The sequence below is a fragment of the Pseudoalteromonas sp. MB47 genome, assembly GCF_011319765.1.
Taxonomy (GTDB): domain Bacteria; phylum Pseudomonadota; class Gammaproteobacteria; order Enterobacterales; family Alteromonadaceae; genus Pseudoalteromonas; species Pseudoalteromonas simplex.
Genome location: NZ_VFBD01000004.1, coordinates 230687 through 288040, shown reverse-complemented (window position 1 = coordinate 288040; position 57354 = coordinate 230687). Strand labels below are relative to the sequence as shown.

Here is a 57354-nt window from a genome sequence, read left to right as displayed (position 1 = left end):
TGGTGATGCTGAGAACACCACTTAACCAAAACACGTTTTAAGTTTTCGAACTTAATTGGCTTGCCAATAAAGTCGTTCATACCCGCTTCAAAGCATCGCTGTTTGTCTGCTGCAAGCACATTTGCGGTTAATGCCACTATGGGTGTGTGCTTATAGGCAGGTAGTTTTCTAATTTTCAATGTTGCCTCAGGGCCACCCAATACCGGCATTTGCATATCCATAAAAATAATATCAAACGCCCCTATTTCACACTGTGCTATGGCCTGTTCCCCATCATCAGCTAAACTGATCGACTTTATATTAAACTCAGCCAACATAGACTCGATTACCACTTGGTTAATATCATTGTCTTCAACCACCAGTGCAGTTACATGGGAAAAATCAACGGACTTTTCACTACTCTCTTCAAGAAGGCTTTCACTAATAGCAGGGGTTATGAATGTTCGGGTAACATTAAGCTCAAAATAAAACATAGAGCCTTTATCTGGTTCACTTTCTACTTTTAATGACGAATTCATCAAATGTAACAACTTGCTTGAGATAGTCAGGCCAAGCCCAGTGCCACCGAAGCGACGAGTAATAGAAGCATCTGCTTGAGAGAAAGCGTCAAACAAAGAATCTAGCTGTTCATTGGCAATACCAATACCCGTGTCAGATACACTAAAAGTTACTTTAAACTCATCATTCACTACTTCTTCAATAATGACGTTGAGTAACACGCTACCACGATGAGTGAACTTAATTGCATTGCCTAATAAATTAATGAGTACTTGTTTGAGCCGAGTTTCATCACCTAAAAATATAAAGTCGGTGAGCTCTGGCGTTGTCGTAATAAATAACTCAATACCTTTATTTTCAGCTTGTTGCGAAAATAAATGCGTTAACTCGTTCAACAAGGAGCTTAATTCAATTGGACCTGACTCAAGCTCTACTTTAGCAGCCTCAATTTTACTCAAATCTAAAATATCGTTAATAATAACCAGTAAACTTGCACCTGATGATTTAATGATATTGAGCATCTTTGCTTGCTCTGCCGATAATGGTGTGCGACTTAGCTGCCGAGCCATACCTAAAACACCATTCATAGGAGTTCTGATCTCATGACTCATATTTGCTAAGAATTCAGATTTTACTTTCGCTGTACGCTCAGCTGATTGCTTTGCATCTGCAAGGTCTTTACTTAAAACCCTGAATCGTTCTGCTGCATTCGCTAAAACACCAATTTCATCTTTGCGATTTAAATCATAAATTTTGGCCGAAAGGTCACCACTCAAAAAGTATTTAAAACTAACGGTAAGGCGCTTAATTGCATGCGAAATTTGCAAATGAAACGCAATTGCAAAAGCCACAATATAAATAACAACACCGATCGCAAGGAGCTTTAAAATACGCTCAGAATTTGAAACTGTTTTTTCAGCCTCCGATTTAATTTGTTTTAATCTCGATAAAGAAAGCTCTCTTAGCTGGTTTGATAAGGTACTAAATTCGATAGCATCACCTGCCATAACCACATTGACTAAACTTAAGTAATGACGGTTAGCTTGAATACTTTTAGAGAATTGCTGCTGATAATTAGCAGTAAACTGGGACATTTTATCGAGTGTTATCGCAGGACCTTGAAGCACTTGTAGTTTTTGATTAAGCAAGCGCAGTGTAGTATTCACTTTAGCCCTTTTTGAATAGTCTTTCTTCGATAAAAATTGATACGCATCGTGATGCATTGAATGCCATAGATTAGTGAGCTCTGCGATACTTAATTTATCTTCTGTATTGATGCTATTTGATTTCAAAGTTTCAAGTTCTGCTATCGCATTAGTGTAGATACTTGGTAACACCTGATAGGTTAAATGTGCCCTGGCCTCATAGCGTTTTGTAAGTACAGCTAGGTTCTCATCGTATCGACTCAAAAGCTCAGACATCGAATCTAAGTAAACCTGACTGTTTGCTTCATTTTGATTAAAATTTATATTACCTAAACGTTTTTTTATACTTTGAAAGTTATCTTCTATTTTATTAAAAACAGACTTACTCCCTGAGTTGCCGTACACAGAAATATCACGCTGCATCTCTACAATGTCTTTATTTATTCTTAAGATACTCACCGCATAATTACTGATACGGCTAATCTCTACAAATGCCGTTTCTATGGTTTTTAATCGCTTATCCATTACAAAAAAACTAGCACTCAATGCTAAAAGTAATAGCAGCAGCGCCAGCGACATCTTTGCAGCAATTGATTTAGAAAAGATGTTAAGCAATCTAAGCCCTTATGAATTTAACAATTCAAACCATTTATCTAAGCTGTAATCGTAATTAGGCATCACAGTATTCCATACTGCGATATTTGAAAATCGCTGAATATAGCTACCACCATCACGCTTTTGACCCGCTTTTACAGATACCTTTTCATCGGTACCGCGTAAATCTACAACGGCTTCTTTACCCTCATACCAATAACTCCACTCCGGCTTTGACATTAAGGGCTGGCTTCGCTCTGGGTTTGAAATGTAGTACCCTTGCCTTGCGATAAAAGCTCCTGGATAACCAGATAACCACCAATTCATATAATCGTATGCTGCATCTTTTACATGCCCTTGTGTATTGGCTGATAAGCACATAACACCATGCCAAGCTCGGTAGCCTTCTTTTGGAGATGCATAAACCACGGGAATGCCTGCTCCACGACACGCACTCACCCCTGGCGAGAACATACTTTGGATGTTTACTCGTTTTGTTTTCATAAAGTCCACCGATTGTGGAACCGATGTCCAAAAGCCAGAAAAATGCCCTTGTCGTTTTTTTTCTAATAAAATAGCAAAAAGTTGATCAATTTCGGCAATACTCATATCGCCCATGTCATTAAAAGTCATTAGTCCCTGACCCTGCGCAGCAAGGGCCGCATCAAAGATACCTATTGTAGGGGCGTTTACTAGCGCAACTTTTCCTTTGTGTTTTTCATCAAGTAACCAAGCCCATGATTCAGTTTGATAAGGGATCCCTTGCTCTATCACTTGGGTGTTGTATCCGAATGAGTCAACATTATGAACATAAGGCATAAAGCTAATTGCTTTGCTCGGAGTTTGCGATAGCGTACCGTCGTCTTGAACATAAAGCAGTTTATTAGGAGAGTCGCCCGCGCCAAGCTTAGCTTCAGGGACTATTTTTCCGGTTTTTGTTAATGGGTTTATTTCATCCCAATAAACAAGTCTATCTATATCAATAGGCTGAATTGCCCCCGCTTGCCATAAAATATTAATTGAGTCTGACCATTGTTCGTACAAATCAAATGAACTTGGATTTGCTGCTGCTTTTTGTAAAACGGCGGCGCTTCCCATTGGCGTGAACTCTAGGTTAATGCCTAATTCACGCATTGCTCTGCTTCTGAGTTCTTCTTGCAATGTAACATGTGTGCCAAGCACCCTTAATGTGACTTTATTTTTAGCAAAAACATAAGGTGCTTTAAATGCAAGAGTAGAGACGGCCGCGCCAGCTCCTAAACCTTTAAGAAAACGCCGACGATCAACTGAGTTAGTCATTTGAAGTTCCAACGAATTTATAGTTTTTAAAGTGTAGAATAAATTTCAAAAATTGATTCAAAAGACATAAAAAAGATAAACTTAAGCTCAAACATACTGGTCGTTATTGTGCAACGAAGGTAAAAGCAATTGCGTTAGGCTTTCATAATTCATTGGCTTACCAAGCAAATAGCCTTGCCCAGTGGCACAGCCCAACTCATCTAGTTTGTTTTTTTGCTCAGCCGTTTCTATTCCTTCAGCAACAATTTGAAGATTAAGAGAGTGCGCAAGTTCAATAATCGTTGAAACAATATCAAGCGCTTGCGAATCAGTTAGCATATCACGTACAAAGGACTGATCTATTTTCAATACATTTAAAGGAAACAGCCTTAGATACGACAAGCTAGAATACCCTGTACCAAAATCATCAAGGGCAATACTTACTTTCATATTGGCAATTAATTTAAGTTGGTTGACCGCATACTCATAGTTTTCAATTAGCGCTGACTCTGTCACTTCTAACTCTAAATATTTACTCGGTAGCTGAGTTTTCTCTAGAATCATCGCGACTGTGTCTACAAGTTTTGAGTCGGTAAACTGTTTAGCGGAAATATTTACGGCCACTTTTGTCGGCACACCTGCATCTAACCAGCGTTTTGCACTAATACAGCTTTTTTCTAAAACTTGCTCGCCTAACCTAAAAATTAAGCCCGTTTCTTCAGCATACTCAATAAAATTCAGTGGTGATATAAACCCGCCCTCATCATCACTTAAACGAACTAAACTTTCTACGCCAACCATTTCGCCACTACGTAAATCGTATTTAGGTTGATAGTGCACATCAAGGGCGTTATTTTCGAGGGCTTTTCTTAACTTATTACCTACATCAAGGCGTTTATTCATTTCAACCTGTAAGTCTGTGCTGAAATAGCAATAACTATTTGCCGCTTCGTTCTTTGCCTTATACATAGCGGAGTCTGCATGGCGAAGCATTTCTTCAACACAATTAGCATCATCAGGGTAAACACTTATGCCTAAGCTTGCAGAAAGAATATGTTGTTCGCCACCAGAGCGAAATGGCTTACTAATTACATTAAGCACTTGATTTATCAAAGGCTCTAGACTCAAAGAATGTGACTCATGAGGGACAACAAGCGCAAATTCATCCCCCCCGACACGTGCAACTGTAATATCGTTACAAGCAAAGCAATCTAAAGAGTGGCCAATATGAGCAATAATTTCGTCTCCAATATGATGGCCTAACGCATCATTTATAAACTTAAATTTGTCCAAATCGAGCAGTAATAAACTTAGCTTAGTGTCATTAAAAGAGGCTCTGGCAATACCTTGAGTTAATCTATCATGCAGTAATACGCGGTTTGGTAGTGAGGTTAGTTGATCATGATGTGACAAGTACGTCATTTGAACCGACATAGCGAGCGTTTCACTAACATCTTGAAAAACCATAACAGCACCGCATTGTTGTTTTTTTTCATTTAAAATTGGTGCTGCGCTATCTTCAACTCGGTGTTCAACCCCTTGTTTACTCGTTAGTTGCGTGTTTATTGCCATCGCCACAGGGCGGTTTTCCTTTAGAGCAACAGTAAGTGGATTTATTGAAGGTGTTTTTGTTGTGGAGTCAGCTAATTTCATCACCTCTTCAATATGACGACCCTTTGCAGCAGTTTGAGACCAGCCCGTAAGCCTTTGCGCTACAGGGTTCATATAAGTAATTTGGGCATGTTGATCCGTTGAAATAACGCCGTCTGCTATCGAATCAATTGTGATACGTAAATGCTCTTTTTCAGCAAATAAAGCAGCTTGGGTATTTTGTAAAATATTCTCTTGCGCTTTAACTTTAACGTGATTTTCTATTCGCAATCGACATAACTTTAAGTTCAGAGGTTTAGAAATAAAATCGATTGCGCCTAAAGACAATGCTGATTCTTCAATTTGTGGATCACCATGTGAAGTAATAACAATAATTCGTAGCTGTTCAAACACTGGGTTGAATTGAAGTTCTTGTAAAATATCAAAGCCACTAATTTTTGGCATTTCTAAATCAAGTAACAAAACATCAGGTTTTGCTTTATGGATTAACTCCAGTGCTTGGGTACTGTCGTTTAAGGTGATTATGTTACCAACATCTTCTAGTGCGTGTTCAAGTTGTAAAGTGTTAATCTCTTCATCATCAATGATAAGAATAGTGCAATTATCGACCATCTTTTTCCCTCTACTACGTATTTGTACCTGATTAAACATAGTTCGAAAATCAAAAAAGCGGCAACACTTTTTCATTAGAAAAATTAAAATTAAATCCATTTTCATTAACTGCTTTAACTTTGTAAGCCAAAGCCAATTCCTTTTAACTAGCTAAAAGAGCGCTTTGCTTGGCCTTACTCTAAATAGTCTTGCTTCGATGCCGCTTTTAAAAACCTTGGTCAACTGCTTTTTAGAATAATTACTCAAATTAGACTTGCAATTATCACATTTCAGCTTACACTTGTGCGCAAAGTGAGCGTACACCTGTAAGCTAAAGGCGAAAAATGAGAGCGTTATTAAATTCATTATCAAAACATTTATTGCATCATCAGTCATGGGCAGGATACTGGGAGCCGGTGATTCAGTGCTTTAAACCAGGCTGGCGCGAAGGCTGTTTTCGTGCACAAGTAAAACATGTACAGGTGTTTGCTGAACAATGCGTTGAGTTGATTATTGAGCCAGAAAAAACATGGCCAGTTCATCAAGCAGGCCAGCACATTGCGTTAACAATCCAAACGAATGGTCGAATGCTAACGCGTGTATTTACCATCGCAAGCGAACCACAATTGGCAAGGCAGCAGCGACAAATTCGTTTATTGATCCGTAGCCAAGAGTTCGGCGCATTTACATCAAAGCTAATAAATTTGAGGCCAGGGCAATGGCTTAATATTTCTGAGCCTAAAGGCCTGTTTATTATGCCAAATACCGCGCGCTCTTTAATCATGCTTGCCGGTGGCTCAGGCATTACGCCATTTATAGCCATGCTTAAATCTTTACCTGCAGATAGCAAACACACTATAACCCTGCTTTACTATGCAAAGCCGAACAGCCACTGGCTTAAAGATGAGCTTGAGCAACTAAAGCAATCACTGAGCAATTTTGATTATCACTTACTTGAGCGCAACAAAGATGGCGATGCGACGACATGGCTGACAACAAACGCGCATAAACACTGGTTAGTGTGCGGCCCAGCTGCTTTGTATAAGCAAGCAGCCGCTTTAGCTAAGCAATTAAATACGCCGATAGACAGTGAGCATTTCAGTGCAGTCCCTGCTGCTGTAGTAACCTCTGATAAGCACGATTTAACACTCACTCATCAGGGCAAAACATTCACGATTGATAACCAACAAACCTTACTGACCCACTTACAAGCGAATAAGCAACCTGTAACAGTTGGCTGTGGTATGGGGATTTGCCATCAATGCCAATGCGTCAAAAAGCAAGGCATCGTGCGTGATATTCGTACCGGTGAGCTCTCTGATAGCTCAGAGCAGTTAATTCAACTTTGTATATCGCAACCAGTCAGTGACGTGGAGTTATCAGCATGAACACAACAAAAACAGTCAATTATGAAAAATTAGCAGCTCAACTCGATAGCGTTAAAGCAGATGTAAAATCAAAACTCGGTGAGCAAGACGCTAAATACATTCGCCGCGTTATTGTTTGCCAGCGAGTGTTTGAATGGAGTGGCCGAATTCTATTAATGCTAGGCTTTATTCAGCCTGTTTTATGGCTCGTGGGTGTGCTTAGTTTAGCCACTGCAAAAATCCTCGATAACATGGAAATTGGCCACAATGTGATGCATGGCCAATACGATTGGATGAATGATAAATACATAAATTCAAGGTCTTACGAGTGGGATATAGCGTGCGATGGGGCTAGCTGGAACCGCGTTCACAACTACGAGCACCACACCTATACCAATATTATTGGTAAAGATCGCGACTTCGGTTATGGATTACTGCGCTTATCGAATGACTTTCGTTGGCGGATAAAAAACCTGTGGCAATTTGTCACTTACCTATTACTCAGTGTGCTGTTTCAATGGGGGGTGTCGTACCATGAAATGGCAGCCGAGCGCGTATTTTTTGGCAAGAAAAAAGATGACCGTGATTACAAAGTATCGCACAGCGAACTGAAAAAGCGCTTTTTTAGTAAGGGTGCACGCCAGCTAGTGAAAGACTATCTGCTCTTTCCAATGCTTGCTGGGCCTTTATTTTTGTGGGTTTTAACAGGCAACCTTGCCGCTAATTTATTACGTAACCTGTGGACCTCAACCATTATCTTTTGTGGGCACTTTACCGGTGAAGTAGAAACATTTAACCAACAAGACTGCGAAAATGAATCACAAGGCCAGTGGTATTACCGCCAAGCGTTAGGCTCATCAAATATCAAAGGGGGTAACCTGTTTCATGTAATGACTGGGCACTTGAGCTATCAAATAGAGCATCACTTATTCCCAGATTTACCCGCAAAACGCTACCGCGAAATTGCCCCTAAGGTGCAAGCTATCTTTAAAGAACACGGTATCCACTACAATACCGGCGGCTTCTTTCGCCAGTACTTTTCTGTCGTAAAACGAATTGTGCGCTACTCTTTTCCGTAATTGAAATACGCTAGCAAATTCTGCTAGCGTATAGCTTTAGGTATACTTCCCTTTAAACGCTCTTTCTCGCAGAGGCTATCAAAACTAATTTGATGCCATTTTTAAGAAATGTGCTATTTCAGTATAACCATTTTGAATAGCGAGCTGCTCAGGTGTATTACCATCATAACCTGTTAAATCAAGCCTTGCTTTAGCTTCTACCAATACCTTCACGGCCTCAAAATGTCCATGCCATACAGCATCATGTAAAGGCGTATAACCATTATTAGGACCTTGAGCATTTAGGACACTTTTAAATCCAGGGTATTGACTTAAAAGAGTTAGCATATCAGCCCGACCAAAATAAGCAGCCTTGTGCAAAGCAATCGCGGCCATATAGGCCCCAGTTAGAGTTTGATCCGCACCGTTCTCAAGTAGTATTTTAGCGACAGCTAACTGTCCCTGCATAGCAGCTAATAATAGGGCACTGTGAAAGTCACTGCCGTTTTTAAGCACAGGTGCTAAAGCGTTAACATCATAGCCTTTTGAAATTAAGTCTTTTATTTTCTCAACCTTTCGTGCTTGCGATATTGAACTATCTGCAACTACCAAATAAATTGCTGCTTTCTCAATTGCTTTAGCTTGAGTGCGTGCGTGATGTTCAGTAAACAACTGATTTATCCTTGATACATCCTCATTAAGTGAGGCATCATTTGTTTTTCCTCCTGAGCGATTAAACTGTAAGGCTGTAGCTCCCGCAGCTGATAAGACTGTAGTATCAATATCATCTAGACTGAGTAAATACGCTACTGCATCAACATTGCGATGCCACACAGCTAGTAACAAAGGGGTTCCGCCAAGCCTAACAGACTGTAAATTAACATAAGCTCCATTCTCTACTAATAATTTTACCATCGCTAGATTCCGGCCTTGTACTGCTATGTGTAAAGGGGCAATCCCCATTAACTTATCAAGCTGGTTAACATCGGCTCCTTGCGCGATCAGTAATTTTACTTGAGATATATCATTGGCAATAACCGCTTTATGTAAATCTGATAAATTTTGCTTAATATTATGCTCAACAATTGGGGAATAAAGTGTACTTTTACTTTGTACATTAAATCCTGTCAGGCTTGCTAACATTAATGCTGAAATTAATCTCTTTCTCATAATTGATCGCCCAATGATGAAACTAAGTACTGCTCAATGAGCACATGTTGCCCATCAATTATTCTTAAACGCCAATTTTCTTTGACTTGTACTTCAACATTTTGCCCAGCAAAATCAGAATCAATGTATGTGTGTGCGCTCAATTTAACTCTCAAAGAAAGGTTAAAATATTCTCCGTCAGCAGTAATATCTATTTGCTCAACTGTGTGCCTACAATTAGGTTTAAATGTTGATAATGCCCATTGGTACCATTGTTTAAAGCCCGCGTGCCCCAAAAAATCTCCTTCTGGCAAGCACAAAACAAGTTGCTTTGATAAATGGGGTAAAAACGCTTCGGTTTTTTCTGACAAAGAATCTAACTTATCGAACCATTTATTTACAAATTGCTTAATTATACTCTCTGGCGAATGTAATAAATCAGCAATTTTAGCCGCTAAGCGCTCTCCATGTTCGACAGCTCGATTTTGGACATCCGATAACTCATTGTACACCCCCTCTATATAAACCATTCGATGACTATAGATTGGCCTATGGTATTGCATTTTTGCAAGGTAAGCAGTTTGTTCTAGTGGACGCAAAAACTCTTCCACACTGAAATGATTATAGCCAAGAGGTGAATATGCTTCTTCAGGGCCACCGACAGTAACTGATAAAATTAGATGTTTGTTTGCTAATTTGTCACCTTTAGGCCCATAAGCAAAATTGTAAGATAGCACTTCATCAATCCAACGTTTCATAAGCGCTGGAACAGAGTACCAATAAAATGGGAACTGTAAAACAACAACACTAGCGCTTAACAGTGCTTCATGTTCTGAAACTATATCGATCTGTTTTTCACCATATAGTGAATCTAACCGTCTTATAGCTACATCATCATGCCGCGATAACAATGTCTCGATGACAGTCGTATTCGCATTTGATTCTGATAGGTTTGGGTGGCCTGAAATAACTAAAATTTTACTCATGAATTTGCCTTCAAGGTATATAAGGAACGAATTCGATAAGCATAAGATATACTATTAATTAGTTTTAGATGATATTATCAACAATAATTATTAGATAGAAACTAACAATAATGAACGGTACCGACTACTCTCAATTACTTATTTTTCATGCAATTGCTGTGGAAGGCAGTATTAGTGGCGCAGCCCGAAGACTAGAAATGACGGCACCTTCAGTAAGTCATGCATTAAAATCTCTTGAACGCTCGCTACACGTACCATTATTTAATCGCACCACTCGGCGAATCGAACTAACTGAAGCAGGCGAACAACTTCGCCAGCAGACAAAAACAGCTATAAGCGAATTGTCAGATGCTTTTGAAAGTGTAAAAGAGTTTAGTGCAACACCAAAAGGGACAGTGAGATTAACAACCCCTCGTTTTGCATTCCAATTATTATTAGAGCCATACTACGAGGAGTTTTGTCGTCGCTATCCTGAGATCCAATTAGAGATATCAATAAATGATGCAACTGTTAACTTGATTACTGATGGTATGGATATAGGTATTCGGTTTGGAGACAAAATTGAGCCTGGCATGGTAGCTAAACCACTTACTGCACCTTCCAAAGAGGGCTTTTTTTGCTCACCGAGCTATGCTAAAACCTATGGGATCCCTAAAACTATTGAAGATTTAGCTAACCATAAATTAATCCAATACCGATATATAACATCTAAAAAGTTAGTAGCCATTAACTTATTAAATAAAGGGCAGACAACGTCAGTAACAATGCCATTTGCGATGGTCGTGAATGATACGGATTTGATGATTAACGCGGCGAAAAAAGGCCTTGGCATAGGGCGAATGGTAGAGCCAATGTTACATAGTCACTTTAAAGAAGGCACTTTAATTCCAATCCTTGAAGAACATTGGTATCCCTTTTCAGGGCTTTTCTTATACTTTCAGCAGCACAGTCAAAAGGCGCGAAAAGTGAGAGTTCTTATAGATTTTATTCTAGAAAAGAATCGCAAACTTTAAATCTCATTTGATTCAGACCAAACTCGTAACTCATCGAGTATATGCAGTGCTGAGCGGCCAAAATCAGTAAGTTCATAGGTCACCGCTATCGGGCGGGTGCTAATAACATGACGGGTGATCATCGCTCTACTTTCAAGCTCTTTTAGACGTTGGTCTATCATCTTTTTACTTGCACCACCCAGCATACGCGTTAAATCATTAAAACGCACAGGGCCATCTTTTAAATGATAGATAATAGATCCCGTCCATTTACCGCCAATCAAACGCATGCCTTTTTCAATAGCACAGGGCTCCATGCAAGCATTTAAAACTTTTTTTCTACCCTTACTATCTGTTTCTACTGAACTTTCCAAAACATCCTCGCATTTTTCAGACTAGTTACAAAAAGGTGACTGGTTGATTTAACAATCTAGGTTACTATTATATACCACGGAATATATTTTGAACACGATAAAGTAATTAGCAAACGGATACTCAACTATGAAAAACGTATTAATTCTTAACGCACATCACTATTACCCTTTTTCTGAAGGTAAGTTAAATGCTGCTTTAATCGAAAAAGCCGACGCTTTTTTTAAAGCAAAAGGCTATCAAACTCGCGTGGTTAATACACAAGACGAATTTGATGTAGAAACTGAACTTGAGAACCATCAATGGGCAGATATCGTCTTTTTGCAATCACCTATTAATTGGATGGGCATGACATGGTCATTCAAAAAATACATGGATGAAGTGTACACAGCGGGTATGGGGGGAGCGCTTTGCCATGGTGATGGTCGTCATCAAGACAATCCAAAAGCCAATTACGGTAAAGGCGGCACCTTGACTAACACTCAATATATGATGTCGCTGACTTTAAATGCGCCTGCAGAATCATTTGCAGATGCCGCTGACTTTTTTGAAGGTAAAAGTGTTGATGACCTTGTTTTCCCAATGCATATGAACTTTAAGTTTTTCGGTATGCAAGCGATGCCAACTTTCGCCTGTTATGACGTGATGAAAAATGCAGACATCGACAGCGACTTTGCGCGCTTTGAAAAACACTTAAACGAGAACTTTTAAGGAACACTCATGAGTAACGAATCTGTTTATAGCAATAAACTCCATCCGGGCAGTGCATTTCCTAGTATCAGTGCTGCACTTTTGAATGGTGAAGAGGCTGTTCTTGGTCAACCTCAACACGGTGCAAGCTGGCAGCTTGTTGTTGTTTATCGTGGTAAGCATTGCCCTTTATGTACCCGCTATTTAAATAGCCTCGAGCAGTACAAAGCGGCGCTATTAGAAACGGGTGTTGATGTAATTGCTGTTTCAGGTGATAGCAAAGAGCAGCTAGAAGCGCATTTAGAGCAGCTATCTGTGTCATTTCCACTTGCTTACGGTTTGACTACAGAGCAAATGCAAGCATTAGGTACTTACATTTCTGATCCCCGTTCACCACAAGAAACGGATCACCCTTTCGCAGAGCCCGCACTGTTTGTGGTTAACGAGCAAGGTAAAGTACATGTGGTTGATTATTCTAATAATCCATTTGTAAGACCTGATTTAGCAACTTTGGTAAGCGGGCTTAATTGGATACGCGACCCAAAAAATAATTACCCAATTCGCGGTATGCATAAGTAGAGTGTAGCCATGAGCAAAATGACAGCTTTGATGATTGGCTTGGTGAGCACAATTATGTGCTCACAACATGCTTTTTCAGCACAACTTCCCCATGCACATATTGCTTCACCCAATCACTATGAAGTATTGCTAGATAACAGTGAAGTACTTGTTTTACGTATGACTTTAGCACCAGGTGAGCAAGATAATTGGCATAAGCATAATGCTGAAACAGTCTATTTTGAGACAGGCGGTAAAGCGACCATCAGTACTAAAGAGTCACAAACAACAATTGAGATCCCTAATGGCTATGTGATGTGGCATGACGCATGGACTCATCAAGTCAAAAATGAGGGTGAAACCACCATCACTGCAATTATTGTCGAAAGGAAATAGGTAGGATCAATTATGGCATTAGAAAACCACCCAATGTGGCGCTTACCTAAGCATCACCTAGATTTAAAAAGTTCACATGACCATGTTCATTGGGTTGAATTATTTTATGACCTTATCCATGTGGTAATCATTTTTTTGCTAGGTAATTTTTTGAGCGACCACTTACATTTAAGTGGTTTTCTTACATTTGCAGGTTTGTTCATCACCGTATGGTTTGCGTGGGCTGACTCCAGCGTTTTTAATTCACTCTATGTCAGTACTGATGTAAAACACCGGCTGATCATGGCCTGCCAAATTGTTACCGCCATGGTTATGGCTGCCTCGATCCCTCATGTACTTGATAAAGGTTGGACATATTTTGCATTAGCCTATGCTGCTAATCGCCTTATTACAGCTTATTTATTTCATCGCACCAATCAATTGGGGGTCGAATCAACAAAATTAGCACGCAGTGTGAGCCGTAACTACTTTGCTCTTGCCATCATTTTTGCTACCACAGCATTTATGCCTGCCCCCTATCGTTATTGGGTGTTTGGCGCTGCGATTGCCGCTATCCAAGTTTTATATATGGCTCCAAAAATTGGTGTACTTGAAAATAAACGCTTTTTACCACGCCTTGGGCATATGTCTGAGCGCTTCGCCCTTTTACTACTTATTGTCGTAGGCGAAGGTTTCTTTAAATTGGTGATTACTTTATCTGAAAAAGGAGTTTATAAAGTCGACCCCACTGTACTGGCTAACTTTATGTTTGGTGGTATTGCGGTATTTGTGCAATGCTGGATTTACTTTGATTTTGTTGGCAATGGTAAACCTAAAAATCAACACAAATGGACACTCGTAAGTTGGTGGTTAGCTCACCTATTTTTAATGCTATGTGCAGTTATGGTTGGCGTTGCACTCGCCGGCGAAGTGAAAGCCGGGTTCTGGCAGCCGTACCCCCTAAAATATGGTGTCATTGGTTGTGTAGGGTTAGCAGGCTACTTATTAAGCTTATTGTGGATCCAGCTAATGATCGAACATCGCGTAGCCCATCGTTTTGCTACAGCCAAAGTAAGGATGTTTGGCGTCATACTTGCTTTAGTTACCATTCCCATTTTACCCCATGTACCTTCGCTCATTGGCAACTTACTTTGGGGCACTGCACTGATTTCACAAATTGCCTACCCAGTCACTCGCGCATACTTTACCCTTTCAAAAGAAGAAGCTAATTCATAACGATTAAAACACCTTTGCAAAAACGACAAAGGTGTTTTGTTATCCTTGCTGTTTTTCGCAAATAAATTTAGCGCCACAATACCCTCATTACTTAATCATAAATCACTTTCAGGGCGGCATTAAATTGTTAAGTATTGTTTAGCTATGTCCCTTAAAGTTTGGAGTCATAATGAGTTTTGATAAATTAGCGCAAAAACCATTCTCAATTGGGGTTGAACTTCCACTTGATAATGATTGGGCACATTTCAATCAACAATCAAATCAATCATTTGGGATCCCTAATTTAGCTAACCATGAATCACGTGTTCAACTTGCTGATGAGCTTGGCTACGCAGCGGCATGGGTTCGCGACGTACCGATTTATGACCCGAAATTTGGTGATGCCGCCCAAGTTTATGAAACCTTCAGTTACCTTGGCTACTTAGCAGCTAAAACCAAGAATATATTACTTGGCACCGCAGCGGTGGTATTGCCATTGCGCCAACCTTGGCTTGTTAAAAAGGCAGCAAATACTGTGCAAGCGCTTAGTAATGATCGGCTAATTTTAGGTGTTGCCAGCGGTGATAGACCTATTGAATATCCTTTATTCGATATTGATTTTGCAAGCCGTGGTGAGCAACTACGTGAATCTGTTTCGCTACTAAAAGGCGCCCCTAAGCGACCTTTAGAAGCGGGTCAAAAGCTACTACCAGAAGTGAAAAATTTCCCACTTTATGTAGCAGGTCTTGCTCAGCAAAGCCCTCAATGGGTTGGCGAAAACATGGACGGCTGGCTTGCTTACCCAGGCACACCAGATGATCATCAAAAGCGTGTCGCTTTGTGGCGAGAGGTCGCAGGAAATAAGCCGTACGTTAGTTTTATTCATTTAAATTTATTAGATGATTCTGATGCACCTATAAAACGTCATCGTTTTGGGGTTGAAACAGGCGTCAACGGACTCATCTCAGAGCTAAAGGCAATGAAAAATGCCGGTGTGAATCACATCGGCCTGCACTTTAGACGTAACGAATTACCCATTGAATGGGCATTAAAGCACATCGGCGAACATGTTTTGCCCACGTTCCATAATTAAGGAGTTATGATGTCACAATCAATTATGCCAAAACTGGGTTTTGGTACATTTAGATTACAAGACGAAGTTGCATATCAAAGTGTGCTAACAGCTATTGAAGAGGGCTTTAGACACATCGACACTGCGCAAATTTACGGTAACGAAGAAGCAGTTGGCCGAGCGATTAAAGACAGTGGTGTTGCACGTGGTGAGTTATTTATTACCACCAAAGTATGGAATGATAAGTTAAATAAAACGGACTTTATTAACAGCGTAAAAGAGAGCCTGACTAAACTACAACTAGATTACGTCGATTTACTGCTTATTCATTGGCCAAGCCCAGCCAATGGCGAAAGCATGGATGAGTATTTAACTGAGTTACAATCAGCAAAAGAGCTTGGTTTAACGAAAGAAATTGGTGTTTCAAACTTTACCATTGCACAAATGGAAGAAGCCTTAAGTATTTTGCCAAAAGGCGCATTATTTACCAATCAAGTTGAAGTTCACCCCTACCTAACCAACCAAAAGGTACGTGATTTTTGTGCCCAAAACGACATTCTCGTTACCGGCTATATGCCATTTGCGGTAGGTAAAGTACTTAAAGATCCAACCATCAAAGCGATTGCAGACAAACACCAAGTGAGCACCGCTGAAGTAGTCATTGCATGGGAGTTAGCGCATGACATGGTAACGATACCGTCATCTACCAAACGCGAAAATATGGCTACCAACTTAAAAGCCCTTTCGCTTAGCTTAAGCCAAGACGAGATCAATCAAATTGATGCCCTTAGTTGCGGCGACAGGCAAGCAAACCCGGATTTTGCTCCTGACTGGGATCATGATGAAGTAAAGACAACTCATGCTTGGCAGTTTCAAGGTGCTGATAAAGCACTCGCTTTGGGATTGAAAGCTGTACCAGCACTTAAAGCAGGGCAAATTTTGGTCCGAAACCTAGCGGTTGGTATTAATCCAGTTGATTGGAAGTTTATTCAAGCTGACCCTATAAATTGGGCAGATACACATACACCTGGCGTAGACGGTGCTGGGGTTGTTGAGCTGGTAGGCGATGGCGTCGATAGCAAACTAATCGGTAAAACAGTCGCTTATCATCATAGCTTGAGTGAAAACGGCAGCTTTGCTAAACACACAGTACTTTATGCAGACCGTGTTATGCAGGTGCCAAAAGGGTTAGCTGTCAATGTTGCTGCTGCATTACCTTGCCCACTGCTTACTGCATGGCAAGCTTTTAGCAAAATACCATTACGCAAAGACGAAAAAGTATTAGTAACCGGCATGGGAGCTGTTAATAAACTGCTGACACAAATGCTGAATCACAGTGGCTTTGAAGTACATGCTTTATCAAAAAGCCTAACGACTGAGCAAGCCGAAAAGCTTGGCGTTAAGTTAGTATTACGCGACGCACCATCTGAAGGTGGCTACTTTGCACTCTTTGATGCTAATGGCCCTGAAGAAGCTAAAAAGTTAGTGCCACTTCTACAGGCAAATGGTCATGTGATCAGTATTTTAGGACGCATTGAAACCCCAGTCGATGAACCATTCACGCGCACTATTTCTTATCATGAAATTGCCCTTGGTGCATTACACGATTATGGTGATTCACAGCAATGGCAACGTCTTGTAAGTGATGGCGAAAAGCTCCTTAATGACATTGCGTCGGGTACTTTAAATGTTGAAGAACCCACTGACTTTGAATTTAACAATCTCAATGATGCCCTTGAGTTTTCTAAAGTTCAAAAGCAAAAAGCCGTTGTAGTTGTTTAGTTATCATTTAAAAGGCCTCTTCTGAGGCCTTTTTATTTTATTCTGCTGTTTCTTTAGGTGTATTGTTGAATACAGCTAAATGATAAATAATCACTAAATTAGCTATAAACCACAGATCTTTAATTACAAACTGACCTAATCGCTCAAACACTGTAACGCTGCTAAGCGCATTAGGTGCGGTAATTAAAAATGTTTGTGTCATGATAAATACCGAGCAACAGGCTAGTCCAGCAAGTAAAATAAGTTTCGCATTTCTGATATACAAGCCAACACCTAACAGCGCCACACTCAAAATATCAAATATGCCAATCGCATTTGATGCCCCTTGCACGCTAAAAACAATATACAACCAAGACATAAACGGTGAAGACTCAACAAGGCTAACAATCGCATTTGCTTCAAAAGCAAAAAACTTCATTGCGCCAATCCAAACCAACACTAATGCCACCGATGCATAATTCAAAGCAACATGCGCTTTATCACTCAAAACATCTTTGTAAAACACAAATAAAAATAAAGGAATAACAGCAAAATACTTAATAATACCCTGCCCCGAACCAATTACTGGAAAACCCCCTTCACTTGCAAGCCAACGATTTGCACTGAACAATGTAAGTAAACAGGTAAGTGCAATAATAAGAGCTGTCACGGTGGGAAGCGCCCTATTAATAAATCCTAAATGAGAATGAAGGCTGGTAATACCTACAAAACAAAGTGCAAAGCCTGCAATCATACTCATGAGATGGTCAGGTACCTGAGTCTCTAAACCATAAAACGAAAATATACTGCCAATAGCATTGGGGTTTGCCCCCAAAATAAAAGACAAACCCAATAAAGAAAAACTGATAGTAATAAGTGCAATCACTAAATTATTTGATGTACGTAAATTCATTTAAACCCCTCTATAAAACTCAATTAGAAGACCTAAGTTAGGGATAAAAACATTCACCATTTTATAATTTACTATCACCTTTTCCTGTTAAATACATATAACCTTTTGAATAATAACAATTATAAAGTTAGTCTTGTGAAACTTTCACAAAGAGTGAAAAGATAGTCGCCAAAGCAATTAACATCGCTATTACGACCAATGCAGACGCAAGTGAAGAAAAATGTGCAATTTGACCGACACTTGCAGGCCCCATTAATACACCTAAATAACCAAATGTCGTTACAGCAGGAATTGCCGTAGCTTGCGACATGTAGGTTTGCTTCCCCGCCGCAGAAAACATAATTGGTACAACGTTGGCACAACCTATTCCCATTAACACATAACCAAATAGCGCAACATAAAAGCTCATTGATACAATAGCGATTATCAAGCCAAGGCTTGCTACTAAACCACTTATAGTCAGAACAGCCCTTTGCCCATGCTTTGCAATAATGCGATCGCCAAATAAGCGCCCTAAAGTCATTGTGACTGAAAAGCTAAAAATCCCTAATGCCGCCATTCCTGTTGATGCATTTTGATAATCAATTAAATATATTCCGCTCCAATCTAAAACGGTTCCCTCTGCGAGAAACATTGCAAAGCAAATAATGCCAATTAAAATCACCGGGCCTTTTGGGAGCGCAAATGCAGGACCTTCATTGGGGCTTGCAAAAGGAAGTAAGTCTCTCTTTGCGAAGATCAAACACAGTAATACTATCGCCGCCATTAGCATACAGATTTCGAATGCCGAAAAACCAGCAATTAGCAGCATTGCTACAGCACCCGCCCCTAAAATACCACCTAAACTGTAAAAACCATGAAAACCAGACATAAGTGAAAGCTTAGAACGTTCTTCAACCAACACAGCCTGAATGTTCATAACACAATCAGTTGCGCCGATAGAAAGGCCAAAAATCACCAGTAAAGTTGCCAAGCTAGCCACACTATTTACTAAAGCAAAAAATGGTAGGCAAAAAATAATCATCATCGTTGAGAGCTGTAATACACGTTTACAACCATACTTAGTTGCGAGCGCACCTGATACAGGCATAGCAAATATTGCACCTGCACCAAGACACAAAAGCAACAACCCTAAAGTACTCTCATCAATGCCAATATGCGCTTTAATTACTGGTATGAGCGATGCCCACGTAGCCGTGGCTAAACCTGCACACAAAAATAGTAACCTTGTAACGAGTACTTCGCGCTTTTTAAACGGATACCTTTCTAACAACATCAAACAAAACCTTACATAAAACATCACAATCGAGCAGGGTAAGTGACTAGGTTAAAACCCGTCACCTTCCCTCATTCCAGTTTATAACTAAACTAAGGCTTAGTTATTGAGCTATTTAACTCTAAATAATCACAAAATTGCTAAAACGAGCATGCAATGCTACATTAGCTTTAGTTTAAACTGCTCACTTGTGATTATTTATGCTCGATTATGCTTCATTCCCAGATCAGAGGCAAGCACTGATCAAAGATCATTTACAACAAACCGGCCGAGTTGTGTGTGTTCAATTAGCCAAAGAACTTAATGTCTCCGAACATACGATCCGCCGAGATCTGCAAGAATTAGCAAATCAAGGGGTGTGTAAAAAAGTGTATGGCGGCGCTGTCATTAATGCACAAAATGATGGCAGTTTAGTGCAACGAATGGTTTTAAATAGTGACCGTAAGCAGCTTTTAGCTAAAGCGTGTATTCCTTACTTTAAAGAGCATGCATTTGTTTTTATTGATTCTGGCAGTACCAATTTAGCCATTGCAAGTATGATCCCACACGATCTTGCCTTAACGGTGGTTACCCACACGCCTGCAATTGCTATTGCACTACAATCACATCAACAATGTGATGTAATTCTATTAGGTGGAAAAATAAGTAAGCAACAAGGCGCTGCAATTGGTAGTTGCTCGTTAAAGCAATTACAAACAATGCATTTTGACCTAGCAGTTTTAGGTGCTTGCGCAATCGATGCCGAGGTGGGTGTTTCAGCGTTTGACGTTGAAGATGCACAGTTTAAACACGCTATAGTAAAACAAAGCAATAATGTATTAATCGCCGTTACTGAAGAAAAACTGTCTTCAGTCGCTAGGCATAAAGTGACAGCGTTAGACGCTATTTCTGTTTTAATTACTGACGCCAAGAAAAACGATATAAAACTCGCTGAATTTAAAGACACTGAATTAGAACTTGTCTGTACCTCTGAATAAATTAAAACAGCAATTTTGTTCAAGTTTTTAGGTTGCCAGCTTCGCTATATTGGCGTAGGAATAATAACGAAGCGCACACCCTTCAGGAGCATCTGTGAGCAAAGACAATCACTTTAAGTACATTAACAACGAACAGCATCAGAGCATCTCGATGTTGACTGCGACTATGAGTGATTTTACCTATGCAAAACATGCTCACGAAGAGTATTCAATTGGCATTACTCTACAAGGGCGGCAAGATTTCTTTTGTCGTAATGCGTTTTATAAAAGCGTACCTGGCAATGTCATTTTGTTTAACCCTGAAGATATTCACGATGGTCACTCTGGCACTGAGCAAAACCTAGAGTATCTTATGCTGTACATTCATCCCGATGAATTTAAGCCGTTGTTCAAAGCGCTTGGGTATAAGCAAGATTGCACATTACGTATGGCAAACACCTTGTATGCTGATCCATTACTGCGTAATCAAGTGATTCACTTATCAAGGCTTTTACAAACCAATAGCACCAGCAAAATAGAGCGAGAAGCTGCAGTATTGCAAATGGCGCAGTCTTTAGTCAGGCTCAACGGTAGCCTTGATTTGCCAACTTTAAGCACTCGTGTTGATAGCTTGCTTCTGCGTGCAAAAGACTACATTTTGGCAAATATCGACAATGACATTTCTATTGATGACATTGCCCATGCTGCCACCATGTCGAAATTTCATTTTATCCGCCGCTTTCGCGAGCACTTCGGTATTACTCCACATCAATATGTTTTGAACTGTCGTATTAATTATGCCCGTAGAGCGTTACAAGTTGGCCGCGATGCCACCAGCGTGGCGGTTGAATCTGGCTTCGCTGATGCCAGCCACCTCAATCGTAACTTCAAACGAGTATTTGGTATGACACCAAAACAATTTCAACTGCAATGGGCTCGAAGATAGAGCTAATTTACTGATTTGGAGCTGTTATGGCAGATATTTTTGCATATGCTATTGGCATTATGTACACCCCTGGGCCAATCAATTTACTCGGTTTAAGCAGTGGCTTAAATAAACAAACTCGTTCACACCTTGGGTTTTTTATCGGCGTGGGTAGCGCGATGTTTATCTTATTTGTGCTGCTTGGCTACCTTGGCTTACAAGTGATCAATCCGCAGTTTTTGCCTTATGTGAGCTTAATTGGTTGCGGCTATATTTTGTATATTGCTTGGAAGGTTGCAAAAGCAAAAGTACAGGTGAATGATACCTCAGCAGATGCCTCACTTAGCTTTTTCGATGGCCTGTTTATGCAGCTATTAAATCCAAAAGCCTTGGTGGCCACTTTGCCAATTGCTACGATTCAATTCCCAAGCGCCGATATTACTGGCGCAGCAATCGTATTTTGGTCTTTTATTTTAGCCATCCTTGCCTTTGGTGCGCCTACAAGTTACTCGTTAGCAGGCTTGGTGCTTGGCAAACAAGTATCACGGCCGGGTGTTTTTTATGTGTTTAATAAACTGATGGCTATTTTGTTGGTTTATGTCGCGTTAATGATTGCCTACGAGCATGTGCTAACCCCGTTAATGGCCTAAAATTGATCATCCCTCGCAAACAGGCATAATAGCCTTATTCAGCAAACGGCTATCACAAAATGATGCAAGGCAATCTATCTATTCGTTCTTACAGTACTAAGCCTGTTAGTCATAGCCATGACTATCATCAACTTGTACTGCCCTTAAAAGGTGTGATTGCCATTAGTGTCGGTGATTTTCAAGGTAGAGTCGCCCCCGGTGAATGCGTGGTTGTCAAAGCCTCGCAAACGCATCTTTTTACCGCAATGCCAGAGGCGCGATTTGTGGTGGCCGATATGCCAAAGTTACCAGATAACCTAGCGATTGCTGAACGCTGTGTGTTTGCTATTAATCAATCACTTTGGGCATTTTTGCAGTTTGTGGCAAAGCAACTTGAGCAAGCGGTTAATCGTGAATTAGAACTTGCCATGTTTAACACCTTCGACTTGCTGTTAGCTGAGCAAATTATGCAGCCTAAGGTCGACAGCCGTATTAGCGAGGCACTGCTTTATATTGACAGTCACTTAAGCACTCCTCTTCAAATCAAACACCTTGCCAGCATTGCCTGTTTAAGCCCAACGCAATTTAAACTACTGTTTAAGCAACAAACCGGATTGACTGTCATGAACTATGTAACTAAACAGCGAATGGAAAAAGCCCAAGCCTTACTCAGTCATACCGACTACCCGTTGCAGCGTATTAGTGAGTTAGTTGGTTACAATGAGCTTTCATCTTTTAGCCGTAGTTTTTCAAAGTACTTTGGCTTATCACCGAGTAAATTCAAAAAGTAACTTTAGTTTTTAACGCCAACAAAACCGTCCTTTTTGTCAAAAACTTTGCATCGATTTTAATTATGCTTTTGATATCTTAAATTTAAAGCGAATCATCAATGAACCATACCATCGCGACCATGGCCGTTTTAGTTGCCAGTGTGTTTTGGGGCACAACAGGCACAGCCGCAAGCTTTGCACCAGACATTAGCCCTTTTGCAATAGGTGCGTTTGCGATGGGATTTGGCGGCGTATTACTTTGCCTAACCTCACTAACTCAGCTAATAAACAATGCCAGTACTCTGCGTAAGCACTACCGCCTAACCCTACTTGGCTCAGCTTGTGTAGCTATTTATCCGCTGGCATTTTATACCTCGATGAATAGCGCTGGTGTGGCAATAGGCACCGTTGTTTCGATTGCCAGCGCCCCTTTATTTACCGTCTTATTGGAATACTTAATTGAGAAAAAGCCCATTACAACTCGCTGGCTAGTCAGCTTTTGCTTTGGTGCGATTGGCATTGGCTTAATTGCGTTAGGTAAAGAGCATAACCTTGCCGCTACGGGGCTGTTTAGCCAAAACATCGGCATTTTACTTGGCTTAATTGCAGGGCTTACCTATGCGGGCTATTCATGGGTTGCCAAACGCTTAATTAGCAACGGCGTTCATTCAAGAGCGACCATGGCAAGCTTATTTAGCGGCGCTGCATGTGTACTCTTGCCTTCGTTATTGATCACTGGAGATACGCTTTTTGCCACCGTTACCAATACCAGCGTGGCGCTTTACATGGCCATTGTGCCGATGTTTTTAGGTTATTGGCTATTTAGTATTGGCTTAAAAACCATCGCGGCTAGCCAAGCCGTGCTCATTACTTTACTTGAGCCGATTATCGCCACCGTACTGGCTATTGTGATTTTAAATGAGCAATTTCAGCAAATTGGCTGGCTTGGAATTAGTTTAGTGAGCGTTAGTTTGGTAATTCAAACGGTCAATATTAAGCAGTTCGTGATACACTGCAAAAAACGCATATTGACGATTTAAGATGAGAAAAGACAGCCGATTATCACGGGTTTTGCATGTGCTGATCCATTTAGACAGTTACAGCCACCCTATTACATCAGAGACATTAGCAAACATGTTAATGACCAACCCTGTGGTCGTGCGCCGTACAATGGCGTTACTGCGCCAAGCAGGTTATGTGTCGGCAATCAAAGGCCACAATGGCGGCTGGCTACTGGCCACTCCCTTAACAGACATCACTTTATTTGATATTCACCAAGCGCTTGGCGAAAAGAACCTGTTTGTAATTGGTCTAACCGATGAGCACAGCAACTGCCCAATCGAATATGCAGTTAACAGCGCCCTGCAAAACGCAATGGACGATGCAGAAGCCCTGTTATTAAAACGTTTTGCTGAAGTGTCGCTTGCAGAGCTTGCCAGTCAATTTAAAAAATAAGCGTCGTTACACTGCCTATTAATTGGCTTACGGCAATAAAAATAGGCAATCACAGCCTAATTAAGAGCCTTATACTTATAAAGCAAGCGGTATTTCGATTTTAGAAATAAAATCCCATCACTGCCATCATCTAGAGCAAGCACTCTAAACACCCTACAAACCCGACCATTTAAAGCAATTAAGTAAATTCCCAATCTATCCTGGTCATTTTCCGATTGCCTGCCATAGTGCTTTTTCGGCATTTTAGACAAACACCCTGTCATTTTAGGCAAACATTCGTTTCAGCCCACTCCTATACTTAATCTCAATCAAGGACGCAAAGCAAACAGCTCTGCAATCGAGAATAGTCTCTGTCCTTACTTATTAACCCAAAGAGGATTTACGCTCATGAACAAAGTTACTTTTCCAAACACGAACGGTTTAGATATTACTATAGCGGGCTTATTAAATTTACCTGCTGATTTTGATGAAACAAAAACATACCCAGCCGTTGTCGTATCGCACCCAGGTGGTGGTGTTAAAGAGCAAACAGCAGGGACTTACGCACGTAAACTAGCTGAGCAAGGTTTTGTCGCTATTGCATACGATGCATCTTACCAAGGTGAAAGCACAGGCGAGCCACGCCAACTTGAAAACCCACATGTTCGTACCGAGGATGTGAGTGCAGTAATCGATTACTTAACGACCTTACCTTATGTAGACAATGATCGCATTGGCGCAATGGGGATCTGTGCGGGTGCAGGTTACACCGCAAATGCTGCAATTAACGACCGCCGTATTAAAGCCGTTGGCACAGTCAGCATGGTAAATATTGGCCAAATGTTCCGTAATGGCTGGGATAACAATGTAAAAGACAGCGACGCTATCCCATATATCCAAGCTGGCTCTGATTCTCGCACATCGGATGCAAGTGGTAACGAGATTGCAACTATCCCAATGGCACCACTTAAAGAAGAAGATGCACCAAACGAAGAACTTCGCCAAGCGTGGGAATACTACCACACAGACCGCGCAGCTTATTGCACTGCACCGGGCTTTGCGACTGCACGCAGCTTAAATCAAATCATCACTTATGATGCATTCTTTAAAGCTGAAGCATTTTTAACGCAACCATTACTGACCGTCGTCGGCAGCAATGCGGGCAGCAAGTGGATGAGCGATGACCTAATGGCGCGCGCAGCATCAAGCAGCAAAAACATGTACATCGTTGAAGGTGCAAACCACATGGACCTATACGATGGCGAAAGTGAAATCACTGAAGCAATCAGCGTATTAGCTCCTTTCTTTACAAGCAACCTGTAATTATTGATCTGTATGAGCCCGAACAGGGCTCATACCTAAACGGTATTTAGGATAAAAACATGAACATTCAAACAGTTAGTATTCAAAACCACGATATGGCTTGGGCTATCTCAGCACTTGTTTTAACGCCTGCTAATTTTGATGAGTCAAAAACCTACCCAACCATGATCAGTGTTCACCCATTTGGTAGCTGTAAAGAACAGACCTCAAGTAGTGTTTATGGTAAAGCACTTGCTGAAGCAGGTTATGTGGTTATTGCCTTCGATGCCAGCTACCAAGGTCAATCTGGCGGTACACCTCGTTTTATTGAAAACCCATCACAACGCGTTGAAGATATTAGCCATGTTATTGATTATGCCGTGACACTGCCTTATGTCGATAACGAGCGCATTGGTAGCATTGGGGTATGTGGTGGGGGGGCTTATGTATTTAACTCTGCACTGACTGAAAAACGCGTAAAAGCCGTGGTCGGCATTACGCCGGTTAATTTAGGTCGTCTATTTAGAGAAGCATTCACCGAGTTTAACCCGCTTGGCGCACTTGAAGCGATGGCGGCACAACGAACTGCTGAAGCACTTGGTGGTGATTTACAAGTTAACGAATTACTCCCACCAAGCATTGAGTTTGCCCGCGACAATGGCCTGACTGAACGTGATGTTTTCGAAGCGACTGATTACTACAAAACACCGCGTGGTCAAAGTGAAGGTGGCGCAACACGTATGTTATTTTCTCATGCACAAAAAACCCTCACGTGGGATGCTTTCGCGTTTGCCGAAACATTAATGACTCAACCTATGATGGCTGTAATTGGTCAAAAAGTAGGGGCATTTGGTGCATACCGTGACGGTAAAGAAATTTACGGAAAATCATTTTCATCAAAAGACCGACAACTCGTTGAACTAGAAGATTGGTCGCACTATGACCTGTACGATAAGCCTGAGCCAGTTGCGCTAGCGATGCAGCAGATACTGCCTTTTTTAACCAAGCATTTATAAAAAGGCACTTGTAAGCTGAGCATGCATAAAGCAAAGAAGTTAGGCCTCATGCTTGGCCTAACTTACTTTTGTTGTTGATTTGAATTTGCGATTTTAGGAGTTAACACAATGATTAAATGGCTATTTATAATACTCGCAGTGGTCGTATTAGGGCTTTTATCTGTTGCCATTTGGGTCACACAAACAGAAAAATCACAGCATGCTAAAAACAGCTTACGTCTACAAAATGCTGAGCCGAAAATCACGCTTGATGCCAAAACAGCCGTCGTGGTTTTTTCTCGCTCTGGTAATACTGGGGTTTTAGCAGATCACATAGCACAAAAGCATAACGCGGAGCTGTTTGAGATAACAGCGACAGATTACGAGTTAGGTATTCCTGGTTGGATAGCCGCTCTTAATGATGCCAGAAGCAAGGTAGCAACAATTACCCCGAGTAATATTAACCTTGAAGAGTATCACACCATTTATTTAGGCTCGCCTATTTGGCTTTATAGCCCTGCCCCACCGATATGGCAGTTTGCAAAAAATAATGACTTTTCAGGTAAAAATGTGATTTTATTTAATACCTTTAATAGTAAGTTCGAACAGCATTTTATTGATGATTTTGAAAAGCTGGTTCGGGCAAATGGCGCAAAAACGTTTTCTCACAGGTACGTGAATCGTGGCCGTATGGGCTCTCAAATTAGTAGCCAAGATATGCTCAATAAATTTGACAGCCAAGATAACTAACCGTGAGTTTTAAACATGATAGACACCAACCATCAAGAGATTGCTAAACCACTCGCGCAAAAGATTATGTTATTCGCTAATAAAGCGGGTGATATTACCTCTCATACGCCAGAGCTCACATTGCACATTCGTAACGCACCAACCGACCCCTTGCATTGTATTTACACATTAAGCCTTGCAGTGGTGCTACAAGGTGCAAAAATGCTTTCAGTCGAAAACAGTGTACTGCCCTGCTCTGGTGGGCAAACCATGTTAACAACTTTCGACTTACCTGTGGTATCCCATGTGACCGAAGCAACACGCCACCAGCCATTTGTTGCCATGGTGCTAAAGCTTGATTACAACTTAATTTTGCAAACGGCCGCAGAACTTAAGCTGCCAAAACAATCACGCAACGAAACGTTTGCGCCGATTTCTATTCATAATATCGATGCAGGACTCACTGATGCACTCACTCGGTTATTTGAGCTTGAATATAACCCTGCACTTCGCGACGGCTTACAGCCATTACTCATGAAAGAAATTGTTATTCGCCTTTTACAGGGACCTCACGGGCCTCACCTTAGAAAACTGGCATCAGAGGGGTCACCAAGTAGTCATATTGTCAGAGTTGTGAGCTGGCTTAAAACCAACTTTATGCGCCCAGTACAAATTGAAGAGTTAGCAAAACAAGCGCATATGAGCTCATCAACATTTCGCCAGCACTTTAAAACCATTACTGGCACCAGCCCATTGCAGTATTTAAAAACCTTACGCCTGCAAGAGGCTCGCGATCAAATGCTGATCAATGGTCTTGATGCTGGTCAAGCAAGTGGTGTGGTCGGTTACGAAAGCCCTTCGCAATTTAGTCGCGAGTACAGCCGTTTATTTGGCCTGCCTCCGCAAAAAGATATGCAAAGGTTAAGGCAACAACAGTTATAAGAGATAAATGCGCTAAGTATGACTTAGCGCACCTTCTATTAAGCTTTATTAAATGGGTTACGGGTATCTTGGTCGGCATCGAGATTCCGCATCAAAATTGCGTGCTCTAAATCGATATCTTCTGGTAGAGGGATTTTAACAATATGGCCCGAACCTTTTGCATCGCTAATGGCTTCGCCTTTTTTGTTTTCCATAAAGTCTAGCTTGAAGTTAATATTCCCTTTTGGTGTCATTAATTCTAATGAATGACCAGTACAGAACTTATTCTTCACATCAATTTCAACTAAGCCATTATCGTTGCGGCCTAATACTTCACCCACAAACTGCTGTTTATCTGACACCGAATGACCGTATTCATAGTTTTGATAGTCTTGATGTGCGTGGCGCTTTAAAAATCCTTCGGTATAACCACGGTGCGCTAAGTTTTCGAGGGTTTTAAATAAGTTTGCGTCAAATGGACGACCAGCAACGGCATCATCAATGGCTTTACGATACACTTGCGCAGTACGTGCAACATAGTAGAAAGACTTAGTGCGGCCTTCAATTTTTAAACTATGCACGCCCATTTTCGTTAGTTGATCAACATATTGAACTGCACGTAAATCTTTTGAGTTCATTATGTAAGTACCATGCTCGTCTTCAAAAGCAGGCATATACTCACCAGGACGGCCCTGCTCTTCAAGCATAAATACTTCGTTACTTGGGACACCATCTCCTAGAGTTGGGATCACCGCTTTAGGGTCGATTTTATGTACCATTTCGCCGGTTTCATTTTCGGTGCCTGGTTTCACATCGTAGTTCCAACGACATGCATTAGTGCACGTTCCTTGGTTTGGATCGCGTTTATTAATATAACCCGATAACAAACAACGGCCAGAATATGCCATGCAAAGTGCACCGTGAACAAACACTTCAAGTTCTGTATTTGGACATAGTTCACGAATTTCAGCGATTTCTTCAAGCGACAATTCGCGCGATAAAATGACTCGTTCAATACCCTGCTGAGCCCAAAAGTTCACTGTGGCATAGTTTACCGCATTGGCCTGCACAGATAAGTGAATAGGCATATCTGGCCATTTTTCACGCACTAGCATAATTAGGCCTGGATCAGACATGATCAGCGCATCTGGCTGCATTTCAATGACTGGCTCAATGTCGCGTAAATACGATTTTACCTTGGCATTGTGAGGAGCAATGTTCGACACTACATACAATTTTTTATTTTGCGCATGGGCTTCGTTAATACCGATTTGCAGGTTATCTAGGTCAAACTCATTGTTACGAACACGAAGGCTATAACGAGGTTGGCCAGCGTAAACGGCATCTGCACCATAGGCAAAGGCATAACGCATATTCTTTAAACTACCCGCAGGTGATAACAACTCAGGCGTAAAAGGACGAGGGGTCAAAATAGGTGACGACATGAAAGCTCCACACATCGAACCGAGTACAAGTCGGTTGCATGAATTAATACGATAATGAAGCGCGGCAGTATAATAACCTGCCCATTAATTTTATTGATCTAGATCATGCTTGATAGAAACTTAGCAAACCAGCTGTGAGCCTATAAAAAGAAAAAGGTGACCAATCCTATGGCCACCTTTTTTGATCAAACTCAATTAACTATCCAGGGTAATTGGTTTGGAATTGCTAATAATATCACTTAACCATCACTTTCTATTAGGTAATTTTGCTATATGAAGAAAGCAAAACTTTCAATACAAGCTGTTAGTATATTTGTAACTTATTAAAATTTATCACATATTTATGACACTGATATGAAAAAGGCCCATAAAATATTTATGAGCCTTTGGCATCTAATACAGTAATTAAAGGCTATGTATCTAAGTGTGCACAGCGGCCAAACTTGGCACCAGCTTTAACAGCTTTAACCACTTGCTTAGGAAAACTAAGCTCACGATCTTGCCCTTTATCACACACAAAGGCCTTATTTGCATCAACCTCAATGGTTAATGGTGTAGGCAAACCTACAACCCCGGCCATCATTTCAGAACCATCGCTGCTTACGCCAAAAATACCATTAGTCATCAAGTTAGTTGCTTCTACAACACCTTGTTTAGTGAAGAACTCTTCCCCAGTCATCCATCCTAATCCGTCAATATAAATCGTTGCCCCTGCAGGCATACCATTAATTAACACACGACCAGTTATGACCGACAAATCATCATTCGCATCCAAAACCATATTTAGTGGTAAGCCTGCGGTTTGAACGATATCTTCGTGGGTTTGATTAAATGGTGATGCGCATAAATTATTATTAAAGTAAAAATACGGTACATCCTCACACCAGCGTAAACCACCTAACAAGGTTACTTCATCTGTTACGGTATTCCACACTTTAACGCCTTCACCGAAGGCACTACGACCAAACCCCCTTTGTGTACCAAAGGCGACAAGCTCACCATCAACTGAGATCACCGATGAATTTAACGCTCCAAACTCTTTGTAAGTATCACGTAATTTTCCATCCACCCAAGCGAGCTGTGAGTTATTATTATTACCAGATCCTGTCACAGTGCGGCCATTACCAGATACACGATCGGCACGTACCCACGCTTCAGTTCGTTCACCATTGATCAAAGCTTGTACTGTTCCATAACTACTAGGAATGAACTCTATACCATCTGTTAATAAAGTTGCCTTTCCTGTTTTTGTATTCCATACAGTGGGCACGCCATACGAACTGGCTCCTTCACCAACAGCACACTCATCCCCGCCAGCATTAGGTTTTCGAGAGTTACCAACTACCTTGTGGCCCAGATCATCCATATCCCAAATAGAGTGCGAGCTTACGCCTTGCTGGCCACCTAAAGAGCAGGTGTTATTGGTTGGATCTTCAAGTTCAATTAATTTATTTGAGCGAATATCCCAAACAGCACCTTGGCCTACACCATCATTATCAAGATCTGCAATCACAGCCGCTTTGGTTGCATTTTTGTTCATTGCCGCGTTGGTGGCAGACAAAACCGCGTAACCCTCTGGCGTCGTTAATGTCTCAAAAGTATTATGATTGCTATCATAAACAAACGGCGTGCCTCCCTGCGTTGTACCAAACGCCCTTTTACCATTTTTTGCATGATCACTTACCCATGCAGAAACTAAAGGCGTATATTGAATGCCATCATTATAGCCATTGAAATACATAGCGACTTCTTTAGTTTCACCTCCTGCAACGACGATAGGTGTCATGTTGCAAGCATCATCCAGTGCTGGAGAACTGCTTTCGCCTTCATTCCAATATTCATTCACGGAAATAATATCGGTAGGTGTCGTTGGGTAGCCGCCAGCTCTAATTGGGTCCATGTAAAGTGCGTAACGCCCACCAGGCGTCAAACCATTAATTGTAAAAGAACCGTCTGGGCCAATACGACCTTGAGTTAAATTACCACTTTGTTGAGTGATCACATCGTACAAAGGATTATCAAGATTACGTGCAACCATATTCATACCTGAATATTCAACGCCTTCTTTTGTAAATAGCTTTCCTTTTATAGTTCCATACTCACTGAGATAACTTGCGCTTGGGTATAAATCAGAGATATTTACAATGTCATCTCGAACATTAACTGTTCCCTGCTCTTGTCCTTCAATGCTGCGAACATTAATAAAAGGAAACATAGTTTCAATACTATCAGTCGGTGCTTGACCACGACTGGTGTAAGCTGTTGTTCCCGTACAGCCTGCAACACCATCGTGCATTTGATACCATGGCGTTGCAATATAGGTAAAATGACCATTTGCTTGAGAGTGAGACATATTCATCGCGTGGCCAAACTCATGGGTGAACACACCTTGTACCATCTTCCCTTCTGTATCATTAATATCGATATACCAACCATTCATTAAAGCCGTTGCTTCAGTAATTTCACCGGTTTCTTCATCAGCCCATTCAGGAAAAGCAATACCTAGTACTTGGTCGCGTGGAATACCAAAATAATTTTCTAAGATAGCACCATCAGTGTCGTAGTTAACCCAAAAACCATAACCGTTTTCTGCATTATAAATCTGGTCTACATTCGATGCATTGACATCGCGGATCCCTGTTTGACTTTCTATCGTACCCGCCACAGACATTGTTAGGGTCGATGTTTCAACATTTGACCACTGCGCAACAGCCTCTGCTGTTACGGCATTAGCTTGTGCAATTGTCAAAAAAGTATAATCACGCTCTAACGCTACATTTTTGGGCAACACAGTGCCATCAGGCAATGTGATATCGACATTAAAGATTGTTCCTTTCTCTAAAACAGTAAATGACTGAACATCTTTCCCATTCTTATCTTTAATTAGTTGCCCCCCATCAGTCCAAACTGGAATGTCACCTTTTGAGGTATCCCATTTATAAGGTTGCATGGTTTTATCATGAATATATAAAGGCCCACCTGCTAATGCAGTTGTAGAAAGCGATGCCAATGCAATACTTGCAGCAAGTTTCGTAAATCTTATCATTATTTTTCTCCCGCTAATTTGCCAACTAAGTGCATAAATTCATCCACGTTTATGTCTTGAGGGTTAGTCAGCATATTGCGCTCTTCATGCGAAAAATTAGCAGTGTTCATGCCTTCAAATAATCCACTATTCGCAAACTGGTTAAGAACCTTGCCATCACGAACAATAAACTTACCTTGCGCCATGCCAGCCGTTGTTTGAAAACCAGTAATAGATGCAGGTTTATACATAAACGCAATGACACTTTCTCCTTCATGCCATTTTGCAAAGCCATCAGGGGTTACCCCCAGATACACCTTGCCATTACCCATTGAGCGAGGCTTGATTAGGCCAAACTGACGGAAGGTGTAATTTGAATCGTCTTTTAACTTACCTTTAGCATCTGACGAAACCTGAATAGTCACTTCGGTATAGGGACGGTTGTTGTCAAAACCATCGGTTACGCTTACTACCTGCCCGGCAATAATGCTCTGTGAAACAACGGCCATCTCTTGTAAGTTTTGTTGTTTTAGTTTCATAGCATTGGCTGCTGGGCTCAAAGTTAGCATGCTGCCAAGTGCAAAAGCTGACGCGCATGACAACTTAGAAAGTGCACTGCGTAGTTTCATTATTCTCTCCTTTAATTATTCGAATAAAAAATAAGACTTTTTGTTTATAAAAAATCCAATTACTAATATTTTATGATTGAACAAGTTCAAGAATTCACGAAAAACTATGTAGCGTTTTGTACACTTTAATTTAACATTTGGGTTACAGTTTAGTTATTGCTATTTCTCTCAAACAAGATAGGCTAAAGATCCGAATTAAATCATATGCTATTAATTTTCAACAATTTAAAACGCAATAATTTATCATTAGCAATTAGATCAGCCGCATAAAGTGAACAAAAAGTTAACGAAATGAGTTGGTATTCTTACACTTTTTAGATGTATTATGCAGAGGGTAAGTTACTACCAATTAGCTTAGCTAGGTGAGCTAATTGTAAGCGAGTAGAGATTAGGTATGTCAGCAGAGAAGCCCCCGCTGACAATAGCTGATTTATAGCGATTTAAAATAGCTGCACTTCTTCAGTTTCAAGCGCAAAGGTTTTGCCGTTTGCAAAACGAATAGCGATATAAAAAATATGACTACTTCCAACTTCAGGAGCTTGGTTAGGTTTAATTCAATAAATATAGGGGCTGTAATGGGTAATACGCTTGCGAAGTCCTCTACACAGGCATAGTTGCCATCACTGTAATAATCAAAATCATTAACAAACACTTCTGTGATATCACACACGCTATGTATACTCGTAACCACGCTGAGTTCATTGTGGAAACAAGTGCTTAACTGTAAAAGGTGTTCGCATTTTATACTCATTTTGCTGAACATTTTTAGATTCATGAAAATGCCATCAAATGACTATTTAATTAAATTAGGAATTTTCACGTAAAGCGCGTATAATTCGCGCCCGTTAATATTTAACCTTTTAAATTTAAAATTATTGGAGCATAAAGATGGCTTTAGAGCGTACTTTTTCAATCGTAAAACCTGATGCAGTTGCTAAAAACCACATCGGTGCTATCTACAACCGTTTCGAAACTGCGGGTCTTAAAATCGTTGCAGCTAAAATGGTTCACCTTTCAAAAGAAAAAGCTGAAGGTTTCTACGCTGAGCACAGCGAGCGTCCTTTCTTCGGTGCTTTAGTTGAGTTCATGACATCTGGTCCAGTAATGGTTACTGTTCTTGAAGGTGAGAACGCAGTACTTAAAAACCGTGAAATCATGGGTGCTACTAACCCTGCTGAAGCACTAGCTGGTACTTTACGTGCTGACTACGCAGACAGCATCGACGAAAATGCTGTTCACGGTTCTGACGCTGTTGAATCAGCTGCACGTGAAATCGCATACTTCTTCGCTGACGAAGAAATCTGCCCACGTACTCGTTAATTTCGAGTTCACAGCTAAGTCTGTGATGCAGAAGAAAAAGGGCTTTCGGGCCCTTTTTTAGTCATTAGCTAAGCCTATTGTTAATCTGTTTAGCTAATGACTAAGTCGATTAAATAATGTACAATCGCGCACCCAAACTACTTACCACCGTCACTGATTGAGGTTGTTTCATGACCACTGAAAAAAAGATTAATTTATTAGATTTAAACCGAGATGCAATGCGTGAGCTTTTTGTATCATTCGGTGAAAAGCCATTCCGTGGCGATCAGGTGATGAAATGGATTTATCATTTTGGCGTAGACAATTTTGACGACATGACAAACGTCAACAAAAAGCTAAAAGAAAAACTAAAAGCTGAATGTGAAATTGTTGCTCCTGAGATCTCAGTTAAACAAGTAGCGACTGATGGCACTATTAAATACGCCCTGATGCTACAAGGTGGCCAAGAAGTAGAAGCTGTTTGGATCCCAGAAAAAGACCGCGCAACTTTATGTGTTTCATCACAGGTAGGTTGTGCCCTTGAATGTACCTTCTGCTCTACGGCTCAACAAGGCTTTAACCGTAACTTAGCGGTGTCTGAGATCATCGGCCAAGTTTGGCGTGTCGCGAAAGATATTGGTTTAGACGACGACAGCACTAAACGCCCTGTAACTAACGTTGTAATGATGGGTATGGGTGAGCCATTACTTAACCTTAAAAACGTCGTACCAGCAATGGAACTTATGATGGACGATTGGGGTTTTGGTTTATCAAAACGTCGCGTTACATTAAGTACCTCAGGTGTGGTTCCTGCGCTTGATCTATTAAAAGAGAAGATTGACGTAGCATTGGCTATTTCACTGCATGCGCCAAACAATGAGCTGCGAGATGTACTAGTACCAATTAATAAAAAGTACCCAATTGAAGAGTTTTTAGCCGCATGTCGTCGATATATCGATGGTTCTAAAGCAAACAAAGATGTGACTATCGAATACGTTATGCTACAAGGTGTGAACGACAGTACCGATCAAGCCCACGAATTGGTTAAAACACTTAAAGGTACACCTTCAAAAGTGAACCTGATCCCGTTTAATCCATTCCCGGGTAATGAATATGGCCGTTCGAGTAACAGCCGTATCGACCGCTTCTCTAAAGTATTACAAGCAGCAGGTATTACCTGTATCGTTCGCCGTACTCGTGGTGATGATATTGATGCAGCTTGTGGTCAATTAGTGGGTGATGTCGTTGACCGTACTAAACGTTTAGCGAAAAAGAAAATGCGCGAAGATAACGCAATTGCGGTAAACATTCACCAAGCATAAGCGTAACTTTTGAAGTTAAGCCTTTGTGGCAAACTCGTTATTTTTAAAATAATAGATGCAACACAAAGGCTTTTCGGTAAGATAGGCATACGGAATCAAAGAAGAGATTAGGTAATGCGTTCTATACTTGCCATTACTGTTAGTGCATTTGCATTAACAGGGTGTGTTACAGAAAACAGCTACGAAGGTAGCGACAGACCCGTTGTTGAAAAACAAGTTAACAATACCGGTGCTGCCCGTACCCGTATCGCCCTTGCGTTACAGTACTTAAAAACAGGCAATAACTCACAAGCAAAATATAATTTAGAACGCGCTGCAGATTTTGCCCCTGACCTCCCTGAAGTTCATTACTCTTTAGCTTATTACTATCAACAGGTTGATGAACCAGAACTTGCCGATAAAGCCTATCAGCGCGCATTAAAAATTGCCCCTAATGATCCAAATACCTTAAACAATTATGGTGTATTTTTGTGTGGCATTGGTGAGTATGACCGCGCTGCAGAAGAGCTTCTTAAAGCGATTTCAATTCCTAGCTATATCCGTGTAGCTGAAAGTTACGAAAACTTAGCTTTATGTGCGATTGAATTTGATGACTTCGAAAATGCGGAAAAATACCTAAAATCAGCACTTAATCACAGCTCGCAGCGCCCTTCTTCAATGATAAGCTTGGCTGGTTTGTATTACGCAAAAAGCGATCTACATAAAGCTGAAGATATTATTGAAAAATATGAATCAACAGGCCGCGTAACACCTCGTGCACTTATGCTCAGCTATCTTATCCAGCAACGTATGGGACACATAGAAAAAGCCGAAGCAACTGCAGGTATCATTTTACAAACTTACCCCGGCTCAAACGAAGCTAAAGCCATTACTTCTGGGCAGGTTAAACGTTCAGAGTTTGAAATATTACGAGAAAAATATCGTCAAGCTCAACTCGAAGAGCTCCAGATTTCAAGCGATAACTCATCGGTTAGCAAAGACCAACCAAAGATCCGAATCGTAAAAAGAAAAGCCCCAACAAAGGCGAATGAAACAGTAATTGTAGATAAGGCAGATGTACAAACTTCTAATGCAAAAGAAGTATATGCTACGAATCAGCAAAAGTCAGAAGTGCCTGCAATTAATGAACAAGAAACTGTCGAATCAACCCAATCTGTTGCAAACATGCCAGCCCTAGTTGTAGAACAAGCAAAGACTCAGCCTGAAGCTTCAGGCTTTAAGACTGAAATAGCATCAACCGCAACTGAGCCTGTCGATACTGAAGCTGTTGTTAATGCGCTTGCGATAAAAACACCAGAGCAAAAGAAAAGTATATCAACACCTAAAGCAGCTAACGATGAAGTCACTATTGTTTCTTTTGGGGCACCCACATCTCCTGAAATTAAGCAACAAACTTCGACTTCTGCAAAAGCTGTCAGCAAAAATGAAAGCACAGTGATATTTTATCAGCCTGAAAAAGATGAAAATGTCTTTGGCGAAGAATCCAACTATGCAGGCCAAACGAGTCAAACCTCGTACTCAGTGACTTCTGAACAAATACAATTACCCATGCTCAACCCACGTGTACCTGCGCTGAATATCCCTTACCATATTATTGAAAATGGTGAAAACCTATTTAGCATTTCAGTGCGATACAATGTTAAACTACAGAAGATTTTGCTGTGGAATGGCTTAAAAGAATCGGATCGCGTACAAAACGGTACTCGCATCTATTTAAATGATCCGAATATTTATCACGACATTAATGCTGGTGATACTTTGTACGACATTGCCACGCAGCATAGCGTATTAATCGATCAATTAATGCGCTGGAACAAATTGAGCCCAGATGTTGCCCTTAAGCCTGGGCATAGACTTTTATTGGTAGATCCAGACTCATACGCACTATGAATGAAGAAAACAATTTAGAACAACCACAAGAAACGCTCGGCCAGGCGCTAAAAAAACGCCGCGAAGAAGCAGGAATGAGCCTTGAGCAGCTTGCTGGTGCATTAAAATTATCAGTTTTACAATTACAACGATTAGAAAACGACGAACATGAATTACTAGGCCCTGCGACCTTCGTAAAAGGGTATATCAGAAGCTATTGTCGTGAGCTAAAAATAGATAGCCAAGCCATGCTTGAATTGTTACCTGAGCATGTTGAACCTGCTAAAAAATCTAATATGCAGAGCTTCTCTCGTCGCACCGAAAAAGAAGCAAACGATAGCCGTTTAATGCTGTTCAGTTATTTTATTTTAGCTGTCATTATAGGCTCATCGGTCGTTTGGTGGTGGCAAAATAGTAATCAAAGTATCGAAGAGCCGGTAACAACGGCGATGCCAAATCAGCTTAAAAGCAATGAGCTAACCGCTAATTTAGCAAACGAAGCGCCAGTTGAAGAAACAGTTCAATTGCCTACAGAAGACAAAGCAGTTATTGAGCCACAAGAAACTGTGCCAACAACTAACAACGAAGCAGCAAATCAGGCTGCATCACAAAGCCAATTAACTGCTCAGCCGCAAACCAAAAAAGCTGATCCTGAGCACAGCGAAGTGGTGATGCACTTCAATGAAGATAGCTGGGTAGAAATTCACGATGGCAACGGCGATCGTATTGCTTTTGGTGTTAAAAAAGCAGGTTACGTTATGACAGTAACCGGCCCACAGCCATTTAGTGTGGTACTCGGCAAACACCAAGTAGTCGATATTACTTTTCAAGGTCAAGCTGTCGATACCTCACATTTTGCCAAAAATCGCTTAGCTAAATTTACTTTACCGTTATCAGAGTAACCGCAATGTTTTCAGAATCTCCTATTAAACGTAGAAAATCGACCCGTATTAACGTAGGTAATGTGCCAATTGGTGATGGTGCACCAATTGCCGTTCAGTCGATGACTAACACCAACACCCTAGATATCGATGCAACGGTTGCACAAATTCAAGCTATTCAAGATGCCGGCGCCGACATTGTGCGTGTGTCTGTACCAACCATGGAAGCAGCTGAAGCATTTAAAAGCATTAAAGAACAAGTCACAATTCCACTAGTAACAGATATTCACTTTGATTACCGTATTGCGTTAAAAGTGGCTCAGTATGGTGCGGATTGTTTGCGTATTAACCCGGGTAACATCGGTAGCGAAGAGCGTATTCGTGCCGTTGTAGACTCAGCCCGTGAGCATAACATCCCTATTCGTATTGGTGTTAATGGCGGTTCATTAGAGCGCGACTTACAAGAAAAATACGGTGAACCAACACCAGAAGCTTTACTTGAATCAGCTATGCGCCATGTTGAGATCTTACAACGTTTAGACTTTGACCAATTTAAAGTATCCGTTAAAGCGTCAGATGTATTTTTAGCGGTCGGTGCATATCGTTTACTTGCGAAAGAAATCGACCAGCCACTGCATTTAGGTATTACCGAAGCTGGCGGTATGCGCTCAGGATCTGTTAAATCGGCTGTTGGTTTAGGTATGCTACTTGCCGAAGGCATTGGTGACACATTACGCGTATCACTTGCTGCCGATCCGGTACAAGAGATCAAAGTGGGTTTTGATATTTTAAAATCATTACGCATTCGCTCACGCGGTATTAACTTTATTGCCTGCCCGAGCTGCTCACGCCAAGAGTTTGATGTGGTAAGCACCATGAACCAACTTGAAGAGCGCCTTGAAGACGTAGTTGAGCCTATGTCAGTGTCGGTGATTGGTTGTGTGGTAAATGGCCCTGGTGAAGCGCTGGTTAGTGATATCGGCCTTGCTGGTGCGAACCGTCGCTCTGGCTTATATATCAATGGTGAGCGTCAAAAAGCACGTATCGATAACGATAACATTGTCGACCAACTTGAAGGCTATGTGCGCGACTTTATCGCTAAAAAAGAGAAAGAAACGCCAATCGACATCAAAATCGTTGAATAATTCGCATATACTCGGCAAACCCTTGGGTTTGCCGTTTACCTTTAGAGCCCAAACGGTATAATAGCGGGTCAATTTTTAGTTTTTCTTGAGGCGCGACTTTTTCAGCGCACGTACAGTATTTAGGATTTATCAGTGGCAAAACAAATTCAGGCAGTTCGTGGTATGAACGATTGTCTGCCAGGCGATACGCAAATTTGGCAGAAAGTAGAAGACATTTTACGTGAAACAGTTTCATCGTTTGGTTATCAAGAAATTCGTTTTCCAATTGTTGAATCAACCGACCTATTCAAACGCTCTATCGGTGAAGTAACCGATATCGTCGAAAAAGAAATGTACACCTTTGCAGACCGTAATGGCGATAACTTAACTCTTCGCCCTGAAGGTACCGCAGTGTGTGTGCGTGCAGGTAATCAAAACGGTTTACTGTATAACCAAGAACAACGTTTATGGTACATGGGCCCGATGTTCCGTCACGAGCGTCCACAAAAAGGCCGTTACCGTCAATTCCACCAATTTGGTTTAGAAACATTCGGCATTGCCACTGCTGATATTGATGCAGAAGTTATTTTGCTGACAGCCCAATTATGGAAAGAGTTTGGTATCAGTGAACACGTTCGTCTTGAGCTTAACTCATTAGGTTCAAATGAAGCGCGTGCAGACTACCGTGATGCACTTGTTGCTTACTTAGAGCAACACGTCGATGTACTTGATGAAGACTCTAAGCGTCGTATGCACACCAACCCTTTACGTGTGTTAGATAGCAAAAACCCTGATGTACAAGCTATTTTAACTGATGCGCCTAAACTATCTGAGCACTTAGACGCTGAATCAAAAGAACATTTTGAAAATTTATGTGAACGTTTAGACGCTGCTGGCGTCGAATACACGGTAAATGAAAAGCTTGTACGTGGCCTTGACTATTATAACCGCACCGTTTTTGAGTGGGTAACCGATAGCCTAGGCGCACAAGGAACCGTTTGTGCCGGTGGTCGTTACGATGGTCTAGTTGAACAACTAGGCGGTAAAGCAACACCAGCGGTAGGTTTTGCAATGGGTCTTGAGCGTTTAGTGTTATTACTTCAAGCACTAGAAAGTGTAGGTGACATCCGCCGTAGTGCTGATGTATATTTGGCAGCCATGGGCGATAAAGCCAGCATTCAAGCGCCTATCATTGCCGCTCAATTACGTAAAGATGTTGCAGGTCTTCGTGTTATGGTGCACGCAGGCGGTGGCAACTTTAAAAAGCAATTAAAACGCGCAGATAAAAGCGATGCTCTTGTAGCGGTTATTATCGGCGAAGATGAATTAGAACAAGGCGTTGTGACTATTAAGTACTTACGTGAGCGTAAAGAACAAGTCACCTTAAAACTAGAAGAAGCGAAAACGCTACTAGCTGAACTTATTTAAGCCCAGCTAGCAACAGAGGTAAGCATGGAAATTTATTCAACAGAAGAACAACAAGAAGAAGCGATCAAACGCTTTTTCCGTGAAAATGGTTTAGCACTTGCAATTGGTATTGTTGCAGGTTTAGGTGGTTTATATGGTTGGAAAGCTTATAACCAAAACCAAATCACCACAGCTGAGAAAGCATCTGACTCTTTCACACAACTTGTTGAAAGCGGTGCCGTGCTAGAAAAAGCGGATATGTTTATTAAAGACAATGGCGAGTCAAGCTACAGCACGCTAACAGCATTTGTTGCGGCAAAAGAAGCCGTTGACAAGAATGACCTTGATGCAGCAAGCGAAAAGCTGAACTGGATCATCACCAACGAGCAAAACCCTGAGCTTAAAGCAACGGCAACAACGCGCCTTGCTCGTGTTCACCTTGCACAAAAGCAATATGAGCAAGCGCTAACAACGCTAAACGCCCAGCTTCCAGCATCATTTGCTGCTGCAGTCGCTGAATTAAAAGGCGATGTTTATGCTGCACAAGGCGACAAAGATCAAGCTCGCAGCCAATACCAAGCTGCTGCTGATAATGGCGGCCTTGAAAACAATCCGTTATTACAAATTAAACTTGATGACTTAGCACAAACTAGCCCAGCGGCGTAAGGGGTTAAGATGAAGAAGTTAACAGCGGCAACACTTGCTCTGTGTATCGCAACCCTGACTGGGTGTTCGTCAAGTGATGACGAAGAAGAACTGGTACTGCCTGAAATTGTTAATCAATTTGAGACAGAAGTGGTTTGGCAAGAATCAATTGGTGATGGTGTTCAGCACTATTTCTCACGCTTAACGCCGGCTATTCATAACGATGTTGTGTATGTAGCAAACCGCGAAGGTGAAGTTGAAGCCCTATCGCTTGAAAATGGCGATACGCTATGGCAAACCGATGTGCGTGAAAACCCTGCCTTTTGGCCTTGGGAAACCACAGAAAGTGCCAAGTTATCGGGTGGTATTTTACAAGCTTACGGCAAAATTTTTGTTGGTTCTGAGCATGGTTACTTAACCGCGCTAGACCGTGAAACAGGTGAAATTGTTTGGCGTAAAACGATGCCTGGCGAAGTACTTGCTAAACCTGCTGCAGGCGACGGCTTAATCTTTGTAAACCTAGGCTCTGGTAAATTATTAGCAGTGCACCCAGATACAGGTGAAGAACGTTGGCGCTTCGAACAAGAAGTACCACCACTGACATTACGTGGTCAAAGTTCACCAACTGTGGCAAACGGCGGTGTATTACTAGGTCTTGAAACAGGTAAACTGAGCGTATTAATTTCAGAAAACGGCTACTCTGCATGGAGTGCTGAAATTGCCTCTCCAAAGGGTGCATCTGAGTTTGAACGTTTAGTTGATGTAGATACACAAGCATTAATTAGCGGCCCATACGCCTATGCAATCGCTTATAATGGTAACTTAGCAGCCGTTGATATTCGTTCAGGTAATGTTGTTTGGAAACGTGAGTACAGCAGCTACCGTGATCTATCGATGGATAGTCAGTCTATCTATGTTGTTGATAGCGATGGTGTTATTTACAGTCTAGATAAAACATCAGGTATTGAGCGCTGGAGCCAACCAGCACTGCGCGGCTGGTACTTAACAGGCCCGACTGTGGCTGGTAAATATTTAGCATTAGGTGACCAAGAAGGTAACCTACACTGGTTAGACAAAGAAACGGGCGAGCTTGTATCGCGCGAAGACTTTGACAGCTCAGGTTTCTTTATTGAGCCTGTTGTTGCCGGTGACAAATTAATTTTATACACCCGAGATGGTGAAGTTAGCGCGGTTAAAATTCCAAACTAACTTACTAATAGTAAACGTTATTTTTCTAAGGCTTCGCTTGGCGAAGCCTTTTGTTGTTTTTTTAAGAGGTAGTTTATGCTTCCCGTGATCGCTCTTGTTGGGCGACCCAATGTGGGCAAATCCACATTATTTAACCGTTTAACACGTACTCGTGACGCCCTCGTAGCCGACTTTCCAGGCTTAACACGAGATAGAAAATATGGCCAAGCTGATTACGATGGCTATGAATTTATCGTGGTAGACACGGGTGGTATTGACGGTTCTGAGCAAGGTATCGAAACTGAAATGGCTGAGCAATCGCTTCTGGCAATTGAAGAAGCCGATATCGTGTTATTTTTAGTTGATGCCCGCGCAGGTATGACTGCCGCTGACCAAGCAATTGCGAATCACCTTCGTAAACAACAAAAGAAATGTTTTGTTGTGGCAAACAAAGTCGATGGTATTGATGCAGACTCGTACTGTGCTGAGTTCTACCAGTTAAGCTTAGGTGACGTACATCACATTGCAGCGGCTCACGGCCGTGGTATCACGCAGCTACTTGAAACAACTTTACAGCCAGTCATTGCCGAACTTGCAGGCGAAGCTGAAGAGCTTGAAGAAAGTGATGACGAATTAGTTGATCTTTACAGCGAAGATGAAGAAGGCGAAGACAACCAGCAAGCCTTTGCTGATAAGCCAGTAAAGCTTGCAATTATCGGTCGTCCTAACGTTGGTAAGTCAACACTTACAAACCGTATCTTAGGCGAAGAACGTGTAATCGTTTACGATATGCCAGGTACAACCCGTGATTCTATCTATATTCCGATGACACGTAACGACAAAGAGTACATTCTTATTGATACCGCAGGTGTTCGTAAACGTAAGAAAGTAAGCGATGTTGTAGAAAAATTCTCTGTGATCAAAACCCTTAAAGCGATTGAAGATGCTAACGTGGTATTGCTTGTGGTTGATGCACGAGAAGGTATTTCTGATCAAGATTTGAGCTTACTAGGTTTTGCCTTAAACGCAGGTCGTTCATTGGTTGTGGCTGTTAACAAATGGGACGGCCTAGACGATTACGTTAAAGAACGTATTAAGTCAGAACTTGACCGTCGTTTAGGTTTCATCGATTTCGCACGTTTACACTTTATCTCTGCTTTACATGGCACCGGTGTGGGTCATTTATTTGAATCAGTAGACGAAGCGTACGAATCAGCGACTAAACGTATTAGCACAGCGATGCTGCGTCGTATCATGGATATGGCACAAGCTGATCACCAACCGCCACTTGTTCGTGGTCGTCGTGTAAAACTTAAATATGCTCACGCAGGGGGTTATAACCCACCACGTATCGTGATCCACGGTAATCAAGTTCATGACTTACCAGATAGCTACAAGCGCTACCTAATGAACTACTACCGTAAAGCATTAGGTATTATGGGCACGCCAATCAAAATTGAATTTAGAGAAGGCGACAACCCATACGCTGGCCGCACTAACAAAGTGACCTTATCGCAAAAACGTAAAATTCGTGCATTTGCGAAAGAAAACCGCAACAAGTCGTAATTTCTACAGCTAAGCTTTAAGTATTACAAAAACCTTGTAAGTATGACTTACAAGGTTTTTTTATTGCTGAAACTATGCTTTATTTAATAAACGAATAATAAATAGAGCAGCATAAATGGACTTTTTAAGTCAGGTTATTTACGTCGATAACGTAGAAGAAGTACTCGACTTTTACTATCAAGCATTTGGTTTTAATACCAATCATATCAGTGACGATGCTGAGTACGGTGAACTTGTTACAGGGGCTGTAAAACTTGCCTTTGCGACCCACCCTCATGCGCAAGCATATTTCAAGCAAGGGTATATTCGTGCCCATCCTAAGCAACCTGCACTAGGTTTTGAGCTAAGATTCAGTTGCCATAATTTAGTCGAAAGTTACGATCAAGCTGTACTTGCTGGTGCTGAGCCATTATGCCCGCCCACTAAAAAAGACGCCCAGCATTATGCGTATGTTCGCGCTATTGAAGGCACTTTAGTGTGTTTAGTAGAAGATTAGCTTTTTGTAAGGTCCGCTTTTGTTAGGTCAGTATGCAGCTCAAGGGTTAACTCGCGTAATAACTCGATTCGCTCCAAACTCATATTTGAGCGTGCCATTAACTTAGCTGTTAATTCTTCAGCATCAACTTTAAGCAGCACTCAATGTAATGAACGATTACGGCCGTATTCCTGTATGTGGCATGATCTCAGGTTACAATAACGACACTGCACAGCCAGGGCCAAGCAACCTGTTTTATATCAACTCGAAAAAGCTCACCATGCAAGGCTTTATCGTGATTGATTATTTTGATCAGTTCCCTGAGTTTATTGAGCAAATGAGTGCGTGGATCAGCGAAGGTAAAATTAAATCTGAAGAAACGGTTTACCATGGCATTGAAAATGCCGTTGATGCATTTCTTGGCCTGTTTGAAGGTAAAAATAAAGGAAAAATGCTGGTTAAGCTATAACACTTAATAACCAATAAAGCCTGTATCTGAGTTGGTACAGGCTTCTTATTAAGCAAGTTTAAAAAATACGATTGCCGAAACAAGCATCCCTTGCCCTTACAAACCTTCATACTCGGCCTTCCTTGGTTTTAAAATTTGCTTTCTGCAGTCAACCATATCCCAACAATCTGTTTCAGGTACGCCGTAATACCACGCTTTAAAAATAGGTTGATACTTTTCAATCACACGTTGTTGCATGCTTTCTGAAAAATGGGGTAAGTAAACCGTTTTAGTCAACGTGATATGCCTTGCAATCATCTGTCCTAAATTAAAACGCGCTTGGCGATACCTAATATCTGCTTTTTTAAACTCTCTGCTATCTGGTGCGAATTTTTGCATGTCTTGTTTAGGGCCTTCCGCCCAGCCAGCTACTTTATTCATTTGTTCAGCAAAGGGCTTAACAGTAAACGTTACATAAATGGGGTCATCAGCATCGGTAGGCGCAAAACCTCGAGTAAAGACGTTGTAGTGATAATTAGGATGAGTAACTTTAAAAAGAATTGTTGCGTAGGCATTAGCTTGCAATAGGTCTAACCGCTCTCGCGGGAAGGTAATTGGCTCATTGGCATAGCTCGTTTTTAGATATCTATAACCGGAGTCTATGCCACAGCTACTATGACCACACGACTCTGTATACACAGACTCTATTAAAAAAGGAAACTCCGACACTGAGCCATCTTCTGTTTTAATTGTCACAACGATGGGCCCGCGATACCCATGCGCCTTATCGAGTACTGTAGTGCAACTTGTTGTAAACAAACAGGCCAGTAACACGCTCATAAACACCACTAATTTTTTCACACTATTGACCTTATATTTTAAAAATTATTTAGCGCTAATAATGGGAGCTTTTAAATATTCTCTTCCTAGTCATTCAAAATCGATAAATAGGCAAGTTCTGCTAGTTTTTCTAAAGGTGACGTTGCATTAGACTCAGGCTTTTTAGCATGAACCGAGTAACGCCTTTTGGGAATTTTAACTTGAATAAAACCATGATTATTGGCCATATCAATACGCAGCATTTCACGCTCTTTTGGCGTTAAATGATTTTCATGGATCTTTTCAAGCTCGCCATGATCAAGCCAAATAGCTGCGCAGTTTGGACATTCGTCTATTTCAACCACTTTTAGTGGCGTGAAAAAGCGTCGCATCATCACCACGTCAGGGCACTTCGGGCAATTAATTCGCTTCGCTAAATCAACGCATTCTGTTGGCAGAGTTTGTAAATGAGCCACCAGCACTTGCGCTGGTTTTAAACTTGGATCGCTAAAATGGAATATTTGTCGATTATCAAAAAATACACCACCGCTTTTTGATAAATACACGTTAACATCGCCAATGCTCACTGCTTCAAGTGCTGTTTTAGTACGTGGACAAAACATAGACCTTCCTTGTTTTAAATTTAACTTAGCGCTTTTGTAATTATCGGTTTAAGCTGCTCAGGTAAGCTGATGTTACCAGCTAACACAAATTCATGTGCTTCGTTTGACATTTTTTGCCAAGTTTTACGAATAATACCCAACCATTTTTGCTCATCGTAATCAGGCTTGCTAGTTGCAAAATCAAGCATGTAATGTTCGATAAACACAAGGCTTGCGATATCTTCAATCAATTGGCTATCAGGGTTTCGCTTTATATTCTTTTTAGCCACGGCTGCGTATACACGCTCACATTCACCCGTTGAGTAACCAGCGGTTTTCATAAGGGCTGTTACACGCTCGGCATGAAAATCATATAAAGCAGTGCGCCATTGATAATAACCTTGCTTACCCATAGGGAAATCACTGCGAGGAGAGCGCCAGCGTTCAATATGTTGGCCCCGTGCAGCAATATGCATTAGTTCATCGGCTTGCGGATTAAAACGGTTAAGCATATCGGTCATACGCATAGAATATAAAGATTCTTTAGCTAACGCTTGCCCAGCATGCTTAACACGATTGGGATCTGCAGCATTCGCTGCATCTATGGCTTCTATAACAGTTTGAGACATATAACATTCTCTAGTTGGTTTATAGCCATGATTATAATGAGCAATAACTACTTTAGCTACTTTGCTCTAGCAAACAACTCTATTACAAACGAGTAAGGTCCATCGCGATGCTGTGCTTAGGCTTTTCAATCATTCGAAGTAACTCTTTGCCGTTAGAGCTTACAATAAACGTTGGGGTATAACGAAGGTCGTACTGCTTAGCTAAACCATCAGGGTCAAGCTTATCGTAACCAACCGCAATTAATTGGAGTGATCCCAGCTTTACACCCGAACCATCAAGTAACTTTAGTAAACGAGGCACTTCACGCTTAGAGTCATGACACCACGTACCTAAAAATACTAATACTTGTTTACCACTGAGCGTTTTAATCGTGTTTAAATCATCCTCAGATGGTGAATAGTTTTTATACTCTTTAGCAAAAGCAGGATACTGTGCGAGTAAATCCTCAGCGGTAATTTCCCCACTGTACGGCGACGTCGTTGCAAATGTGAATGATGAGAATAATAAGGTAACGAAATAAATAACTTTTTTCATTGTGAGTGCTCTTTGTTCTAATTAACTCACAATAACCAAATTATCGAAAACACTCCAGCATTACAATTGCGAGTTTGCACATACTTACTTTCTATGAGGTGCTTTAGATAAACTCGCAATGCTGTGAATAAGCCATTAAAATACGCTTTTATAATTAACCATGGTGCCATTTATGTCTTTTCCTCCTTGCCCACAATGTAACTCTGAATACGTGTATGAAGATCAAAACAATTTAGTTTGCCCAGAGTGTGCTCACGAGTGGGACCCCAATGCGGTTGATACCGATGATGTGATCAATGTGAAAGATGCTAACGGCACTTTATTGGCTGATGGCGACAAAGTGACCGTTGCTAAAGATTTAAAAATTAAAGGCAGCTCGCAAGTTATTAAAATTGGCACCAAAGCCGTGATCCGCCGTGTGCTAGATAAAAAAGACCACGAATTAGACTGTAAAGTCGATGGCGTAGGTGAAATGATGGTGACCGCTAAGTTTGTTAAAAAAGCTTAAAGAAGCATAGTAAGTAAATCGACTAACCAGATTTACTTACTAACATTAGTAAAGTTACTTCTTTGTCACCACGCCTTCAGGTATGTGTAAAGTACGTTGTGGGAAAGGAATTGTCAGGCCAGCTTTCTCGATTGACTCTTTGACACGTTTGTTTAAATCCCAATAGGTTTGCCAATAGTCTTCATTTTTAGCCCATGCTCTTAGCTGAATATTCACCGAGCTCTCAGCCATGGCTGTCACCATCACTTGCGCCGCCGGTTCACTCAGTAAACGGCTTTCGTTCGCGGCAATATCTTTTAGCACCGCAAAGCCATCATCGATTGAATCGGCATATGAAATACCCACAACAATATCCATTCGGCGTTTGCCATTTCGTGTGAAGTTTTTAATATTGTTACCCCACACAATGCCATTAGGTGAGGCGATATAAAGACCATCAATGGTTTGAAAAACACTGGTGAATAGGTTTACCTCAGAGACAGTACCTTGCATCGAGCCTATTTCAACAAAGTCACCAACTTTAAACGGCCTTAATATAAGCAACATCATGCCCGCTGCAATATTACTTAAAGTGTCTTTAAGGGCTAAACCTATCGCCAAACCTGCTGCCCCCATTAGGGCAATAAGGCTTGCCGTATTCACGCCAAAGATATCTAAAATAAACACCCCGCCAATAATATACACGGCATAACCTGCCACAGACGACAAAATAGGCAGCAAGGTATTATCAACTTTTTTAAGCGTCGCGTTGGAGTTTTTGATAGTCTTTTTCACTGACTTAGCAAGCACTGCACTGGCAATTAAAATAACAATTGCGAGTATCAATTTATACCCTAGCGCTATGATTGTTTCTGAGTTATTGAGCCAAAACTCATTGAGGGTTTGTTTCATAAAGATCCTTGATTTTTTTAAATTCGAAATTGCATTTATTGATAAATTGAAAAGAAAAGCCATGCGTTATAGGCAATAAAAATCAGCAATAAACCAATACCTTCAGCGCGATTTACCCTGCCAATACCTCGGTGCCCATAAGCAAAAATTAATAAAAATATTGAAAGAGAGAACATCGCCAGCCAATCTCGCGATAATAGATCCGGTGAAAGGTTATCAGCTGGCGCTATCATCCCTGCAATACCTGTGACGGCCAAGATATTAAATATGTTTGAGCCAATCACATTACCAATGGCAATGTCGTGTTCACCTTTTCTGGCTGCGGCAATTGAAGCTGCAAGTTCAGGGAGCGAAGTGCCAAGTGCCACAATTGTGAGACCGATAATGAGGTCGCTAATACCCATAATCTCAGCAATACTGACTGCCCCCCATACCAATAGCCTTGAGCTAATAATGAGTACAACAAGCCCAACTACCAGCCAAACAATAGCTGCTTTAAGTGACATTGTTTGCACGTTAAGTTCTTGCTCAACATCTGTTGCTAAGCTGTCTTTTTTGCTTTTAAGGCCAGAATAAATACTCCACCCCATAAAACTAAAAAATCCAAGTAACAATACACCTGCGTCAAAACGTGATAAGCCACCATCAAAAATCAGTAATGCAAATAGCACACTCACCACAAGCAATAGTGGGAGTTCTTTTTTAACGATATTAGAGTGAACAGCAATCGGGGCAATCAGCGCTGTTATCCCTAGTATAAGCCCAATATTGACAATGTTTGACCCCAGCGCATTACCTAAAGCAAGCTCTGGGCTGCCATCAGCAGCAGCCATGGCCGATACCAACATCTCAGGAGCCGACGTACCAAACCCAACCACAATCATACCAATGAGTAAACTAGGTATACCTGCATATTTTGCGCTTACAGCTGCACCATCAACAAAGCGATCAGCGCTCCAAATCAGCAATACAAAACCAACTAAAATGGCAAGGATAAACAAGGTCATAGTGCTCTCCAACAGAAGGGTTGCAAAGCAAAATGTGATAAATAAACCGATTTAAGAGGACAGAAATAACCATATAAATGGTCTAGAAATGTAACAAGCACGAGACGGTTCCTTAGGGCGAAGAACAATAAGACACGCATCAAGGTCGCCCATTGAACCCAATACGTGCCTTAGGTCTTGTCAATCCGGCTTGCGGACATGAACGCCACGAACATTGGTTCGGAGACTGTTGACGTTCATCTTAATCTAAGAGACTACTCCCCTAAGGTTAGGCACAGACTATATAACTAAAAGTCATACAATTAAAGCTCTAATTGTTCCTTTTTTACTTGTTATTTAGAAGCTCAAATGTTCTACAACAATCCCTGTAACTTGACAATTTTCACAGCTCAATTGCCAGCCAGCAGCCCATGTGGTTGCGTTAAGATTTCCTTTGCAAAGTGGGCAAACTTCGCCAGCAAACGTACTGGGGGTAATATCTTTAGCTCGCTTAGAAAACGGCCTTAAAAACCAAAGAATATTATCGTCGATACTGATGGTTAGATCGTGGCGTAACGTCTCACAATACGCATTAAACACAGCTTGTTTGTACTGCTTTTCGTGCTCAGCAGATTGACTGGCATAAACACTCAACGCGTTTTCGATGTTTCTTAGACGATCGGGCCATGCTTGTGCGTCTATATTCGCTTTGCAATCTAACAGCTCTTCAAGAGTGTAACTTGTATAGTTTGGTTCAAACATCATTGCTATCCTTGCTTTGGGTTATTAATTCTTTGGGTACTCAGTGCTTTAGATATAATGTACCATTTTGCTTTATTTGCAAAAGCCATTGATCAAACAAATTGTTCGCGATACTCAGCTCTTCATCTGAAAGTGTCGGGTATTGTCTTTGCTCAAACCACGCATAACGATTATACACATCGTTATTTTGCGTGATTTCCATAATGAGTCGATTTATAGCGTAGGCTTTTGCTGCACTATGCTCACCAACTTGTTCGCTGTAATACATGCTCGCTAAACTCATCAGCGCTTGTTCACTGCCCTGCTTCGCTGCTTGCTCTAAAAATACGGTTTTACGCTCTTTAAAACCATCACGATTTTTGATGAACTCGGCACGTGACAACTTCTCAGGAAATTGCGACTTCATGTAAAATTCGGGAGTTAGCCCAGCAAACGTTTGCTGCGCAAAGGCAGAGCCCTGTTCTGCTGCCATTGCCAAATAACGGTAAAAAGACCGCCGCGTTGCTAAATCTAACCCTTGGCAATACTCATATTTTTCTAAAACACGGTTTTGCGTATCACCAGCATCGCTAAACTCATAGCTTTCGGCTAATGTTGCCTCAAACGCCTCAGCATCTAAAGGAGCATTAAAACAATACTTAAGATTTTGTGCGATGAGATAGCTAGCCTCAGCATCACCTTGCTTAGCGCGTTGCTTTAGCTCAGTAAAATGGTCAATAAACACACCATCAAAACGCCATTTCGGTGCATTTTTGATAATAAATTCACGGCTATCATTGGCTTCACTCCCTTGCTCAGCAGATTCATCAGCTAACAAACTCGTATCAGGCTTTGTGGCTGATATGTTTGCTTGTGCCTCAACGTGCTGCGAAGCTGTTGTATCATTTGATGACTCTGAATTGGTTGCAAAGATTGCAGCTTCTCGTGAAGAATATATATAAATAACGAACAACAATACCAAAACCACAATTAAAAATGGCTTTACTCCTTGCCTAACAAAAGCATACCCAGACATAACAACCTACTTATTATTTTTGTTGCTCAGTAAGTTACAAGAAAACAAGGATGAAAGCGAAACTTAACTGCGGTTTCGCTTTGTTTGCATTAAACAAGCAATAACAATAAAACTAATCCCAACTAATTGCTGCCCATTTATCGGGCTATCTAGAATGGTTAACTGAAGAAGGTATGAAAACACCACTGACGTATAAATCAGCGGCGCTAGTTCAGAGCCGGTAGTAACTAGTTTATATGCAGAGCTTCTAAAGTATTGCGTAGCACTACTAAATACCGCTAATAACACTAATAAGCCTAATAATAACCAAGCACTCTCAACCACCAAGCTGCCTGCTGCGAGCTCAGCATTTAGCCCACCAACGAACAGCGGCAGAATGAAAAATAGCGTACTGAATAGTGCTGCAATTAAAAAGCAAAAACCATTAGCAACCAGAACCGGGGTTTTCTCTTTACTAATTTGAAATAAACACAATTGCGAGCAAGCATTAAAAAAGCCAGCTGCCAGACCAATTAATAGCTCCCAACGTAACGTAATCCCTTGGTCGGTCATACTTTGAATGATCAGCCCTATCATCATTAACAACAAAGTCGGCACGACAAACAAGTCGATTTCTCGCTTATACACCACACTTTCAAGCAATGGGATAAACAAAGGCCCGGTGCTAAACAACACAACTGCCTCAATTAACGTAAGTTTGTAAAGTGCTAAAATAAAAAACCCTTGGCACAAGGTGATAAAAACAGCACGTAGCATCACATTTTTTAATGCAGAAAAACTAACATAATGCCAAAACCGTGCTCGCGCTGTTGCTAACATTAAACAACCAGGTAAGAGCAACCTTAAGAATAACAGTAAAATAATTGGCAGCATGGGGGTTAACAGCTGGGTAACCAGTCCATTCAGTGCTAGAGTGAGGGTAGATAGCAGCATTAACGCACTAGAGCGGTGACTAATATTCATTTACATTGTTTATAAAGCGAGTAGATGACACTCACGATACGCTCTGCTGAAATTATAAAAAAGCGAATAAAACCGCATTAATATGTAAGAAAAACTAACATATGAAACACAATATCCCGCTCAAATCCTTATACAGTTTCATTGCTGTTGCAGAGACTGGCAGCATGGTTAAAGCCGCAGATTCAATTCACGTTAGTCACTCGGCTATCAGCCAAGCTATCAAGTCTCTTGAACAACAGCTTGAGGTAAAACTGTTCGATAGGGTTGGCAGACAAGTGTATTTAAATGATGCTGGGAAACTTTATTATCAGCGCGTTTCGCCCGCCGTTCAGGCCATCATTTCAGCAAGCGAAGAGGTTAAAAATAAAGACAAAGATCATCATTCAATTTCACTCAACATGGTGAATTCTTTGGCATTACATTGGTGGATACCACGAGTTGATAAGCTACAAAATTGTTATGCTGAGTTAGATATTCGCTTATCAAACTTTGTAGGTGATGTTGATCTCGAAAGACGCAATATCGATATGGCTATTTTTCAAGGCGATCCGCAAAATTGGCAAAAGTACCACTGTGAGAAATTAGCAGATGATGAACTTGTTTTAGTTTGCAGCCCTACATTATTAAAGTCAGAAACTACAAACAACATCAATGAACTATTAAACCGCTTTCCCGCCATTCAAGTGCTTAATGCACGCAGAAACAATAACTGGCAGATTTGGGCAGAGCATAACCACATTGCCTGCCCTAAAGCACAAAAAAACCGCTCTTTTGAAACCACAGCTCAAGCATTGCAAGCTGTAACGAGAGAACTTGGCCTACTGGTTACCCATAAGCAATTTGTTTTAGAAAAGCTCGAATATGGCGAATTAGTGCAGCTAGGCAATGCAGTAATCCATCCGCAGCAGTCATTTTTCTATGCCTGCAAAGCTGACAAATTAAAACATACCAGCATTCAACAATTGATCGCATGGCTAAAAAATGAATTTTTAGCAAGTTAGCAAAATTGTAGCGACGATTTTATATCGCGTAGAATTGATTGCTTTACATTGAATCATTTATATAGCACCAGCAATAAAGACCAATTCAAAACTATTTTATTTAGAGCTAGTTATATGCCAAACGTGATTAGCTTAACTTATCTTTATACTCACACATGCCTTTTAACGCATGGTCGATTAAGGTTTTTATGTTCGTCAGCTCAGTGATTTTGGCGTCTATTTCTTTACTTTTTTCAATCAATTTGGCGGCCATAGCTTGCTGAGTTAAGTTGTTTTTGCCAAGTAGCTGTGTAAGATCTTTAATCTCTTTTAAAGTGAAGCCTAGGTTTTTAGCCATTGTGATCATGTTGAGCTGCTCAACTGTTTTTTCACTATAAATACGATAGCCATTCACATCTCTTGAAGGTGGCGGGATCAACTGCTCTTTTTCATAAAAACGAATGGTGTCTTTGGTGAGGCCGGTTAATTGCGTGACTTGCTTGGTTTTCATAAAAATACGCTTGACTGTAGAGTAAGCTCCACAGTTTATGCTCAACGCATTCTTCTATCAATACTAATAAAAAAATGAATACATCGATTAGTGTTAAAACAGCCGATAACGTCACTTTAAATGGCACTCACTTTGCGGCCAACAACCCTAAAGCAACGGTGCTATTAAACCCAGGTACAGCAACAAAAACCACCTACTATTTACCGTTTGCAGAGTTTTTAGTCAGCCAAGGTTTCGATGTGGTTGTTTGGAATTACCGTGGCTTTTGCGAATCGAAAACAAGCCAGTTAAAAGGCTGTAGTTATCAATATTCAGACATTGGCCGCTTTGATATGCCTGCCATGATTGATAAAGCTAAAAGCATCAATCCAACTCTGCCACTTTATTGCGTTGGTCATAGTGCTGGCGGTCAGCAAATAGGTTTAGCTGCCAATTACCAAAAGCTTGATGCCCTTGTTGCGGTTGCAGTTTCTGCCGGATACTTTGGTTATATGCCAACCGGTTACCGTATTAAAGCTAACTTCTTCTTTCGTTTATTTTCGCCGATTACGGGGGCATTATTTAAATACGTGCCCGCTAAAAAAATGAATTTTATGGAAGACTTACCCGTTGGCTTTACGCGTGAATGGTCAGCGTGGTGTAGAGAAAAGCAGTTGTTTTTCTCGAATAAATTTTACGGTAAATCGATTGCCGAAGGTACCTATAAAAACTTTGATATTCCTACCTATGTCTTTACCGCTGACGATGATGAAATCTGTACCGAGCAAAACGTGCATAACTTTTGGCGCAATGTAACCAGCAAACACCCAATTGCTTTTAAGCGTTATCAATCTGCACAATTACCCGCTAAAAAAGTAGGCCACTTTGGCTATTTCAGAAAACATAATCAAGCAATTTGGCATGACATATTAACCGCGTTAAATGAGACTCATAATGCAAAACAAAGCAGTGCTATTTAAACAACACGCTCGTTTACTCTTTATTGTACTCGCGAACTTTCTCGCCAGTATTTTGCATTATGTGCACAATATTATGTATTTTGAGCACTATCCTGAACCTGATTGGCTTGCAGCAAACGCGGTCGACTACTTTTGGTTTCTCATGACTTTTGTTGGCTTATATGCGCTGCTCTGTTTAGCTAAGCAACGCATTAAACACGCCATGTGGCTGCTCTATCTTTATGCTGCGATGAACATGTTATCGGTACTGCATTATGCGGTTGATAGCGATAACGTTATGACAACCGCAATGCATGTATTAATTTGGCTAGAAACCGTTGTTGCTATTTGGCTCATTGTTTTCGTTGCAAAAAACCGTTTAGCAACAACCAACTAGCGGTCACTCTTGAGTCTTTTTAATTGACCTATTTTGCTTTTGAACAGTATTAACCATTTTTGAAAACGACCTCTGTTTTGTGATGCTCAACAACACGCCCTAAATGGCTGTTTTCTAGCTCATCTAAATTCAGCTGTTGTTGAAAGAAAGGTCGCATGCCTAATTCTATCAGTGAAGGTGTTTGCATAATGTTTACCAAAGCGCAGGGTTATCGAGTGGTTTTAGGCAACTTGGCTTACCAGTAATTGGCAAAATTTCGTCATCTAAAACCGGTTTAGCTAGCCAGCCTTTTGGGTAAGATAAGTTATGAGGTGCTTGAATAATTTCTTCACTCACAACGGAAAACCCGACTTTTCCATAAAAGTTGATATCACCATAGGTCATCACTAGGCTAACATTATGTTCAGCTAACTTATCACAGCCGAATTGGATCAGCTTTTGTCCGATGCCTTGTCCTTGACAATCCGTTGCCACTGCAACAGGTGAGAGCAAAAACACCTCTTTAGCGTGCGTAAACTGTAAACGCGACAGCACAATAGCGCCGACGATCCGTTGCTCATCTTTCGCTACAAACACATATAAATCAGTTGATGGAAATGGCTCAGCTAAAAAGTCAGTGACTAAACGGGCAACTTGCTCGCCTTCTTGTTTTGACTCTGATGCACTAAATGTTGCCAAATAAAGCGCAATAATCTCGTTTTTTTGGCTCTGTTCGTAAATTGAAAAATTCACTTAGACTCCTTAAGTTTTAAAATAAAATAGTGATAAGTAAAATTTTGCCCAGTCTCATTTTCGTAAAGGGCAATTTCTGTTTGTATGTCTTTTACAGCTTGAGACTCACTTATCGATGGCGCTAACTCAGCAAGGCGCGCCTTAAGTGGTTGCCAATAGTTTTGCCAAGCTTGCTGATCCAGCGAAAACTGCTCTATAAGCTCATATCCAAGCTCATCAAATAAAGCAACGCGGCTTTCGATTGATTGCATATCTGGGTAATTCGCTTGCCAGTACTCTTTAACCGCCATTTCAGGCTGGCTGTTAAGCCAAACTAAATCACTGACCACAATTACCCCATCACGGCGAAGAAACGGTTTCCAGCTTGATAATGCATTCTGCATCCCCATGACATACACGCACCCTTCAGCCCAAATAACATCGAATGAATTTGCTTTAAAAGGCAGCGCAGTCATCGATGCGCACGTCAAAGACACATGCTCAGCCAATTGCTCTTTGTGCAATCGCTCCTGTAAATAAGCAAGTGCCGATGACTCATTATCTAAAGCCGTGATCTTGGCATCAGTTTGCTTGGCGATTAGTAATGTTGATGAACCTTTAC

Annotated in this window: 58 protein-coding genes and 1 pseudogene (2 of these 59 only partly in view); 35 read left to right on the top strand and 24 right to left on the bottom strand. The window is 41.1% G+C overall.

Annotated features, from left to right (window positions below; all coding sequences use genetic code 11):
- The 3 genes from IMPJCBKJ_RS01935 to IMPJCBKJ_RS01925 form a co-directional block, all read right to left on the bottom strand.
- On the bottom strand, positions 1–2258 hold the 5' portion of the coding sequence (locus IMPJCBKJ_RS01935; RefSeq protein ID WP_138601930.1) for an ATP-binding protein. The gene continues 4 nt to the left of window position 1, outside the view; the window shows 2258 of its 2262 coding nt (coding positions 1–2258); its start codon is at positions 2256–2258; its stop codon lies off the left edge, out of view.
- Between the two features lie 9 nt (positions 2259–2267).
- A complete protein-coding gene (locus tag IMPJCBKJ_RS01930; RefSeq protein WP_054553551.1) occupies positions 2268–3536 on the bottom strand; it encodes a substrate-binding domain-containing protein in 1269 nt (422 codons plus the stop codon).
- Positions 3537–3623: 87 nt separating this feature from the next.
- A complete protein-coding gene (locus tag IMPJCBKJ_RS01925; RefSeq protein WP_166338447.1) occupies positions 3624–5738 on the bottom strand; it encodes an EAL domain-containing protein in 2115 nt (704 codons plus the stop codon).
- Positions 5739–6061: 323 nt separating this feature from the next.
- Here IMPJCBKJ_RS01925 and IMPJCBKJ_RS01920 point away from each other — a divergent pair, with 323 nt between their 5' ends.
- Both IMPJCBKJ_RS01920 and IMPJCBKJ_RS01915 read left to right on the top strand, forming a co-directional pair.
- Entirely contained in the window at positions 6062–7105 is a 1044-nt protein-coding gene (locus IMPJCBKJ_RS01920) for an iron-sulfur cluster-binding domain-containing protein (RefSeq protein ID WP_206004048.1), read from the top strand.
- Positions 7102–8163: an acyl-CoA desaturase gene (locus IMPJCBKJ_RS01915; RefSeq protein WP_054553550.1), complete on the top strand. Its 1062-nt coding sequence runs from the start codon at positions 7102–7104 to the stop codon at positions 8161–8163. Before IMPJCBKJ_RS01920 ends, IMPJCBKJ_RS01915 begins: the two co-directional genes overlap by 4 nt.
- 84 nt (positions 8164–8247) lie before the next feature.
- Here IMPJCBKJ_RS01915 and IMPJCBKJ_RS01910 read toward each other — a convergent pair whose 3' ends face one another.
- Together IMPJCBKJ_RS01910 and IMPJCBKJ_RS01905 are read right to left on the bottom strand one after the other, a co-directional pair.
- Positions 8248–9312, bottom strand: a complete 1065-nt coding sequence (locus IMPJCBKJ_RS01910; RefSeq protein ID WP_166338445.1) for an ankyrin repeat domain-containing protein — start codon at positions 9310–9312, stop codon at positions 8248–8250.
- Positions 9309–10277: an NAD(P)H-dependent oxidoreductase gene (locus IMPJCBKJ_RS01905; protein ID WP_166338443.1), complete on the bottom strand. Its 969-nt coding sequence runs from the start codon at positions 10275–10277 to the stop codon at positions 9309–9311. The genes IMPJCBKJ_RS01910 and IMPJCBKJ_RS01905 overlap by 4 nt, the downstream gene beginning before the upstream one ends.
- A 110-nt stretch (positions 10278–10387) precedes the next feature.
- Between IMPJCBKJ_RS01905 and IMPJCBKJ_RS01900 the strand changes: the two genes are divergently transcribed.
- Positions 10388–11290: a LysR family transcriptional regulator gene (locus tag IMPJCBKJ_RS01900; protein WP_166338441.1), complete on the top strand. Its 903-nt coding sequence runs from the start codon at positions 10388–10390 to the stop codon at positions 11288–11290.
- Here IMPJCBKJ_RS01900 and IMPJCBKJ_RS01895 read toward each other — a convergent pair.
- Positions 11287–11643, bottom strand: coding sequence for a helix-turn-helix domain-containing protein (locus tag IMPJCBKJ_RS01895; RefSeq protein ID WP_054553546.1), 357 nt, complete (start codon positions 11641–11643; stop codon positions 11287–11289). The two genes, IMPJCBKJ_RS01900 and IMPJCBKJ_RS01895, sit on opposite strands and share 4 nt — an antisense overlap.
- A 127-nt stretch (positions 11644–11770) precedes the next feature.
- On the opposite strand from IMPJCBKJ_RS01895, the gene IMPJCBKJ_RS01890 reads away from it, so the two are divergent.
- The 7 genes and pseudogenes from IMPJCBKJ_RS01890 to IMPJCBKJ_RS01865 all read left to right on the top strand — a co-directional run bounded on the left by IMPJCBKJ_RS01890 (position 11771) and on the right by IMPJCBKJ_RS01865 (position 17333).
- Positions 11771–12352 carry an NAD(P)H-dependent oxidoreductase gene (locus IMPJCBKJ_RS01890; RefSeq protein ID WP_054553545.1) on the top strand — a complete coding sequence of 194 codons (582 nt, stop codon included), beginning with the start codon at positions 11771–11773 and terminating at the stop codon, positions 12350–12352.
- A gap of 9 nt (positions 12353–12361) precedes the next feature.
- Positions 12362–12910: a redoxin domain-containing protein gene (locus IMPJCBKJ_RS01885; protein ID WP_054553544.1), complete on the top strand. Its 549-nt coding sequence runs from the start codon at positions 12362–12364 to the stop codon at positions 12908–12910.
- A gap of 9 nt (positions 12911–12919) precedes the next feature.
- Positions 12920–13285, top strand: a complete 366-nt coding sequence (locus IMPJCBKJ_RS01880) for a hypothetical protein (RefSeq protein WP_240920977.1) — start codon at positions 12920–12922, stop codon at positions 13283–13285.
- A 12-nt stretch (positions 13286–13297) separates the two neighbouring features.
- The gene (locus tag IMPJCBKJ_RS01875) at positions 13298–14500 is read left to right on the top strand and encodes a low temperature requirement protein A (protein WP_054553543.1); all 1203 of its coding nucleotides are present in this window, start codon (positions 13298–13300) and stop codon (positions 14498–14500) included.
- A gap of 169 nt (positions 14501–14669) precedes the next feature.
- Positions 14670–15572, top strand: coding sequence for a TIGR03571 family LLM class oxidoreductase (locus tag IMPJCBKJ_RS01870; protein ID WP_166338439.1), 903 nt, complete (start codon positions 14670–14672; stop codon positions 15570–15572).
- Between the two features lie 9 nt (positions 15573–15581).
- Positions 15582–16388, top strand: a pseudogene (dkgB, locus tag IMPJCBKJ_RS20660) (2,5-didehydrogluconate reductase DkgB); the annotation flags it as partial.
- 60 nt (positions 16389–16448) lie between these two features.
- Positions 16449–17333, top strand: coding sequence for an alcohol dehydrogenase catalytic domain-containing protein (locus IMPJCBKJ_RS01865; RefSeq protein ID WP_240920982.1), 885 nt, complete (start codon positions 16449–16451; stop codon positions 17331–17333).
- Positions 17334–17370: 37 nt separating this feature from the next.
- Here IMPJCBKJ_RS01865 and IMPJCBKJ_RS01860 read toward each other — a convergent pair whose 3' ends face one another.
- Entirely contained in the window at positions 17371–18225 is an 855-nt protein-coding gene (locus tag IMPJCBKJ_RS01860) for a DUF417 family protein (protein ID WP_138601940.1), read from the bottom strand.
- Between the two features lie 127 nt (positions 18226–18352).
- Positions 18353–19501 (bottom strand): MFS transporter, encoded by a 1149-nt coding sequence (locus IMPJCBKJ_RS01855; RefSeq protein WP_054553540.1) that lies wholly within the window; start codon positions 19499–19501, stop codon positions 18353–18355.
- 200 nt (positions 19502–19701) lie between these two features.
- Between IMPJCBKJ_RS01855 and IMPJCBKJ_RS01850 the strand changes: the two genes are divergently transcribed.
- The 10 genes from IMPJCBKJ_RS01850 to IMPJCBKJ_RS01805 all read left to right on the top strand — a co-directional run bounded on the left by IMPJCBKJ_RS01850 (position 19702) and on the right by IMPJCBKJ_RS01805 (position 28183).
- On the top strand, positions 19702–20478 hold the full coding sequence (locus IMPJCBKJ_RS01850) for a DeoR/GlpR family DNA-binding transcription regulator (RefSeq protein WP_130151863.1): 777 nt from the start codon (positions 19702–19704) through the stop codon (positions 20476–20478).
- A gap of 94 nt (positions 20479–20572) precedes the next feature.
- The gene (locus IMPJCBKJ_RS01845) at positions 20573–21403 is read left to right on the top strand and encodes an AraC family transcriptional regulator (protein ID WP_166338437.1); all 831 of its coding nucleotides are present in this window, start codon (positions 20573–20575) and stop codon (positions 21401–21403) included.
- Between the two features lie 26 nt (positions 21404–21429).
- Positions 21430–22032 (top strand): LysE family transporter, encoded by a 603-nt coding sequence (locus tag IMPJCBKJ_RS01840; RefSeq protein ID WP_166338435.1) that lies wholly within the window; start codon positions 21430–21432, stop codon positions 22030–22032.
- A gap of 59 nt (positions 22033–22091) precedes the next feature.
- Positions 22092–22802: an AraC family transcriptional regulator gene (locus tag IMPJCBKJ_RS01835; protein WP_346774147.1), complete on the top strand. Its 711-nt coding sequence runs from the start codon at positions 22092–22094 to the stop codon at positions 22800–22802.
- Positions 22803–22900: 98 nt separating this feature from the next.
- On the top strand, positions 22901–23821 hold the full coding sequence (locus IMPJCBKJ_RS01830; protein ID WP_235372728.1) for an EamA family transporter: 921 nt from the start codon (positions 22901–22903) through the stop codon (positions 23819–23821).
- Between the two features lies 1 nt (position 23822).
- Positions 23823–24236, top strand: coding sequence for an Rrf2 family transcriptional regulator (locus IMPJCBKJ_RS01825; protein ID WP_166338433.1), 414 nt, complete (start codon positions 23823–23825; stop codon positions 24234–24236).
- 387 nt (positions 24237–24623) lie between these two features.
- Positions 24624–25538 carry an alpha/beta hydrolase gene (locus IMPJCBKJ_RS01820; RefSeq protein ID WP_054553534.1) on the top strand — a complete coding sequence of 305 codons (915 nt, stop codon included), beginning with the start codon at positions 24624–24626 and terminating at the stop codon, positions 25536–25538.
- Between the two features lie 59 nt (positions 25539–25597).
- Positions 25598–26533, top strand: coding sequence for an alpha/beta hydrolase (locus IMPJCBKJ_RS01815; protein ID WP_166338431.1), 936 nt, complete (start codon positions 25598–25600; stop codon positions 26531–26533).
- A 108-nt stretch (positions 26534–26641) separates the two neighbouring features.
- Positions 26642–27262, top strand: coding sequence for a flavodoxin (locus IMPJCBKJ_RS01810; RefSeq protein WP_166338429.1), 621 nt, complete (start codon positions 26642–26644; stop codon positions 27260–27262).
- Positions 27263–27277: 15 nt separating this feature from the next.
- Positions 27278–28183 carry an AraC family transcriptional regulator gene (locus IMPJCBKJ_RS01805; RefSeq protein ID WP_166338427.1) on the top strand — a complete coding sequence of 302 codons (906 nt, stop codon included), beginning with the start codon at positions 27278–27280 and terminating at the stop codon, positions 28181–28183.
- 38 nt (positions 28184–28221) lie between these two features.
- Here the strand turns inward: IMPJCBKJ_RS01805 and yegQ are convergent, their stop codons facing one another.
- The 3 genes from yegQ to IMPJCBKJ_RS01790 form a co-directional block, all read right to left on the bottom strand.
- Positions 28222–29607 (bottom strand): tRNA 5-hydroxyuridine modification protein YegQ, encoded by a 1386-nt coding sequence (gene yegQ, locus IMPJCBKJ_RS01800; RefSeq protein ID WP_166338425.1) that lies wholly within the window; start codon positions 29605–29607, stop codon positions 28222–28224.
- A 412-nt stretch (positions 29608–30019) separates the two neighbouring features.
- The gene (locus IMPJCBKJ_RS01795; protein WP_166338423.1) at positions 30020–32653 is read right to left on the bottom strand and encodes a hypothetical protein; all 2634 of its coding nucleotides are present in this window, start codon (positions 32651–32653) and stop codon (positions 30020–30022) included.
- On the bottom strand, positions 32653–33261 hold the full coding sequence (locus IMPJCBKJ_RS01790) for a hypothetical protein (protein WP_166338421.1): 609 nt from the start codon (positions 33259–33261) through the stop codon (positions 32653–32655). The genes IMPJCBKJ_RS01795 and IMPJCBKJ_RS01790 overlap by 1 nt, the downstream gene beginning before the upstream one ends.
- Before the next feature lie 888 nt (positions 33262–34149).
- Here IMPJCBKJ_RS01790 and ndk point away from each other — a divergent pair.
- The 11 genes from ndk (at position 34150) to IMPJCBKJ_RS01735 (ending at position 45506) form a co-directional block, all read left to right on the top strand.
- A complete protein-coding gene (gene ndk, locus IMPJCBKJ_RS01785) occupies positions 34150–34581 on the top strand; it encodes a nucleoside-diphosphate kinase (RefSeq protein WP_036972405.1) in 432 nt (143 codons plus the stop codon).
- A gap of 170 nt (positions 34582–34751) precedes the next feature.
- Positions 34752–35882, top strand: coding sequence for a bifunctional tRNA (adenosine(37)-C2)-methyltransferase TrmG/ribosomal RNA large subunit methyltransferase RlmN (locus IMPJCBKJ_RS01780; protein ID WP_166338419.1), 1131 nt, complete (start codon positions 34752–34754; stop codon positions 35880–35882).
- Between the two features lie 114 nt (positions 35883–35996).
- Positions 35997–37772, top strand: a complete 1776-nt coding sequence (gene pilW, locus IMPJCBKJ_RS01775; RefSeq protein ID WP_166338417.1) for a type IV pilus biogenesis/stability protein PilW — start codon at positions 35997–35999, stop codon at positions 37770–37772.
- On the top strand, positions 37769–38653 hold the full coding sequence (locus tag IMPJCBKJ_RS01770; RefSeq protein WP_166338415.1) for a RodZ domain-containing protein: 885 nt from the start codon (positions 37769–37771) through the stop codon (positions 38651–38653). Before pilW ends, IMPJCBKJ_RS01770 begins: the two co-directional genes overlap by 4 nt.
- 5 nt (positions 38654–38658) lie before the next feature.
- Entirely contained in the window at positions 38659–39777 is a 1119-nt protein-coding gene (gene ispG / locus IMPJCBKJ_RS01765) for a flavodoxin-dependent (E)-4-hydroxy-3-methylbut-2-enyl-diphosphate synthase (RefSeq protein WP_054553525.1), read from the top strand.
- Positions 39778–39909: 132 nt separating this feature from the next.
- On the top strand, positions 39910–41184 hold the full coding sequence (gene hisS, locus IMPJCBKJ_RS01760; RefSeq protein ID WP_058584526.1) for a histidine--tRNA ligase: 1275 nt from the start codon (positions 39910–39912) through the stop codon (positions 41182–41184).
- 24 nt (positions 41185–41208) lie between these two features.
- On the top strand, positions 41209–41829 hold the full coding sequence (locus IMPJCBKJ_RS01755; RefSeq protein ID WP_166338413.1) for a tetratricopeptide repeat protein: 621 nt from the start codon (positions 41209–41211) through the stop codon (positions 41827–41829).
- A gap of 9 nt (positions 41830–41838) precedes the next feature.
- Complete coding sequence (gene bamB, locus IMPJCBKJ_RS01750; RefSeq protein WP_166338411.1) at positions 41839–43017, top strand: outer membrane protein assembly factor BamB; 1179 nt, start codon at positions 41839–41841, stop codon at positions 43015–43017.
- Between the two features lie 75 nt (positions 43018–43092).
- Positions 43093–44562, top strand: a complete 1470-nt coding sequence (gene der / locus IMPJCBKJ_RS01745) for a ribosome biogenesis GTPase Der (protein ID WP_054553521.1) — start codon at positions 43093–43095, stop codon at positions 44560–44562.
- A 115-nt stretch (positions 44563–44677) separates the two neighbouring features.
- Complete coding sequence (locus tag IMPJCBKJ_RS01740) at positions 44678–45058, top strand: VOC family protein (protein WP_166338409.1); 381 nt, start codon at positions 44678–44680, stop codon at positions 45056–45058.
- A 148-nt stretch (positions 45059–45206) separates the two neighbouring features.
- Positions 45207–45506 (top strand): hypothetical protein, encoded by a 300-nt coding sequence (locus IMPJCBKJ_RS01735; protein ID WP_240920976.1) that lies wholly within the window; start codon positions 45207–45209, stop codon positions 45504–45506.
- 96 nt (positions 45507–45602) lie between these two features.
- Here IMPJCBKJ_RS01735 and IMPJCBKJ_RS01730 read toward each other — a convergent pair whose 3' ends face one another.
- From IMPJCBKJ_RS01730 to IMPJCBKJ_RS01715, 4 genes are all read right to left on the bottom strand, one after another.
- Positions 45603–46346: a hypothetical protein gene (locus tag IMPJCBKJ_RS01730; protein ID WP_323741519.1), complete on the bottom strand. Its 744-nt coding sequence runs from the start codon at positions 46344–46346 to the stop codon at positions 45603–45605.
- Positions 46347–46411: 65 nt separating this feature from the next.
- Entirely contained in the window at positions 46412–46927 is a 516-nt protein-coding gene (locus tag IMPJCBKJ_RS01725) for a zf-TFIIB domain-containing protein (protein ID WP_054553516.1), read from the bottom strand.
- 20 nt (positions 46928–46947) lie between these two features.
- Positions 46948–47535: a DUF4202 domain-containing protein gene (locus IMPJCBKJ_RS01720; RefSeq protein ID WP_166338407.1), complete on the bottom strand. Its 588-nt coding sequence runs from the start codon at positions 47533–47535 to the stop codon at positions 46948–46950.
- Positions 47536–47617: 82 nt separating this feature from the next.
- Positions 47618–48070 (bottom strand): thioredoxin, encoded by a 453-nt coding sequence (locus IMPJCBKJ_RS01715; protein WP_138617898.1) that lies wholly within the window; start codon positions 48068–48070, stop codon positions 47618–47620.
- A gap of 172 nt (positions 48071–48242) precedes the next feature.
- Here IMPJCBKJ_RS01715 and IMPJCBKJ_RS01710 point away from each other — a divergent pair, with 172 nt between their 5' ends.
- On the top strand, positions 48243–48578 hold the full coding sequence (locus tag IMPJCBKJ_RS01710) for a zinc ribbon domain-containing protein YjdM (protein WP_054553514.1): 336 nt from the start codon (positions 48243–48245) through the stop codon (positions 48576–48578).
- Positions 48579–48632: 54 nt separating this feature from the next.
- Here IMPJCBKJ_RS01710 and IMPJCBKJ_RS01705 read toward each other — a convergent pair whose 3' ends face one another.
- From IMPJCBKJ_RS01705 to IMPJCBKJ_RS01685, 5 genes are all read right to left on the bottom strand, one after another.
- Positions 48633–49469, bottom strand: a complete 837-nt coding sequence (locus IMPJCBKJ_RS01705; protein ID WP_166338405.1) for a mechanosensitive ion channel domain-containing protein — start codon at positions 49467–49469, stop codon at positions 48633–48635.
- A gap of 35 nt (positions 49470–49504) precedes the next feature.
- Positions 49505–50476, bottom strand: a complete 972-nt coding sequence (locus IMPJCBKJ_RS01700; protein ID WP_166338403.1) for a calcium/sodium antiporter — start codon at positions 50474–50476, stop codon at positions 49505–49507.
- Positions 50477–50812: 336 nt separating this feature from the next.
- A complete protein-coding gene (locus IMPJCBKJ_RS01695; protein WP_166338401.1) occupies positions 50813–51220 on the bottom strand; it encodes a hypothetical protein in 408 nt (135 codons plus the stop codon).
- A 37-nt stretch (positions 51221–51257) separates the two neighbouring features.
- Positions 51258–52232 (bottom strand): hypothetical protein, encoded by a 975-nt coding sequence (locus tag IMPJCBKJ_RS01690; protein ID WP_166338399.1) that lies wholly within the window; start codon positions 52230–52232, stop codon positions 51258–51260.
- A 63-nt stretch (positions 52233–52295) separates the two neighbouring features.
- The gene (locus IMPJCBKJ_RS01685; protein WP_166338397.1) at positions 52296–53195 is read right to left on the bottom strand and encodes an EamA/RhaT family transporter; all 900 of its coding nucleotides are present in this window, start codon (positions 53193–53195) and stop codon (positions 52296–52298) included.
- Between the two features lie 101 nt (positions 53196–53296).
- Here IMPJCBKJ_RS01685 and IMPJCBKJ_RS01680 point away from each other — a divergent pair, with 101 nt between their 5' ends.
- The gene (locus tag IMPJCBKJ_RS01680) at positions 53297–54196 is read left to right on the top strand and encodes a LysR family transcriptional regulator (protein WP_166338395.1); all 900 of its coding nucleotides are present in this window, start codon (positions 53297–53299) and stop codon (positions 54194–54196) included.
- A gap of 127 nt (positions 54197–54323) precedes the next feature.
- Here the strand turns inward: IMPJCBKJ_RS01680 and IMPJCBKJ_RS01675 are convergent, their stop codons facing one another.
- Positions 54324–54686 (bottom strand): MerR family transcriptional regulator, encoded by a 363-nt coding sequence (locus IMPJCBKJ_RS01675; protein WP_054553508.1) that lies wholly within the window; start codon positions 54684–54686, stop codon positions 54324–54326.
- Between the two features lie 74 nt (positions 54687–54760).
- Between IMPJCBKJ_RS01675 and IMPJCBKJ_RS01670 the strand changes: the two genes are divergently transcribed.
- On the top strand, positions 54761–55645 hold the full coding sequence (locus IMPJCBKJ_RS01670) for an alpha/beta fold hydrolase (RefSeq protein WP_166338393.1): 885 nt from the start codon (positions 54761–54763) through the stop codon (positions 55643–55645).
- Entirely contained in the window at positions 55620–56021 is a 402-nt protein-coding gene (locus IMPJCBKJ_RS01665) for a hypothetical protein (protein WP_138617908.1), read from the top strand. The genes IMPJCBKJ_RS01670 and IMPJCBKJ_RS01665 overlap by 26 nt, the downstream gene beginning before the upstream one ends.
- Positions 56022–56070: 49 nt before the next feature.
- Here the strand turns inward: IMPJCBKJ_RS01665 and IMPJCBKJ_RS01660 are convergent, their stop codons facing one another.
- The 3 genes in view from IMPJCBKJ_RS01660 to IMPJCBKJ_RS01650 are tightly spaced (at most 5 nt apart) and all read right to left on the bottom strand, a layout consistent with a single transcriptional unit that may run on beyond the window.
- A complete protein-coding gene (locus tag IMPJCBKJ_RS01660; RefSeq protein WP_206004046.1) occupies positions 56071–56208 on the bottom strand; it encodes a hypothetical protein in 138 nt (45 codons plus the stop codon).
- Between the two features lie 5 nt (positions 56209–56213).
- Positions 56214–56753, bottom strand: coding sequence for an N-acetyltransferase (locus IMPJCBKJ_RS01655; RefSeq protein ID WP_138617910.1), 540 nt, complete (start codon positions 56751–56753; stop codon positions 56214–56216).
- Positions 56750–57354: the 3' portion of a MerR family transcriptional regulator gene (locus IMPJCBKJ_RS01650; RefSeq protein WP_166338391.1), read on the bottom strand. The gene runs 577 nt beyond the window's last position; the window shows 605 of its 1182 coding nt (coding positions 578–1182); its start codon lies beyond the right edge, outside the window; its stop codon occupies positions 56750–56752. The genes IMPJCBKJ_RS01655 and IMPJCBKJ_RS01650 overlap by 4 nt, the downstream gene beginning before the upstream one ends.

Bases quoted from the DNA above. Each gene is read 5' to 3' on its own strand.
- IMPJCBKJ_RS01720 (WP_166338407.1), bottom strand. From the start codon at position 47,535: ATGTCTCAAACTGTTATAGAAGCCATAGATGCAGCGAATGCTGCAGAT.
- ispG (WP_054553525.1), top strand. From the start codon at position 38,659: ATGTTTTCAGAATCTCCTATTAAACGTAGAAAATCGACCCGTATTAAC.
- ndk (WP_036972405.1), top strand. From the start codon at position 34,150: ATGGCTTTAGAGCGTACTTTTTCAATCGTAAAACCTGATGCAGTTGCT.
- IMPJCBKJ_RS01700 (WP_166338403.1), bottom strand. From the start codon at position 50,476: ATGACCTTGTTTATCCTTGCCATTTTAGTTGGTTTTGTATTGCTGATT.
- IMPJCBKJ_RS01905 (WP_166338443.1), bottom strand. From the start codon at position 10,277: ATGAGTAAAATTTTAGTTATTTCAGGCCACCCAAACCTATCAGAATCA.
- IMPJCBKJ_RS01860 (WP_138601940.1), bottom strand. From the start codon at position 18,225: ATGAATTTACGTACATCAAATAATTTAGTGATTGCACTTATTACTATC.
- IMPJCBKJ_RS01770 (WP_166338415.1), top strand. From the start codon at position 37,769: ATGAATGAAGAAAACAATTTAGAACAACCACAAGAAACGCTCGGCCAG.
- IMPJCBKJ_RS01835 (WP_346774147.1), top strand. From the start codon at position 22,092: ATGATGCAAGGCAATCTATCTATTCGTTCTTACAGTACTAAGCCTGTT.
- IMPJCBKJ_RS01660 (WP_206004046.1), bottom strand. From the start codon at position 56,208: ATGCAAACACCTTCACTGATAGAATTAGGCATGCGACCTTTCTTTCAA.
- IMPJCBKJ_RS01810 (WP_166338429.1), top strand. From the start codon at position 26,642: ATGATTAAATGGCTATTTATAATACTCGCAGTGGTCGTATTAGGGCTT.
- IMPJCBKJ_RS01855 (WP_054553540.1), bottom strand. From the start codon at position 19,501: ATGTTGTTAGAAAGGTATCCGTTTAAAAAGCGCGAAGTACTCGTTACA.
- IMPJCBKJ_RS01915 (WP_054553550.1), top strand. From the start codon at position 7,102: ATGAACACAACAAAAACAGTCAATTATGAAAAATTAGCAGCTCAACTC.
- IMPJCBKJ_RS01670 (WP_166338393.1), top strand. From the start codon at position 54,761: ATGAATACATCGATTAGTGTTAAAACAGCCGATAACGTCACTTTAAAT.
- IMPJCBKJ_RS01825 (WP_166338433.1), top strand. From the start codon at position 23,823: ATGAGAAAAGACAGCCGATTATCACGGGTTTTGCATGTGCTGATCCAT.
- IMPJCBKJ_RS01675 (WP_054553508.1), bottom strand. From the start codon at position 54,686: ATGAAAACCAAGCAAGTCACGCAATTAACCGGCCTCACCAAAGACACC.
- IMPJCBKJ_RS01815 (WP_166338431.1), top strand. From the start codon at position 25,598: ATGAACATTCAAACAGTTAGTATTCAAAACCACGATATGGCTTGGGCT.
- IMPJCBKJ_RS01695 (WP_166338401.1), bottom strand. From the start codon at position 51,220: ATGATGTTTGAACCAAACTATACAAGTTACACTCTTGAAGAGCTGTTA.
- yegQ (WP_166338425.1), bottom strand. From the start codon at position 29,607: ATGTCGTCACCTATTTTGACCCCTCGTCCTTTTACGCCTGAGTTGTTA.
- bamB (WP_166338411.1), top strand. From the start codon at position 41,839: ATGAAGAAGTTAACAGCGGCAACACTTGCTCTGTGTATCGCAACCCTG.
- IMPJCBKJ_RS01850 (WP_130151863.1), top strand. From the start codon at position 19,702: ATGCTCGATTATGCTTCATTCCCAGATCAGAGGCAAGCACTGATCAAA.
- IMPJCBKJ_RS01690 (WP_166338399.1), bottom strand. From the start codon at position 52,232: ATGTCTGGGTATGCTTTTGTTAGGCAAGGAGTAAAGCCATTTTTAATT.
- IMPJCBKJ_RS01925 (WP_166338447.1), bottom strand. From the start codon at position 5,738: ATGGTCGATAATTGCACTATTCTTATCATTGATGATGAAGAGATTAAC.
- IMPJCBKJ_RS01665 (WP_138617908.1), top strand. From the start codon at position 55,620: ATGCAAAACAAAGCAGTGCTATTTAAACAACACGCTCGTTTACTCTTT.
- IMPJCBKJ_RS01740 (WP_166338409.1), top strand. From the start codon at position 44,678: ATGGACTTTTTAAGTCAGGTTATTTACGTCGATAACGTAGAAGAAGTA.
- IMPJCBKJ_RS01780 (WP_166338419.1), top strand. From the start codon at position 34,752: ATGACCACTGAAAAAAAGATTAATTTATTAGATTTAAACCGAGATGCA.
- IMPJCBKJ_RS01875 (WP_054553543.1), top strand. From the start codon at position 13,298: ATGGCATTAGAAAACCACCCAATGTGGCGCTTACCTAAGCATCACCTA.
- pilW (WP_166338417.1), top strand. From the start codon at position 35,997: ATGCGTTCTATACTTGCCATTACTGTTAGTGCATTTGCATTAACAGGG.
- IMPJCBKJ_RS01880 (WP_240920977.1), top strand. From the start codon at position 12,920: ATGAGCAAAATGACAGCTTTGATGATTGGCTTGGTGAGCACAATTATG.
- IMPJCBKJ_RS01685 (WP_166338397.1), bottom strand. From the start codon at position 53,195: ATGAATATTAGTCACCGCTCTAGTGCGTTAATGCTGCTATCTACCCTC.
- IMPJCBKJ_RS01805 (WP_166338427.1), top strand. From the start codon at position 27,278: ATGATAGACACCAACCATCAAGAGATTGCTAAACCACTCGCGCAAAAG.
- IMPJCBKJ_RS01795 (WP_166338423.1), bottom strand. From the start codon at position 32,653: ATGATAAGATTTACGAAACTTGCTGCAAGTATTGCATTGGCATCGCTT.
- IMPJCBKJ_RS01725 (WP_054553516.1), bottom strand. From the start codon at position 46,927: ATGTTTTGTCCACGTACTAAAACAGCACTTGAAGCAGTGAGCATTGGC.
- IMPJCBKJ_RS01820 (WP_054553534.1), top strand. From the start codon at position 24,624: ATGAACAAAGTTACTTTTCCAAACACGAACGGTTTAGATATTACTATA.
- IMPJCBKJ_RS01680 (WP_166338395.1), top strand. From the start codon at position 53,297: ATGAAACACAATATCCCGCTCAAATCCTTATACAGTTTCATTGCTGTT.
- IMPJCBKJ_RS01735 (WP_240920976.1), top strand. From the start codon at position 45,207: ATGAACGATTACGGCCGTATTCCTGTATGTGGCATGATCTCAGGTTAC.
- IMPJCBKJ_RS01830 (WP_235372728.1), top strand. From the start codon at position 22,901: ATGAACCATACCATCGCGACCATGGCCGTTTTAGTTGCCAGTGTGTTT.
- der (WP_054553521.1), top strand. From the start codon at position 43,093: ATGCTTCCCGTGATCGCTCTTGTTGGGCGACCCAATGTGGGCAAATCC.
- IMPJCBKJ_RS01920 (WP_206004048.1), top strand. From the start codon at position 6,062: ATGAGAGCGTTATTAAATTCATTATCAAAACATTTATTGCATCATCAG.
- IMPJCBKJ_RS01715 (WP_138617898.1), bottom strand. From the start codon at position 48,070: ATGAAAAAAGTTATTTATTTCGTTACCTTATTATTCTCATCATTCACA.
- IMPJCBKJ_RS01755 (WP_166338413.1), top strand. From the start codon at position 41,209: ATGGAAATTTATTCAACAGAAGAACAACAAGAAGAAGCGATCAAACGC.
- IMPJCBKJ_RS01870 (WP_166338439.1), top strand. From the start codon at position 14,670: ATGAGTTTTGATAAATTAGCGCAAAAACCATTCTCAATTGGGGTTGAA.
- IMPJCBKJ_RS01840 (WP_166338435.1), top strand. From the start codon at position 21,430: ATGGCAGATATTTTTGCATATGCTATTGGCATTATGTACACCCCTGGG.
- IMPJCBKJ_RS01900 (WP_166338441.1), top strand. From the start codon at position 10,388: ATGAACGGTACCGACTACTCTCAATTACTTATTTTTCATGCAATTGCT.
- IMPJCBKJ_RS01710 (WP_054553514.1), top strand. From the start codon at position 48,243: ATGTCTTTTCCTCCTTGCCCACAATGTAACTCTGAATACGTGTATGAA.
- IMPJCBKJ_RS01885 (WP_054553544.1), top strand. From the start codon at position 12,362: ATGAGTAACGAATCTGTTTATAGCAATAAACTCCATCCGGGCAGTGCA.
- IMPJCBKJ_RS01930 (WP_054553551.1), bottom strand. From the start codon at position 3,536: ATGACTAACTCAGTTGATCGTCGGCGTTTTCTTAAAGGTTTAGGAGCT.
- IMPJCBKJ_RS01910 (WP_166338445.1), bottom strand. From the start codon at position 9,312: ATGAGAAAGAGATTAATTTCAGCATTAATGTTAGCAAGCCTGACAGGA.
- IMPJCBKJ_RS01890 (WP_054553545.1), top strand. From the start codon at position 11,771: ATGAAAAACGTATTAATTCTTAACGCACATCACTATTACCCTTTTTCT.
- IMPJCBKJ_RS01790 (WP_166338421.1), bottom strand. From the start codon at position 33,261: ATGAAACTACGCAGTGCACTTTCTAAGTTGTCATGCGCGTCAGCTTTT.
- IMPJCBKJ_RS01705 (WP_166338405.1), bottom strand. From the start codon at position 49,469: ATGAAACAAACCCTCAATGAGTTTTGGCTCAATAACTCAGAAACAATC.